General features: G+C 61.4%; 57 protein-coding genes (2 of these 57 only partly in view). 17 read left to right on the plus strand and 40 right to left on the minus strand.

All coding sequences use genetic code 11. From position 1 onward, the window contains the following. From ACR0D8_RS10340 to pdeM, 5 genes are all read left to right on the plus strand, one after another. Positions 1-44: the final stretch of a tetratricopeptide repeat protein gene (locus tag ACR0D8_RS10340; RefSeq protein WP_480646087.1), read on the plus strand. The gene continues 808 nt to the left of window position 1, outside the view; 44 of the gene's 852 nt are visible here — the last part of the coding sequence; its start codon lies beyond the left edge, outside the window; it ends in the stop codon at positions 42-44. A gap of 3 nt (positions 45-47) precedes the next feature. After that, positions 48-593 (plus strand): prepilin peptidase, encoded by a 546-nt coding sequence (locus ACR0D8_RS10345; protein WP_480646089.1) that lies wholly within the window; start codon positions 48-50, stop codon positions 591-593. A 117-nt stretch (positions 594-710) separates the two neighbouring features. Then, the gene (locus ACR0D8_RS10350) at positions 711-2,018 is read left to right on the plus strand and encodes an ATPase (protein WP_475162553.1); all 1,308 of its coding nucleotides are present in this window, start codon (positions 711-713) and stop codon (positions 2,016-2,018) included. A gap of 40 nt (positions 2,019-2,058) precedes the next feature. Beyond that, on the plus strand, positions 2,059-4,470 hold the full coding sequence (locus ACR0D8_RS10355) for a ligase-associated DNA damage response DEXH box helicase (RefSeq protein WP_480646091.1): 2,412 nt from the start codon (positions 2,059-2,061) through the stop codon (positions 4,468-4,470). Positions 4,471-4,511: 41 nt separating this feature from the next. Beyond that, complete coding sequence (gene pdeM, locus ACR0D8_RS10360; protein ID WP_480646093.1) at positions 4,512-5,177, plus strand: ligase-associated DNA damage response endonuclease PdeM; 666 nt, start codon at positions 4,512-4,514, stop codon at positions 5,175-5,177. 3 nt (positions 5,178-5,180) lie between these two features. Here the strand turns inward: pdeM and ACR0D8_RS10365 are convergent, their stop codons facing one another. From ACR0D8_RS10365 to ybgC, 14 genes are all read right to left on the minus strand, one after another. Beyond that, the gene (locus tag ACR0D8_RS10365) at positions 5,181-5,927 is read right to left on the minus strand and encodes a LytTR family DNA-binding domain-containing protein (protein WP_480646095.1); all 747 of its coding nucleotides are present in this window, start codon (positions 5,925-5,927) and stop codon (positions 5,181-5,183) included. 209 nt (positions 5,928-6,136) lie between these two features. After that, positions 6,137-7,027, minus strand: coding sequence for a bifunctional methylenetetrahydrofolate dehydrogenase/methenyltetrahydrofolate cyclohydrolase FolD (gene folD / locus ACR0D8_RS10370; protein ID WP_480646097.1), 891 nt, complete (start codon positions 7,025-7,027; stop codon positions 6,137-6,139). A gap of 52 nt (positions 7,028-7,079) precedes the next feature. After that, positions 7,080-7,385: a chorismate mutase gene (locus tag ACR0D8_RS10375; protein WP_480646098.1), complete on the minus strand. Its 306-nt coding sequence runs from the start codon at positions 7,383-7,385 to the stop codon at positions 7,080-7,082. A gap of 57 nt (positions 7,386-7,442) precedes the next feature. Then, positions 7,443-9,119 carry a formate--tetrahydrofolate ligase gene (locus ACR0D8_RS10380; RefSeq protein ID WP_475162564.1) on the minus strand — a complete coding sequence of 559 codons (1,677 nt, stop codon included), beginning with the start codon at positions 9,117-9,119 and terminating at the stop codon, positions 7,443-7,445. Between the two features lie 165 nt (positions 9,120-9,284). Beyond that, complete coding sequence (locus ACR0D8_RS10385; protein ID WP_480646100.1) at positions 9,285-9,860, minus strand: MOSC domain-containing protein; 576 nt, start codon at positions 9,858-9,860, stop codon at positions 9,285-9,287. Positions 9,861-9,963: 103 nt separating this feature from the next. After that, a complete protein-coding gene (ftsH, locus tag ACR0D8_RS10390; protein ID WP_475162567.1) occupies positions 9,964-11,880 on the minus strand; it encodes an ATP-dependent zinc metalloprotease FtsH in 1,917 nt (638 codons plus the stop codon). Between the two features lie 76 nt (positions 11,881-11,956). Then, entirely contained in the window at positions 11,957-13,210 is a 1,254-nt protein-coding gene (gene tilS / locus ACR0D8_RS10395; RefSeq protein WP_480646103.1) for a tRNA lysidine(34) synthetase TilS, read from the minus strand. After that, positions 13,207-14,031: a tol-pal system protein YbgF gene (gene ybgF, locus ACR0D8_RS10400; RefSeq protein WP_480646105.1), complete on the minus strand. Its 825-nt coding sequence runs from the start codon at positions 14,029-14,031 to the stop codon at positions 13,207-13,209. The genes tilS and ybgF overlap by 4 nt, the downstream gene beginning before the upstream one ends. Positions 14,032-14,035: 4 nt before the next feature. Continuing rightward, positions 14,036-14,545: a peptidoglycan-associated lipoprotein Pal gene (gene pal, locus ACR0D8_RS10405; RefSeq protein ID WP_475162574.1), complete on the minus strand. Its 510-nt coding sequence runs from the start codon at positions 14,543-14,545 to the stop codon at positions 14,036-14,038. A gap of 88 nt (positions 14,546-14,633) precedes the next feature. Next, positions 14,634-15,953, minus strand: coding sequence for a Tol-Pal system beta propeller repeat protein TolB (gene tolB, locus ACR0D8_RS10410; RefSeq protein ID WP_475162576.1), 1,320 nt, complete (start codon positions 15,951-15,953; stop codon positions 14,634-14,636). After that, positions 15,950-17,050 (minus strand): energy transducer TonB, encoded by a 1,101-nt coding sequence (locus ACR0D8_RS10415; RefSeq protein ID WP_480646107.1) that lies wholly within the window; start codon positions 17,048-17,050, stop codon positions 15,950-15,952. Before ACR0D8_RS10415 ends, tolB begins: the two co-directional genes overlap by 4 nt. Positions 17,051-17,065: 15 nt before the next feature. After that, the gene (tolR, locus tag ACR0D8_RS10420; RefSeq protein ID WP_475162578.1) at positions 17,066-17,536 is read right to left on the minus strand and encodes a protein TolR; all 471 of its coding nucleotides are present in this window, start codon (positions 17,534-17,536) and stop codon (positions 17,066-17,068) included. Between the two features lies 1 nt (position 17,537). Continuing rightward, positions 17,538-18,233 (minus strand): protein TolQ, encoded by a 696-nt coding sequence (tolQ, locus tag ACR0D8_RS10425; RefSeq protein ID WP_480646109.1) that lies wholly within the window; start codon positions 18,231-18,233, stop codon positions 17,538-17,540. A 109-nt stretch (positions 18,234-18,342) separates the two neighbouring features. Further along, positions 18,343-18,750 (minus strand): tol-pal system-associated acyl-CoA thioesterase, encoded by a 408-nt coding sequence (ybgC, locus tag ACR0D8_RS10430; RefSeq protein WP_480646111.1) that lies wholly within the window; start codon positions 18,748-18,750, stop codon positions 18,343-18,345. A 200-nt stretch (positions 18,751-18,950) separates the two neighbouring features. Between ybgC and ACR0D8_RS10435 the strand changes: the two genes are divergently transcribed. Then, positions 18,951-20,648, plus strand: a complete 1,698-nt coding sequence (locus tag ACR0D8_RS10435) for a SulP family inorganic anion transporter (protein ID WP_480646113.1) — start codon at positions 18,951-18,953, stop codon at positions 20,646-20,648. A gap of 26 nt (positions 20,649-20,674) precedes the next feature. Here the strand turns inward: ACR0D8_RS10435 and ACR0D8_RS10440 are convergent, their stop codons facing one another. The 4 genes from ACR0D8_RS10440 to ruvC form a co-directional block, all read right to left on the minus strand. Further along, positions 20,675-21,298 (minus strand): hypothetical protein, encoded by a 624-nt coding sequence (locus ACR0D8_RS10440; RefSeq protein WP_480646114.1) that lies wholly within the window; start codon positions 21,296-21,298, stop codon positions 20,675-20,677. 63 nt (positions 21,299-21,361) lie between these two features. Then, positions 21,362-22,381, minus strand: a complete 1,020-nt coding sequence (ruvB, locus tag ACR0D8_RS10445; RefSeq protein ID WP_480646116.1) for a Holliday junction branch migration DNA helicase RuvB — start codon at positions 22,379-22,381, stop codon at positions 21,362-21,364. A gap of 4 nt (positions 22,382-22,385) precedes the next feature. Beyond that, positions 22,386-23,063, minus strand: coding sequence for a Holliday junction branch migration protein RuvA (ruvA, locus tag ACR0D8_RS10450; protein WP_480646118.1), 678 nt, complete (start codon positions 23,061-23,063; stop codon positions 22,386-22,388). Next, on the minus strand, positions 23,060-23,557 hold the full coding sequence (gene ruvC, locus ACR0D8_RS10455) for a crossover junction endodeoxyribonuclease RuvC (protein WP_480646120.1): 498 nt from the start codon (positions 23,555-23,557) through the stop codon (positions 23,060-23,062). Before ruvC ends, ruvA begins: the two co-directional genes overlap by 4 nt. Positions 23,558-23,891: 334 nt before the next feature. On the opposite strand from ruvC, the gene ACR0D8_RS10460 reads away from it, so the two are divergent. Further along, a complete protein-coding gene (locus ACR0D8_RS10460; protein ID WP_475162594.1) occupies positions 23,892-24,104 on the plus strand; it encodes a DUF1127 domain-containing protein in 213 nt (70 codons plus the stop codon). 104 nt (positions 24,105-24,208) lie between these two features. On the opposite strand, the gene ACR0D8_RS10465 is transcribed toward ACR0D8_RS10460, so the two are convergent. The 4 genes from ACR0D8_RS10465 to ACR0D8_RS10480 all read right to left on the minus strand — a co-directional run bounded on the left by ACR0D8_RS10465 (position 24,209) and on the right by ACR0D8_RS10480 (position 29,106). Further along, the gene (locus ACR0D8_RS10465) at positions 24,209-24,553 is read right to left on the minus strand and encodes a hypothetical protein (RefSeq protein WP_480646122.1); all 345 of its coding nucleotides are present in this window, start codon (positions 24,551-24,553) and stop codon (positions 24,209-24,211) included. Positions 24,554-24,652: 99 nt separating this feature from the next. Next, a complete protein-coding gene (locus ACR0D8_RS10470) occupies positions 24,653-25,531 on the minus strand; it encodes a 50S ribosomal protein L11 methyltransferase (protein ID WP_480646124.1) in 879 nt (292 codons plus the stop codon). A gap of 66 nt (positions 25,532-25,597) precedes the next feature. Then, positions 25,598-26,830 (minus strand): MFS transporter, encoded by a 1,233-nt coding sequence (locus ACR0D8_RS10475; protein WP_480646125.1) that lies wholly within the window; start codon positions 26,828-26,830, stop codon positions 25,598-25,600. Positions 26,831-26,910: 80 nt separating this feature from the next. After that, on the minus strand, positions 26,911-29,106 hold the full coding sequence (locus ACR0D8_RS10480) for a primosomal protein N' (protein ID WP_480646127.1): 2,196 nt from the start codon (positions 29,104-29,106) through the stop codon (positions 26,911-26,913). Between the two features lie 91 nt (positions 29,107-29,197). Between ACR0D8_RS10480 and fsa the strand changes: the two genes are divergently transcribed. From fsa to ACR0D8_RS10500, 4 genes are all read left to right on the plus strand, one after another. Further along, a complete protein-coding gene (fsa, locus tag ACR0D8_RS10485; protein WP_475162604.1) occupies positions 29,198-29,851 on the plus strand; it encodes a fructose-6-phosphate aldolase in 654 nt (217 codons plus the stop codon). Positions 29,852-30,049: 198 nt separating this feature from the next. Next, entirely contained in the window at positions 30,050-30,757 is a 708-nt protein-coding gene (locus tag ACR0D8_RS10490; protein ID WP_480646129.1) for a DUF484 family protein, read from the plus strand. Beyond that, positions 30,754-31,674 (plus strand): tyrosine recombinase XerC, encoded by a 921-nt coding sequence (locus ACR0D8_RS10495; RefSeq protein WP_480646131.1) that lies wholly within the window; start codon positions 30,754-30,756, stop codon positions 31,672-31,674. The genes ACR0D8_RS10490 and ACR0D8_RS10495 overlap by 4 nt, the downstream gene beginning before the upstream one ends. An 86-nt stretch (positions 31,675-31,760) precedes the next feature. After that, on the plus strand, positions 31,761-32,474 hold the full coding sequence (locus ACR0D8_RS10500; protein WP_480646133.1) for a CDP-alcohol phosphatidyltransferase family protein: 714 nt from the start codon (positions 31,761-31,763) through the stop codon (positions 32,472-32,474). On the opposite strand, the gene ACR0D8_RS10505 is transcribed toward ACR0D8_RS10500, so the two are convergent. The 9 genes from ACR0D8_RS10505 to ACR0D8_RS10545 all read right to left on the minus strand — a co-directional run bounded on the left by ACR0D8_RS10505 (position 32,459) and on the right by ACR0D8_RS10545 (position 43,316). Next, the gene (locus tag ACR0D8_RS10505; RefSeq protein ID WP_480646135.1) at positions 32,459-32,926 is read right to left on the minus strand and encodes a hypothetical protein; all 468 of its coding nucleotides are present in this window, start codon (positions 32,924-32,926) and stop codon (positions 32,459-32,461) included. The two genes, ACR0D8_RS10500 and ACR0D8_RS10505, sit on opposite strands and share 16 nt — an antisense overlap. A 76-nt stretch (positions 32,927-33,002) precedes the next feature. Beyond that, positions 33,003-33,458 (minus strand): methylated-DNA--[protein]-cysteine S-methyltransferase, encoded by a 456-nt coding sequence (locus ACR0D8_RS10510; protein WP_480646136.1) that lies wholly within the window; start codon positions 33,456-33,458, stop codon positions 33,003-33,005. 81 nt (positions 33,459-33,539) lie between these two features. After that, complete coding sequence (ileS, locus tag ACR0D8_RS10515) at positions 33,540-36,452, minus strand: isoleucine--tRNA ligase (protein ID WP_480646138.1); 2,913 nt, start codon at positions 36,450-36,452, stop codon at positions 33,540-33,542. A gap of 164 nt (positions 36,453-36,616) precedes the next feature. Next, a complete protein-coding gene (locus tag ACR0D8_RS10520; RefSeq protein ID WP_480646140.1) occupies positions 36,617-39,343 on the minus strand; it encodes a DUF2339 domain-containing protein in 2,727 nt (908 codons plus the stop codon). Positions 39,344-39,440: 97 nt separating this feature from the next. Continuing rightward, entirely contained in the window at positions 39,441-39,695 is a 255-nt protein-coding gene (locus ACR0D8_RS10525; RefSeq protein ID WP_480646142.1) for a DUF2269 family protein, read from the minus strand. 9 nt (positions 39,696-39,704) lie between these two features. Beyond that, entirely contained in the window at positions 39,705-40,415 is a 711-nt protein-coding gene (locus ACR0D8_RS10530) for a VIT1/CCC1 transporter family protein (RefSeq protein ID WP_480646144.1), read from the minus strand. Positions 40,416-40,469: 54 nt separating this feature from the next. After that, positions 40,470-41,459 carry a YcjF family protein gene (locus ACR0D8_RS10535; protein WP_480646146.1) on the minus strand — a complete coding sequence of 330 codons (990 nt, stop codon included), beginning with the start codon at positions 41,457-41,459 and terminating at the stop codon, positions 40,470-40,472. After that, positions 41,452-41,907, minus strand: coding sequence for an N-acetyltransferase family protein (locus tag ACR0D8_RS10540; RefSeq protein WP_480646148.1), 456 nt, complete (start codon positions 41,905-41,907; stop codon positions 41,452-41,454). The genes ACR0D8_RS10535 and ACR0D8_RS10540 overlap by 8 nt, the downstream gene beginning before the upstream one ends. Further along, entirely contained in the window at positions 41,904-43,316 is a 1,413-nt protein-coding gene (locus tag ACR0D8_RS10545) for a YcjX family GTP-binding protein (RefSeq protein ID WP_480646150.1), read from the minus strand. Before ACR0D8_RS10545 ends, ACR0D8_RS10540 begins: the two co-directional genes overlap by 4 nt. Positions 43,317-43,423: 107 nt before the next feature. Between ACR0D8_RS10545 and truA the strand changes: the two genes are divergently transcribed. Next, positions 43,424-44,191, plus strand: a complete 768-nt coding sequence (gene truA / locus ACR0D8_RS10550) for a tRNA pseudouridine(38-40) synthase TruA (RefSeq protein WP_480646152.1) — start codon at positions 43,424-43,426, stop codon at positions 44,189-44,191. On the opposite strand, the gene ACR0D8_RS10555 is transcribed toward truA, so the two are convergent. From ACR0D8_RS10555 to ACR0D8_RS10570, 4 genes are read right to left on the minus strand one after another with little or no spacing between them, the layout of a single operon-like run. Then, positions 44,188-45,099 (minus strand): nickel/cobalt transporter, encoded by a 912-nt coding sequence (locus ACR0D8_RS10555; RefSeq protein ID WP_480646154.1) that lies wholly within the window; start codon positions 45,097-45,099, stop codon positions 44,188-44,190. The two genes, truA and ACR0D8_RS10555, sit on opposite strands and share 4 nt — an antisense overlap. After that, positions 45,084-45,800 (minus strand): DUF1007 family protein, encoded by a 717-nt coding sequence (locus tag ACR0D8_RS10560; RefSeq protein WP_480646156.1) that lies wholly within the window; start codon positions 45,798-45,800, stop codon positions 45,084-45,086. Before ACR0D8_RS10560 ends, ACR0D8_RS10555 begins: the two co-directional genes overlap by 16 nt. Positions 45,801-45,803: 3 nt before the next feature. Beyond that, on the minus strand, positions 45,804-46,604 hold the full coding sequence (locus ACR0D8_RS10565) for a thioesterase family protein (RefSeq protein WP_480646158.1): 801 nt from the start codon (positions 46,602-46,604) through the stop codon (positions 45,804-45,806). 7 nt (positions 46,605-46,611) lie between these two features. Then, complete coding sequence (locus ACR0D8_RS10570; RefSeq protein ID WP_480646160.1) at positions 46,612-47,847, minus strand: acyl-CoA dehydrogenase family protein; 1,236 nt, start codon at positions 47,845-47,847, stop codon at positions 46,612-46,614. Between the two features lie 131 nt (positions 47,848-47,978). Here ACR0D8_RS10570 and ACR0D8_RS10575 point away from each other — a divergent pair, with 131 nt between their 5' ends. Continuing rightward, positions 47,979-48,914: a 2-hydroxyacid dehydrogenase gene (locus ACR0D8_RS10575; protein WP_480646161.1), complete on the plus strand. Its 936-nt coding sequence runs from the start codon at positions 47,979-47,981 to the stop codon at positions 48,912-48,914. A gap of 7 nt (positions 48,915-48,921) precedes the next feature. On the opposite strand, the gene ACR0D8_RS10580 is transcribed toward ACR0D8_RS10575, so the two are convergent. Then, entirely contained in the window at positions 48,922-49,278 is a 357-nt protein-coding gene (locus ACR0D8_RS10580) for a hypothetical protein (protein ID WP_480646163.1), read from the minus strand. A gap of 175 nt (positions 49,279-49,453) precedes the next feature. Here ACR0D8_RS10580 and ACR0D8_RS10585 point away from each other — a divergent pair, with 175 nt between their 5' ends. The 3 genes from ACR0D8_RS10585 to ACR0D8_RS10595 all read left to right on the plus strand — a co-directional run bounded on the left by ACR0D8_RS10585 (position 49,454) and on the right by ACR0D8_RS10595 (position 51,741). After that, the gene (locus tag ACR0D8_RS10585; RefSeq protein WP_480646165.1) at positions 49,454-50,287 is read left to right on the plus strand and encodes a bifunctional allantoicase/(S)-ureidoglycine aminohydrolase; all 834 of its coding nucleotides are present in this window, start codon (positions 49,454-49,456) and stop codon (positions 50,285-50,287) included. Between the two features lie 89 nt (positions 50,288-50,376). Continuing rightward, the gene (locus tag ACR0D8_RS10590) at positions 50,377-50,700 is read left to right on the plus strand and encodes a hypothetical protein (RefSeq protein WP_480646167.1); all 324 of its coding nucleotides are present in this window, start codon (positions 50,377-50,379) and stop codon (positions 50,698-50,700) included. Between the two features lie 54 nt (positions 50,701-50,754). Further along, on the plus strand, positions 50,755-51,741 hold the full coding sequence (locus ACR0D8_RS10595; protein ID WP_480646168.1) for a type I glyceraldehyde-3-phosphate dehydrogenase: 987 nt from the start codon (positions 50,755-50,757) through the stop codon (positions 51,739-51,741). Positions 51,742-51,778: 37 nt separating this feature from the next. Here the strand turns inward: ACR0D8_RS10595 and ACR0D8_RS10600 are convergent, their stop codons facing one another. From ACR0D8_RS10600 to puuE, 3 genes are all read right to left on the minus strand, one after another. Further along, on the minus strand, positions 51,779-53,206 hold the full coding sequence (locus ACR0D8_RS10600; RefSeq protein WP_475162665.1) for a nucleobase:cation symporter-2 family protein: 1,428 nt from the start codon (positions 53,204-53,206) through the stop codon (positions 51,779-51,781). Between the two features lie 62 nt (positions 53,207-53,268). Beyond that, positions 53,269-53,754: an ureidoglycolate lyase gene (locus ACR0D8_RS10605; RefSeq protein WP_480646170.1), complete on the minus strand. Its 486-nt coding sequence runs from the start codon at positions 53,752-53,754 to the stop codon at positions 53,269-53,271. Then, positions 53,751-55,169, minus strand: coding sequence for an allantoinase PuuE (gene puuE, locus ACR0D8_RS10610; RefSeq protein ID WP_480646172.1), 1,419 nt, complete (start codon positions 55,167-55,169; stop codon positions 53,751-53,753). Before puuE ends, ACR0D8_RS10605 begins: the two co-directional genes overlap by 4 nt. 166 nt (positions 55,170-55,335) lie before the next feature. Here puuE and uraH point away from each other — a divergent pair, with 166 nt between their 5' ends. Next, positions 55,336-55,692: a hydroxyisourate hydrolase gene (uraH, locus tag ACR0D8_RS10615; protein ID WP_480646173.1), complete on the plus strand. Its 357-nt coding sequence runs from the start codon at positions 55,336-55,338 to the stop codon at positions 55,690-55,692. Here uraH and ACR0D8_RS10620 read toward each other — a convergent pair. Beyond that, positions 55,689-56,602: the 3' portion of a LysR family transcriptional regulator gene (locus tag ACR0D8_RS10620; protein WP_480646175.1), read on the minus strand. Its footprint extends 7 nt past the window's final position; 914 of the gene's 921 nt are visible here — the last part of the coding sequence; the start codon falls outside the window, past its right edge; the stop codon is at positions 55,689-55,691. The genes uraH and ACR0D8_RS10620 overlap by 4 nt on opposite strands.

Consider the following 56,602-nt stretch of genomic DNA (forward strand, 5'->3'; position numbering starts at 1 on the left):
ATGACGAGGCGGTCCGGTCGCTGCGTGCGCTTGAGGAAGCCTGATCCATGAACGTTCCTGCGGAAGCGGCGGCATGGTTTCTGCCGTTCGTTCTGCCAATCTGCTTTTACGTCGCATTCACGGATATGCGGGACATGCTGATCAAAAACCACGCCGTGGTCGCGCTGGCCGTGGTTTTTGTTGTTCTGGGGTTGTTCCTGCTTCCGCCCTGGTCCACAGACTGGACCGCAGGCCGGATCGGTCCGCTGACGGTTTCTCTGCCGCCCTATTTCTGGCAGTTGCTGCATATCGTGGTCGTTCTGATCCTGGGCATCATCCTCAATGCGGCCGGTGTCATGGGCGCCGGAGATGCCAAGTTTCTGGCCGCGGCCTCGCCCTACATCTGGGCGGGAGATTACATGTTGATGATGATCATATTGATGTCGACCACGCTGGCCGCCTTTGCAACCCATAGGCTGGCCCGGAATACGGCGTTGCGAAGCATTGCGCCGGATTGGGAAAGCTGGACCAGAACCAAGCAGTTTCCTATGGGTTTTTCGCTGGGCGGCAGCCTGGCCATCTACCTGATCTTAGGTACTGTTTACGGCTCGTAAACTATCATTAACCCGCCTTTTCCCTGCCTTGGTGCTGACACAAAGCGGGGCCAGATTTCCCCAAAGTGGCCCTTAAAGGGGCATTTGGCGTGAATACTGGACAGACGGGTAACGCTTATGAATATGCAGACGACCTCGGTTATGGCCCCCCCTGCCCCCAAGGGTCTGGGCGAAATGAAGCTACCCATCGTCATGATGCGGGATATTCTGCTGAAAACGGTGTTTCGAAAGAATGTGGACACCGTGACCGAGATCGCCGAGGCGATTTGCCTGCCCGGTTCCGTCACCCAGGAACTGGTCGATATCTCGCGCGAACAAAAGCTGCTTGAGGCGACCGGTACACTGAACGCAAACAGCGGCAACGAGATGGGTTATCAGCTGACCGATGCCGGCAAGGCCCGCGCGCTGGACGCGCTGAGCCAGTCGGAATATTTCGGCGCCATGCCGGTGCCGCTGGACGTCTATCGCGAACAGGTCAAGCGCCAGTCGATCCGCAACATCCAGGTCACTCGCGACCAGTTGACCGGGGCAATGGGTCATCTGGTTCTGCCCGACAGCCTGCTGGACCACCTTGGCCCTGCGGTCAGCGCCGGGCGTTCGATCCTGATGTATGGCCCGCCGGGCAACGGGAAATCGTCGATCTCGAACGGTATTCGCGACGCGCTGGGTGACAATGTCTATGTTCCGCGCGCCATCGAATACGCGGGGCAGGTGATCACGGTTTACGACCCGATCGTTCACACCGCCATCGAGCAGGAAGCCGACGACCCCAACAGCCTGCGCCGCCGCAAGCGGTTCGACTCGCGCTATGTGCAGTGCGAACGCCCGACAGTTGTGACGGGTGGTGAATTGTCGCTCAGCATGCTGGACCTTGTCTACAACCCCACGGCGCGCACTTATCAGGCGCCTTTGCAGCTGAAATCGACCGGCGGCATCTTCATCGTCGATGACCTTGGCCGTCAGCAGGAACCGCCGCAGGCGCTGATCAACCGCTGGATCGTTCCGCTTGAGGAAAGCAAGGACATCTTGGGCCTGCAATCGGGTGAAAAATTCGAAGTGCCCTTTGATACGCTGGTGATCTTCTCGACCAACTTCCACCCGAACGAAATCTTCGACCAGGCCGCTCTGCGCCGGATCTTCTTCAAGATCAAGATCGGCGGCCCGAACCAGGAAGACTTCCTGAAAATCTTTGCCATGGTGGCCCGCAAACGCGGCATGCCGCTGGACGAGGCCGCGCTGGTGCATCTGTTGAAGGTCAAATACCCGACCATCAACAACATCTACGCCAACTATCAGCCGATCTTCCTGATCGACCAGATGATCTCGATCTGCGAGTTCGAGGGCATCCCCTATCAGATGAGCCCCGATCTGATCGACCGGGCCTGGGCCAATATGTTCGTCAAAGACGAGACAATCGTCAAATAACGCCGTGCCAATTCCGAACAGGGCCGGGTAATCTGCGTGCATGACGCAGATTCCCGCCCGGATCGCTGACTGGTTTGCCGCCAGAGGCTGGTCCATCCACCCGCATCAGCAGGATATGTTCAACCGGGCCGCAGACCCGGCGACCTTGCTGATCGCACCAACCGGTGGCGGCAAGACCATGGCGGGGTTTCTGCCGTCGCTGGCTGAATTGGCCGAGCGGACCCATCCCGGCCTTCATACGATCTATGTATCACCACTCAAGGCGCTGGCGGCCGACATCCGCCGCAACCTGCGCGGCCCCGCGGACGAGATCGGCCTGCCGATCCGGATCGAAGATCGAACGGGCGACACTTCGGCCACGCGGAAAAAGCGACAACGCGTGGACCCGCCGCATATCCTGCTGACGACACCCGAAAGCCTGGCCCTGCTGACCTCGTATGAAGACGCGCCAAAGATGTTTGAATGTGTCCAGCGAGTGATCGTGGACGAAATCCACGCTCTGGCGGAAAGCAAGCGCGGCGATCAGTTGATGCTGGCGCTGGCAAGGTTGCAATCGCTGTGCCCGGACCTGCGCCGCGTGGGGCTGTCCGCGACGGTTGAAGACCCCGATGCCATCGCGCGCTTTCTGGCGCGCCACCCCGATCCCTGCCAGATCGTTCAGGCCGATCCCGGACCCGACCCGGATATTCGGATGCTGGAAACAAGCGAAATGCCGCCCTGGTCCGGGGGCGGCGCGGCCTATTCGATCCCTGCCGTGCTGGATCAGATCAGGAAGCACAAAACGACCCTGATCTTTCACAACACGCGGGCGCAGGCCGAAATCTACTTTCACAATCTCTGGCTGGCCAATGACGATGGATTGCCCATCGGCATCCATCACGGCAGCCTGGACCGGCAGCAACGTGAACGGGTCGAGGCTGCGATGGTGCGCGGCGACCTGCGCGCCATTGTCTGTACCGGCAGTCTGGATCTGGGGATCGACTGGGGGGATGTCGATCTGGTGATCCAGATTGGTGCGCCCAAGAACGTCAAGCGGCTGGTGCAACGGATCGGCCGCGCCAACCATCGCTACAATGCGCCCTCCAAAGCCCTGTTGGTCCCGGCGAACCGGTTCGAAGTTGTTGAATGCGTGGCCGCGCTTGAGGCTGCCAAGGCACATGATCTGGATGGCGAGCCGCGCGGGACCGGTCCGCGTGACGTGTTGTGCCAGCATATCCTGATCGCGGCTTCGGCTGGTCCATTCGACGCCGAGGACCTGTTCCGGGAGATGACGGCTGCCGGACCGTATGCAGGCCTCAGCCGCCGCGAATTTGACGACTGTCTAGAGTTCTGCGCGACCGGCGGATATGCCCTGCGCGCCTATGACCGATGGCAACGGTTGCTGAAACGCCCGGACGGGTTGTGGCAGTTGCGCGATCCGCGCGCGGCGCAGCGGATACGGATGAACCTGGGCACCATTCAGGATACCGACACGCTGAAAGTACGCCTGAAGCGCAGTCGCGGCGGCAAGCCTCTGGGCGAGGTGGAGGAGGCGTTCGCGGCGTCCCTGACTCCCGGTGACACCTTTCTGATCGGCGGCCAGATCGTCCGCTATGAGGGGCTACGCGAGATGGTGGTCGAGGTTAGCCGCCGCGCCGACCGGAAACCCAAGATCGCCACCTTCTCGGGCACCAAATTCGCAACGTCAACGCAGCTGAGCGAGCGCATCCTGCGGATGTTTGCCCAACCCGATTGGCCGCAATTGCCGGCGCATACCGCGGAATGGCTGGCCTTACAGCGCAGCATGTCGCAGCTGCCGCAGCGGGACAGATTGCTGATCGAGAGCTTTCCCAATGATGGGCGCGAACATCTGTGCGTTTACGGATTCGCCGGGCGAAACGCGCAGCAAACGCTGGGCCTGCTGCTGACAAAGCGGATGGAGGAAACAGGGCTGGCGCCGCTTGGCTTCGTTGCAACCGATTATGCCACGCTGATCTGGGGGCTGGATGCGGTGACCGATCCGCGCCCCTTGTTCGAACTGACAGCCTTGCGCGACGGGCTTGAAACCTGGCTGGCCGGGAACGCCGTGATGAAGCGCACCTTTCGCGCATCAGCATCCATTGCGGGCCTGATCGAACGGAACACCGGTGCGCAGCGGAAAAGCGGGCGGCAGGCGACGTTTTCGTCGGACATCCTTTACGACACGCTACTGAAATACGACCCCGACCATCTGCTGATGCAGATCACGCGTGAAGAAGCCATGCGCGGACTGGTGGATTTCGGACGAATCGAGGCGATGATCGCCCGGATCGGCGACCGGATTGACCTGCTGCGGCTGGACCGTGTCTCGCCTCTGGCGGCACCATTGTTCCTTGAAGTCGGAAAAGTGCCGGTCAAGGGGGCTGCGGAGGAACGGCTTTTGGCCGAGGAAAGCGCCCGCCTGTTGCAGGCCGCAGGGTTAACACCCGACTGATACCGCTTGCGTCACACGGTGAAACACGCAAAGAACGTATCATGAACGGAGTTGCGTTTTCCTTTGCCGGTCAATACCTGCGCGCACTGGGATCAGGGGCATTGTGGTGGCCGGATCACCACCTGCTGTGCGTGTCCGACCTGCATCTGGGAAAGTCCGAGCGCATGGCGCGGCGCGGCGGACCGGCGTTGCCGCCCTATGACAGCCGCGACACGCTGACCCGGCTGGCCGCAGATATCGACAGAACCGGAGCAGAGACCATCATCTGTCTGGGCGACAGTTTCGACGATCTGAACGCGCAAGCAGCCTTGGGCACCAATGAAAAGCTGAGCATCACCGCCTTGCAGGCCGGGCGCCGCTGGATCTGGATCGAAGGCAACCACGACCCCGGCCCCATTGACCTCGGAGGGACCCATTTGTCGGATTGCCGGATCGGCGCATTGACCTTCCGCCATATTGCGCAGGTCGGCAACCACGCCGAGGTGTCCGGGCATTATCACCCCAAAGCGCGCCTCAGGCTGCGGGGCCGGATGATTTCGCGCCCGGCCTTTCTGGTGGACAAGGCGCGGCTGATCCTGCCCGCCTTTGGCACCTATACCGGCGGATTGCGCAGTTCGGATCAGGTTCTGGACACGTTGATGGGCGACGATGCTCTGGCCATTCTGACCGGTCCCCAGCCTCAGATCATACCCATGCCCAGGACATGAGGTTCAGATCACGCCGTCCTGTTCCAACAAGGGTTTGTATTTCCGGCTGACCGGGACAAGCTCGTCGTTTCTGAGGCGCAGGAACGTCTTGCCACCCCTTTTTTCCACGCTCGCAATGGCACCGTCAGCCACCCAATGGGATCGGTGCGTGCAATGGCCGGGCACCGGCTCCATCTCGGCAATCGCGTCGGTCAATCTTGAACGGATGGTAAAAACCCCTTCCGAGGTGACGACATCCACAAAATGGTCGCGCACGGTCAGGCGGTAAATCTGGCCATTAAACGTGCACGGCAAACGTTTGGTCAGCCGCGGCCTCTCTGGCGTGGCGTCGATTGCGGGCGGCTCACTTTCCTTGCGCCCGCGCACCAGCATAAGCCCCGTGGCAAACAGCACCCCGTAGGGCGCGACAGCCATCACACCCGGCACCTGCTGGCCACCGAGCGAGAACAATAGACAGGACATCAGCCACAGGGACGGCACAAACAGCGTGAGAACCACAAGGACCAATGCAAATTCGCGGGACGACAGACGGGTATCAGCAAAGAACCGTCGCGTCAGCTTTCGGGCAGCCCATGTGGCAAGCAAAGCCAGAACTGTCACACCAACCCAGAATACGAGCCGCTGAGGGAAGGACAGGTCGACATCCGGAAACGGCTGAAACACGTAAGCAAGCAAGGGTAGGAAAACGAGGCCCGCAACCGCACGGCGCAATGTGAACTCGGACAGGATCGGGCTAAGGCTTCTTGTCATAACGGCTCAACAGAGTTGGTCAATTAGGTCCAGCCCATACCCTCTTGACCTGAACTATCACATCGTAACCGGCTGGAAAAACAGGTTTATCACCGATCCGGGATCATTCAAACCCTGACATTTGAAAATTAATGCATTTGTAACGTAACAATCGGGCAAGAGGTGCGCCCACCTCTTGGCCCGTCACTTAAGTCATGCTGCGTCGCGGTTCAGGCGGTCAGACCTTCGGGTTCCGGCAGGCCGTTGGCACGGCAACAGGCCGTCAGCGTGTTCGCCAGCAGACAGGCGATGGTCATCGGCCCGACACCCCCGGGAACCGGCGTGATCGCGCCCGCGCGTTCAGCAGCGCTTGCGTAATCCACATCGCCGACCAGCTTGTTCTTGCCGTCACGTTCGATCCGGTTGATACCCACGTCGATGACGGTCGCACCTTCCTTGATCCAGTCACTCGGCACCATCTCAGGGCGGCCTACCGCGGCAACGACGATGTCCGCACGACGAACCACATCCGGCAGGTCCTTGGTGCGGCTATGCGCGATGGTTACGGTGCAGCTGTCGCCCAGCAGCAGTTGCGCCATCGGTTTGCCCACGATGTTCGACCGGCCGATTACAACCGCGTCCATGCCCGACAACGAGCCATGGTGGTCGCGCAGCATCATCAGACAACCCAGCGGGGTGCAGGGCACCATCGATTTCTGACCGGTGCCCAGCAGGCCAACATTCGAGATGTGGAACCCGTCGACATCCTTGGCCGGATCGATGGAGTTGATCACCAGATCCTCGTTCAGGTGCTTCGGCAGCGGCAATTGCACCAGAATGCCATGCACCGCCGGGTCATTGTTCAGCTTGTCGATCAGCGCCAGCAGGTCTTCTTCTGACGTGTCGGCATCCAGCTTGTGCTCGTACGAGTTCATGCCGACCTCGACGGTCATCTTGCCTTTCGAGCGTACATAGACCTGGCTTGCCGGGTCCTCTCCGACCAGAACCACGGCCAGCCCCGGTGTGACGCCGTTTTCCTCTTTCAGCTTTGCAACCTGATCGGCCACTTGCCCGCGGACCTTGGCCGCAAAGGCCTTGCCGTCAATGACTTGAGCTACCATCCTTTGATCCCTTCCTTCAAAAAACGGATCGGGCGCTTGGGCGCCCGGTCATTCAGTCGGGGCCGAGCACGCGTTCTTCGCGGGCAATCGACCAGTCAATCAATATGCGCCAGAGTTCTTCAGCAAGATCGGGATCCATTCCCAGTTCGCCGGAACTTGCGCGCACACGCTGCACCACCTCTTCAACACGATCCGGGATGCGGGCAGGCAAGCCCTCGCCCGGTTTCAGCTCGGACGCGCGGTCAATATAGGTCGCGCGCGTCACCAACATCTCGATCAGTTGGCGGTCTAGCTTGTCGATCTGAGCCCGCAACTCCTGCATGGAATGGCAGTCTTGCGGCGGTGTCAGAGTGGGCATGTTCGTCTCCTCATGGCCCGGGGATTCCCCGGACCACGAGATGTCTTATTCAGCGGCTTAGAACAAGCCCTCGATCTCACCTGCGTCATTGAGGCAGATGGTCTCCGCAGCCGGTTTACGCGGCAGACCGGGCATGGTCATGATCTCACCGCAGACAACCACGATGAAGCCAGCACCGGCCGACAGGCGGACCTCACGCACCGGAACCGAGTGACCGGTAGGCGCGCCGCGCAGGGTCGGATCGGTCGAGAACGAGTACTGGGTTTTCGCCATGCAGACCGGCAGGTTGCCATAGCCGGCGGCTTCCCATTCCTTCAACTGGTTGCGGATCTTGTTGTCAGCCAGAACCTCATCGGCGCGATAGATGCGCTTGGCGATGGTTTCGATCTTCTCGAACAGCGGCATCTCGTCGGGATAGATCGGCGAGAAGTTCGCCGCGCCACCTTCAACGATTTCGACAACTTTCTCGGCCAGCGGCGCGGAGCCATCCGAACCCAGTTCCCAGTGACGCGACAGGATCGCTTCAACGCCATGCTCACCACAGTAGTCCTTGACCGCCTGCACTTCGTCATCGGTGTCGGTGACAAAGTGGTTGATCGCGACGACAACCGGAACACCGAAGGATTTGACGTTCTCGATGTGACGGCCCAGGTTGGCGCAGCCCGATTTCACCGCGTCGACGTTTTCCGCACCCAGATCTGCCTTGGCCACGCCGCCATTCATCTTCATCGCGCGCACCGTGGCGACCAGCACCACAGCCGACGGCGCGATGCCCGCCTTGCGGCACTTGATGTTCATGAACTTTTCGGCACCCAGGTCGGCACCAAAACCAGCTTCGGTGACAACATAGTCAGCCACTTTCAGCGCTGTCTTGGTTGCGATGACTGAGTTGCAGCCATGCGCGATGTTCGCGAACGGGCCGCCATGGACAAAGGCCGGGTTGTTTTCCAGCGTCTGCACCAGGTTCGGCTGCATCGCGTCTTTCAGCAGAACGGTCATTGCACCTTCGGCTTTGATGTCGCGGCAATAGACCGGGGTTTTATCACGGCGGTAAGCAACGATGATATCACCCAGACGCTTTTCCAGATCCTTCAGGTCGTTGGCCAGGCACAGGATCGCCATAACTTCGGACGCCACGGTGATGTCAAAGCCCGCTTCCCGCGGGAAACCGTTCGACACGCCACCCAAGCTGGCGGTGATCTGACGCAGAGCGCGGTCGTTCATGTCGACCACACGACGCCAAGCAACGCGGCGGGTGTCGATTTCCTGTTCGTTACCCCAGTAGATATGGTTGTCGATCATCGCCGACAGCAGCGAGTGGGCGCTGGTGATGGCGTGGAAGTCACCGGTGAAGTGCAGGTTCATTTCCTCCATCGGAACAACCTGCGCGTAACCGCCACCCGCGGCGCCGCCCTTCATGCCGAAGTTCGGGCCAAGCGAGGCTTCGCGGATACAGATCATCGCGTTCTTGCCGATGCGGTTCAGGCCATCGCCCAGACCAACGGTCGTGGTGGTCTTACCCTCGCCCGCCGGGGTCGGGTTGATCGCGGTCACCAGGATCAGCTTGCCATCTTCACGGTCCTGCACCGAATTGATGAAGTCCTGGCTGACCTTCGCCTTATCGTGACCATAGGGCAGCAGATCGTCGCTGGAGATCCCCAGCTTGGCGCCGATTTCCTGAATCGGCTTCTTGTTCGCTTCGCGGGCGATTTCGATGTCGGATTTATAGCTCATTGGGCAGGGTCCCTGATTGAATGCCGTGCAAAACCGACGCAGTGCGCCGGCGCTGTGCAACCCATACCGTTGTGTACCAACCGGATGGCTATGGATTCCGACATAATTGTGCCGTGAAACGGCGTAGCGTCACTTCGGCGGTTTCTAATCGGAAACCGTTGGCCCTTATGGTGCCCACGCCCGCTGATCAGGCACGAACAGAGTCAGATGGTCACCAATCTTCAATTCACCGGGCCGTTCGACCCAGGCTGTGACACCGCGCCGCCCCTGTGCGGCAGGTTTGAACGCGGCCCCGTGCCCGGGCAGATCGGCCTCAACCTCGCGCCCCGGCAGCACGCAGGGACGGTTTTCCATGTCCACCGTAAGTGTCACACCACCTGTGACCTGCAACCGCGAAGAAGGCGGGATGTGCGTAAAATCCGGAATTCCGCGCAGGACAATGCTGGCCCCCAGATAGGACGGGTCCAGATAGTCCAGATCCATTTCCTTTGCCGTGGCCTCCATCTCTTCGGCGGACAGCACGGAAAGCTGGCGAACATTCCGAATTTCGGTGCCCTGCGGATACAGGTTCCTCACGCGTACGCACGAGTTTCGGGTCTCGCCCTCGTGCCGGGCACCACGGTCCCCGGCAAACCCAAGGTGGAGCAGATCGACGGCTGTTGCCCGGATCGACCCGCCTGCCGGGACGTGACCCAGCCAGACCACCTTTGCTTTGAATTCGGTCTCGCGCAGTACCGGCATTGTTTCTCCCTGGAAAGCGGTTGAATTGGCAGCAATAAAAGGCAGCAAGCCCCGAATGAAAAGGCAAAAAAAAGACCCGGGTCAATGCCCGGGTCTGGAATGTCTAGGCCGAGGGTTCCGGCTCCATCCCGCCTTCAGGCGGGGTTTTCTTGACCTTGGTCTTCGGGATCGCGGTCACGCTGGGCGCGCTGCCCTCATCCGGGCTGTCGCCTTCGTCGTCGCCATCACCGGGCGACTCGCCGTTCATGACGCGTTTGATCTCGTCACCCGTCAGGGTTTCGTATTCCAGAAGGCCCTGTGCCAGGCGCTCCCATTCCTCGGTTTTTTCGGTCAGGATCTTGTGCGCACGCTCGTATCCCTGCTGGATCAGGCGCTTTACCTCTTCCTCGATCAGCTCTTTGGTATGGGCCGAGACCGAGAAACCAGCGGTATTACCCTGATAGCCTTCATGCGCCTCGGCATAGTCGATATTGCCGACCTTGTCCGACATGCCCCAGCGCATCACCATGGCACGGGCCAACTGGCTGGCCTGCATGATGTCACCCGCCGGGCCGTTCGAAACGTGATCTTCACCGTATTTGATCACCTCGGCGGCCTTGCCTGCCATGGTCATGGCCAGCTTTTGCTCACATTCATCGCGGTGATAGTTCAGGCGATCCATTTCGGGCAGCGAGACAACCATACCCAGCGCCCCACCGCGCGGGATGATCGTGGCTTTGTAGACCGGATCGCACAGCGGCAGTTCCAGACCGACAACGGCATGACCGGCCTCGTGATAAGCAGTCTTTTCCTTCTGGTCCTGGGTCAGCACCATCGAGCGGCGCTCGGCCCCCATCATCACCTTGTCTTTAGCATTCTCGAAATCTTCCATGGTGACAAAGCGACGGCCGACCCGAGCCGCCATCAGCGCGGCCTCGTTCACGAGGTTGGCCAGATCGGCACCCGAGAAGCCCGGCGTACCGCGCGCGATGATGCGCAGATCGACATCGGGGCCCAGTGGGGTCTTACGCGCGTGAACGCCCAGAATTTTCTCGCGGCCTTTGATATCGGGATTACCGACGGTAACGTTGCGGTCAAACCGGCCCGGACGCAGCAGCGCGGGGTCCAGAACGTCCTTGCGGTTGGTGGCCGCCAGAATGATCACGCCTTCATTGGCCTCGAACCCGTCCATCTCGACCAGCAACTGGTTGAGGGTCTGCTCGCGTTCATCGTTGCCGCCGCCATAACCGGCACCACGATGGCGACCCACGGCGTCGATTTCGTCGATGAATACGATGCACGGCGCGTTCTTCTTGGCCTGCTCGAACATGTCACGGACACGGCTCGCACCGACACCAACGAACATCTCAACGAAGTCAGAGCCTGAGATCGTGAAGAACGGCACACCCGCTTCACCCGCAATCGCACGAGCCAGCAGCGTCTTACCAGTACCCGGAGGGCCGACCAGAAGAGCACCTTTGGGAATCTTGCCACCAAGGCGCGAGAATTTCTGCGGGTTGCGCAGGAATTCAACGATCTCTTCCAGCTCTTCCTTGGCCTCGTCGATGCCCGCGACATCATCAAAAGTCACGCGGCCATGTTTCTCGGTCAGCATCTTGGCCTTGGACTTGCCAAAACCCATCGCACCGCCTTTGCCGCCGCCCTGCATCCGGTTCATGAAATAGACCCAGACACCGATCAGCAGAAGGAAGGGAAGCAATGTGATCAGGAAGGACTGGAACCCTGATTGCTGCTGTTTTTCCGCGCGAACGGGGATGTTTTCCTCGATCAGCAGCTTAGTGACCTCGGCATCGCCGGGCTTGATGGTGACGTAGTTCGCGCCGCTTTGCGTGGTATAGCGAATCTGCTCGCCATCCAGCGTCACGTTCTTGACTTCGCCGCCTTCAACAGCGGTGACAAAATCGGAATAGGTTCTTTCATTGCTCTGAAGCGATCCGCCTGGTCCGCTGAACAAATTGAACAGTGCAAGGATCAGCAGAAACAGAACGACCCAGAAGGCGATATTGCGAGCGTTGCCCAAGGAAAATCTCCCAAAAGATTTCGGCAGATGGGGGTCTGCCGGGTTGTTCTATAAAATAGAGATGATTCAAGCAGGTTCAATGCGATAAAAGCGAAGAGTAGAACTCGGGCCTTTCCGGCACCAATTCAACGCTCCACCCATTGGAATACCCGGCCAGCGGTGCCGCAAGCAGGCGCTGGCCGTCCCAAACCGAAGGTGAGGCCAACAGCGCTGCGCGTGGTTTGCCCAGGGCGCGCCAATCCGGCACCTGCGGCAAGCCATCGTCAGCCAGGGCGCGCACCTGCCTTGCCGCCCTTGATGGACCAGTCAGAATCCAACGGTTGTCCCACACCTCATGCGGCGTCACCGTTTCACCGGCGACTGCGTTTAGCTCCCTGCAAAACCACATTTTATCGTCTTGCGGAACCAACAGGCAGCCCGCCAATGTCAGCTGTTGGCCGTCCTGCACAGCGGCCAGAGCCTGATCAACGGCAGACTGACGCGGTGGGTATCCCGGCCCCGAAATCCACGCAATGATACCGACCACCAGCCGTCTTTGGATTTCCCTCGGAAGGGCCTCGAACCCACTTCGACCAACGCGGATATCGCCGCCGTCAACCACAGTGACTTTGCGGGCGGATTCCTGCGTATAGTGCGCCAGCGCCTCACGCGCTTGTGCGAGGTTCTCGGCCACCCGCGCCAGCGAATTGACGGAAATTCCCAGCGTGTCGAGCTTTGCCAGTGCGTCGCGCGCCTTGATCCGGTCGAACCGCTGATCATGATTCGATGGGTCTTCGATCCAGCTGGCGCCAGTCTGAATCACATAATCCCGCAGATGCCGCCTGCCGATTCCCAGCATCGGGCGCAGGAACGTCACCCCGCCTTGTTCGCGCGCGGCGGGCATTCCCGACAGGCCGGTCACGCCCGCCGCGCGCCCCAGCCGCATCAGTACGGTTTCGGCCTGATCATCCGCAGTGTGGCCCAACGCGATGGCCCCAACCCCATTGCAACGGGCCCAGTCAGCCAGCAAACCATACCGCGCCTGCCGGGCCTGATCCTGCAGGTTTCCTGCACCGTCCCACCCTTGCCACACCAGCGTTTCATGCAGGATGCCGAGACGCGCCGCCTGTGCCGCCACATGGGCGGCTTCGTCCGCGGCCTCGGGGCGCAGGCCGTGATTCACTGTGGCGGCAAGCAGTTCAACTCCGTCACGTTGTGTAATTTCATGCAGCAGAAGCATCAGGGCAACCGAATCGCCGCCCCCGGACACGGCAACACCCAGACGCGGCGGCAACCGATCAGGCAGCCGCGCGCGGAGTTCGGATTGAAGAGTTACGGCGTCAGAGGTCAAGAACAGCCCAGAGACGCCATTTCCTGCGTGGCATCGGCCACCGTGGCCGAGGCAGGAAAGCGCACGCCGACTTCGGACAGGGTGATACAGGCCTGATCGGTTTGCCCCAAACGACCCAGAGCGGCACCGAGTTCGAACAATGCCTCGGGCGCGAACGTGCCTTCGGAATCACCCGTGAAACTGGCCAGGAACGCCCTTGCGGCCTCTCGCGTGTCGCCCAGCCCCTCCAGGGCCTGCCCGCGTTTCAGATGCGCCTCGGGTGCCAGGGGGCTGCCGGGATAAGAGGTGTCGAATTGGGCAAACTGGTCGGCGGCAGCCTGAAAATTCCCATCTGCCAAGGCCTGCGCGGCGGCGTCAAAATCCGCACGTTCACCAACCGCCAGCTCACCTTGTTCAGTTGAATCGGGGGGTGTTGGTGTCGCGGGTGCCGCCGTGGTGATCTCAGTCTCACCACCCAGCGTCGAGGTTTCGCCCAGCGTGCTGAGGTCACCGCCTTCCAGCTCAACCAGCCGGAACTCAAGATCCCCGATCCGGTTGGTGCCATCGGTCACGACGTTCTGCACCCGCTGGTTCAGCTGTTCGGTCTGGCGCGTCAGGCGCTGCAATTCAGCTTCGATCGCATCGACGCGTTCGAGGATGGAACTGCCGGACAGGTTCGGGGCAGGAGAGCCGGTGGTCGAAAACTCGCGCTTGAGGCGCTGAATTTCGACGTGCAGCACCGTCAGTTCCTGCCGGATATCCGCCAGGGTTTGCTGATCCTGCGCTTTTGCCACACCGGCGGTCACGACGACCGCGGCCAAAACCCATCCTGCAAGTCTCATCGTCTTACCCCAAGGTTGAACCGGTGAGCACCGTCACCGCGCGGCGGTTCTTGGAATAGCATTCCTCGGTGCTGCAAATCTCGATCGGGCGTTCCTTGCCATAGCTGACGGTCGTCAGACGATTGCCCGCCACCCCGCGCGAAATCAGAAACTCGCGGGCCGCATTGGCCCGGCGCGCACCCAGAGCAAGGTTGTATTCGCGCGTGCCCTGCTCGTCCGCGTGGCCTTCGATTGTGGCCACAAAGTCTGGATTGGCCATCAGCCAGTCCGCCTGACCCTGCAGGACGGACTGCGCCTGCGGTGTCAGCGTCGACTGGTCCACGGCGAACAACACACGGTCGCCAACGGTTTGCTGAAAATAGGCCGGGGATCGCGGATCGCTTGGCGAACCCGGTGCGATGGCGCCATTTGCGCCGTTGCCGAAACCGCCGCCCAGAGCCGACGGATCATTGTTGGAACATGCGGCCAGTACGCTTAACGTGCCCAAGGCCAGGATTTTGCCCAATACGTTCATTTCGAGTGCCTCGTTGTTTTATCGGTTTATTGCCGTCTCTGTAGCACAGTGCAGTTTTTTTGTGAACTTTTCCAACCGCCTGTCCCGATCAATTCTGCAACGGCCCCCAGGACGGGTCGCTGCCGCCGTCGGGCGTGCGCACCGGCCGCAGGTTCCGGCCCGAGATATCCACCGAATACAGCGTTGCCCGACCGCTTGCGCCCTGTGATTCACGGGTGAACATGATCACGCGGCCGTTGGGCGACCATGTCGGCCCTTCATCCAGGAAGGATGAGGTCAGCAGCCGTTCTTCGCTGCCATCCGTGCGCATCACGCCGATATGGAACCGGCCCTTGTTTTGCTTTGTGAACGCGATCAAGTCACCGCGCGGCGACCATACCGGGGTGCCGTACCGGCCCTGGCCAAAGCTGATCCGTGTAGCCTCGCCCCCGTTTGCGGGCATGATGTAAAGCTGCGGCGTTCCCGAGCGGTCACTTTCAAACACGATTTGCGTCCCGTCCGGTGAATAGCTGGGCGCGGTTTCGATGGCCGGCGTGTTGGTCAGACGCACGCTCTGGCCCGAGGCCAGATCCATCTTCCAAAGATCGGTATTGCCGCCCTGAATCAGCGAATAAACGATCGACCTGCCATCCGGCGAAAAGCGGGGCGAAAAGCTCATCGTGCCGTCCTGGGTTTTCAGTTCGGTCCGTTTTACGCGGTCGACATCCAGAACATAGATACGCGGCTGGCCGCTTTCATAGCTTGTATAAAGCAGCCGGTCGCCCGAGGGCGAAAAGCGCGGCGCCAGAACAATGGCGGCACTGTCGGTCAGGTACTGCACATTGGCACCATCATAATCCATGATAGCCAGCCGTTTCAGCCGCTGATCCTTGGGTCCGCTTTCCGACACGAAGGCCACGCGGCTGTCGAAATAGGCACCTTCGCCGGTGATCCGGCTATAGACCTGATCGGCCACCTTATGCGCCATGCGCCGCCAGCCCTCGGTCGTGCCCGCGAATTGCAGGCCATCGCCAAGCTCTCTGTCCGAAAACACGTCCCAGACCCGGAACCGGACCGTCAGCCGATTGCCCGAGACATTCACGGCACCGGTCACCAGTGCCTCGGCGTTGATGGCTTTCCAATCCGCGAATTGCACCGGGGCCTCGAAACTGCTGACCCGGCTGATGAACGCGTCCGGCGAGATTTCGCGGAACAGCCCGGTTCCGATCAGGTCGGCCGCAACGACCCGCGAGATATCGTTGGCATACTGTGTCGCCGCTGGCCCGTCGGGCACAAAGTTCGGCACCGCAAAGGGCAAGGGTTCGATGATCCCCTGATCCAGTTCCAGACGCAGCGGTCCGTTCTGGGCGTATACCGGCGCTGCCAAAATCGTCAGGCCAAGCAACAGGCTGGTCAGAATTTTCATCATTTGATCCGCATCCTCTCGGGATTGAATGTAATCTCAATATCTTTCCACTGAGCGTATTTGTCAGCAGGCAGATCATATCCTTTGGCCCCACAGCGCAAAATTGCCCGTCTGGCGGCCTCGAACGCCTGATTTTCGGCCCCGGCAGACCCACCGGTGCTGTCCAGCAGGCGCAGGCTGCCGCCGACGACCTTGCCTTCGGGGGTCAGCGAAAAGCCGACAACCACGACCACCTGCAACGCGTCGGTGGACAGGGAACCGACATTCCAGCACTGCGACACCGCCAGACGCATGGCGTCCTTTTCACCGCTGGTCAGCGGCGGGCCGGATGGCTCGTCGCCCTGCGCCAGCGCTTCGGCCAATGCATCATTGATCGCGGTATCATCGCTGGGTTCGGTGTCGGGTTGGGATGGCTCCTCGGTCTCGGCCACTTCGGGCTGCGCCGGGGGCGCGGGCCGGCTGGGCCGCACCTGTGGTCGCGGAGAGGTGCGCGGCGCGTATTCCTTGGCTTCTTCAGCCTCGGTCACAATCTCATCCGTGGCCTCTTCCGGGGCGGTCTGATCCTGCTGTTCCTGCTGAACTTCTGCCCCCTCATCCAGTGAAACCGCGGGTGTTTCCACATCGTCCGGCTTCGCTTCGGGCGGCGGCGGCGCGACCGGTTCTGGCGCAACCTTGTCAGCCGGGCGCGGTTGCGCCTCTGGGCCCGGAGGCGCCGGCAAGGCCGCAATTTCAGTATCCGGCTGTTCCAGTGTCGGAGGTTCCTCGACCACCTCCGGCTCAGGCGGGGCTTCGACCGGGACGGGCAGCGGGTCCGGATCCGGTTCCGGAGGCGTGGCGATTTCCGCGCGGTTCTGCTCTTCTTCCACCGGCTCCGGCGTGTTGGTCTCTTCTGTCGGGGCTTCGGGCTGTTGCAATGCCGTTGGCGTCGGCACAGCAGGGGCTTGTCGCTGTGCGGTCATCGCCGCGAATTGTTCAGCCGAAATCACCGATACGTCCTGTACCGCCATGGGCAGAGGTTCGGACCGGAAAGTGCCGCCCAACAAGGCCCACCCGATCAGGCCCACATGGGCAATCGCCGAGATCTTGGTGCCGGTGTCCACCGCGCGGCCTCACTCTCAACCGTCGTCCAGAGTCGGCCCGCCGGTATCGGTCACCAGGCCCACATTGGAAAACCCGCCCGCGTTCAGCGCCCCCATGACCTGCATCACCTGCGCATAGGGAATGGCACCATCGGCGCGCAGGAACACCCGGTCGCTGCTGCGTTCCGCCGCGATGGCGCGCAGTTTGCCGATCAAGTCCTCGCGCAGAACGTCCGTGGTCTGGATCTGCACCCGGCCATCGGCGGTCAGCGTCACGGTGAGCGGTTCTTCGTTGTCGCCGGGCAAGGCGCTGGCGGCGGTCTTTGGCAGATCAACCGGAACGCCTACGGTCAGCAGAGGTGCGGCCACCATGAAGATGATCAGCAACACTAACATGACATCCACAAATGGCGTCACGTTGATCTCGGACATCGGCTGCGCGCGCCCGCGACGGCGACCGCGTCTGCGCCCGTTTCCACCCGAATTTTGCTGAACCGCCGCGCCCATGTCAGCCGTCCAGCTGGCGCGATAGGATGGTCGCGAACTCGTCGGCAAAAGCCTCGTAGCCGCCGACGATCCGGTCACTATCGGCGCTGAGCTTGTTGTAGAAGATCACCGCCGGGATCGCAGCCAAAAGACCCAGCCCTGTGGCCAGCAAAGCCTCGGCAATCCCCGGTGCCACAACGGCCAGGTTGGTATTCTGCTGCTCGGCGATTTCGATAAAGGCGTTCATGATCCCCCAGACGGTACCGAACAGGCCGATAAACGGGGCGGTCGAGCCGACAGTTGCCAGAATGGGCAGACCCTTCTGCAACGTCTCGGCCTCTTTGGCGATGGCCACATCCATCGACCGGTCAATCCGCGCCGTGGCACCGGCAATCAGACCGCCATCGGTGCGGTGTGACCGGCGCCATTCGATCATTCCGGCGGCGAATATCTTTTCTGAACTGCCATCCGGCTGCGTTCCGATCTGTTCAAAAAGCTCGTCCAGCGGGTTACCCGACCAGAAGGATTCATCGAAAACCTGCGCTTCGCGCCGGGCAAACCGGTAGTTGATCAGTTTCTGAATGATGATCGCCCATGACCAGATCGATGCGCCCACAAGCATCAGCATCACCAGTTTGACGACAAATGTCGCGCGGGCGTACAGCCCCCACATGGAGAAGTCGATCTCCTGCGCCAGCGCCAGCGTTTCAGCTTCCATGTACCTGCTCTTTGTTTTGCCTGACGGCCGTTTGTTTGGCCTTGTTTTGCCAGACGCTAACGCAGTTGGTCATGAATTGCCATCAGAACCACCCCGGCCCTTCATTTTGTTACAACAATGCGCGAATCTCTGCCGGAAGCCGGACAGGTTTGCCCTGCGCATTCATGCAGACCGCGGTGACCGTCGCCCGGAACAGCTCGGCCTCACCCTTTTTGACGACCTGCCCCATCGTCAGCCGTACACCCGACAGGGAAACGACATGCGTTTCCACGGTCAGCTGATCTTCGAACTTTGCCGTCGCCAGATAATCGGCTTCGATCCGGCGCACGACCCAGACGATCCCGGCCTCACGCATCGCGTTCTGGTCGTTCCCCAGCTGACGCACATAGTCGGACCGCGCCCGTTCGATGAATTTCAGGTAATTCGCATGATAGACGACGCCACCCATATCGGTGTCTTCGTAATAGACCCTGATCGGATAGACATGCTTTTGCTGCACTGACGTGTTTTCGGCCATGATTGCGGATCCGGTCACTCAATTGGCTACAGGTCTTTCTGCAGGCGGCAACGCCCTGCCCCACACAGATGCATGTCCCCCGGTGATCCCGCAATCCCCTATGACCCATAAATTTTTTGTGACGCTGACGCCGCTATCGAATTTCGGCGGCTTGCCCACTAGTGTTCCAGATTACGATGTGATACTGAATGGGTGACCGAATGGACAAGACCGGACCGAAGAAGGGTTGGCCGTCCCTTCCCATCCTTCAGGGCGTCCTGCCAGTCGACAAATCCGCGCTGCCGACAGAGGCCCTGGCCGGGCTCACCTTTGCCTGCCTGGCGATCCCCGAGGTCATGGGCTACACCAAAATCGCCGGAACCCCGGTTATTACCGGCCTCTATACCATTCTGATCCCGATGGCCTTGTTCGCCCTGTTCGGATCGTCCCGGCATCTTGTGGTCGGGGCGGATTCGGCCACGGCCGCGATCACCGCCTCGGCACTCGCCGGAATGGCGGTTTCGGGAACCTCCGAATATGTGGCGCTGGCATCGCTGCTGGCTTTGATGGCTGCGGTATTGCTGATTGCCGCGCGCCTTATCGGGCTGGGGTTTCTGGCCGACTTCCTGTCGCGCACCGTGCTTGTCGGCTTTTTGACCGGCGTCGGCATTCAGGTCGCGGCAGGTGAGATACCCGGAATGCTGGGGATTGAAGCCACGGGGCACGGCACCGTTGACAAGCTGCGGGACGTGGTGATGCATTTCCATCGTATGAGCGGTCCGACGCTGGCCGTGTCCCTGACGGTTCTGGCCGTTGTTTTCGGCTGTCGGCGATTATCCGGCAAACTGCCGGGGCCTCTGTTCGCCATTCTGGGTGTCATCCTGTGCAGCTGGGCGTTCCAGTTCAGCGCGTTCGGTATTGCGGTTCTGGGCTCGGTTCCGGGCGGATTGCCATCGCTGTCTGTCCCGGACGTGAACTGGAGCTGGCCCCTGCTAAAACAGTTGTTACCCACCGCGCTGTCCATCCTTGTGGTCATTCTGGCCCAAAGCGCTGCGACATCGCGCGCCTACGCGGCGCGGTATGACGAGAAATTCAGCGAAAATACCGACCTTACCGGGCTGGGCCTTGCCAATCTCGGCGCGGCGCTGACGGGCACCTTCGTTGTCAATGGCAGTCCAACCAAGACGGAAATGGTGGCCAGCGCCGGTGGCCGCAGTCAGGTTGCCCAACTGACGACAGTTGCGATTGTGCTGATCGTCATTCTTTTCCTGACCGCACCGCTGGCCTATCTGCCGAATGCGGCGCTGTCTGCCGTGGTATTCCTGATCGGTCTGAAACTGATCGACCTGCGCGGACTTGCTGCGATTTACCATCAGGCCCGTTCAGAGTTCTGGATCGCCGTAGCCACCGCTGCTGTCGTCGTTTTCGTCGGGGTCGAGCAGGGGATCATATTTGCGATGGTGCTTTCGCTGATCGATCACACGCGCCGAGGCTACCGGCCCAAGAATTCTGTTATCGTAAGAAACGCCGATGGCGGCTGGCACGCAAAGACAATCACGGCTCCGAACCAGTTTATGCCCGGCCTGGTGATCTATCGTTTCTCGCACAGCCTGTATTACGCGAATACTCAGCGCCTGTCAGATGAGGTTGCCGCGATCGTGGCAGAATCCGAGGCCGGCACAGACTGGTTCTGTATTGAAGCGTCGGCCGTGGACGATGTCGATTACACCGCGGGCTATATGCTGCGCGCCTTGATCCGGATGCTGCGCTCCAAAAACATCAGGCTCGTCTTTTTGCAGGTCGATCCCGCCGTACGGTCAGAGCTGGACCGTTACGGGGTCAGCGACATGGTGGGGCCTGACGGCTTTTTCGACACAGGCAATGATCTGGTCACGGCGTACCGAAATCGCCAACCCTAGCGCTGGTGGGCGCGGTCCACCTTTTCCTACTGCGGCGGCTGCAACCGGGCGAAAAGCCGCAACGCATGCGAGGCATCCTGCGCAGCGCCCGGCAAGACAGGGTCATAGGCGGCGCGGATCAATGCGGCGATATCCGGCCGCAGAATGGTTGCGCCACCGACCACGGCCAGCGGCGATTGCGTGCGAAATGCCGTATCGGACCACAACAATATGGTCTGCACCACCTGGCTGAGCGCCAGCGTCTCGGCCGGGATTTCGGAAAGCTCCCTATCCATTTTCAGGAACACGAACGCCGCGCGGATCGCCCCGTCGGGCTCGAACCGGAATATACGGTACTGGTTGGCATCCGCCGCGACCAGACGCGCGACCAGAGGTGCCAGATCCGGGACCATCCGGCCCAGATCGGGCACATCCAGCAGTTCTTGCCACTCTCTGAAAAAGAAAACCATGCAATTTGCGCCAAGTTCGGGATCGGTCTCGGCCATTTTGTGTTCGGCGAGAGTGACGACCGCCTCAAACGCGCCCTTGACGGTGGCCAGCGTTTCGTCTTCGACGCCAAAAACGATGGGGACGATGGGTCGGCCCCAGCGTGCGAACAGGAACTCTCCGCTGTCGCGGGTGAACAGAGACTCGATTTCGTCCGGTGTCACGCGCAATCCTTCATATTTACATCAGTGATCCGGTCGCTGGCATAAAACCTCTGGCGGTCAGCTTCAACCGAACAGATCGCTTTGCCTTTTTGGTGCGGCCATCCCCAGATGGGTCCACGCCTTTTGCGCCAGCATCCGTCCCCGCGGTGTCCGTTGGATCAGGCCCTGCTGCAGCAGAAAGGGCTCGATCACTTCTTCCAGCGAATCCCGGCTTTCCGACAGCGCCGCCGACAGGGTTTCGATCCCGACGGGACCGCCGGCATAGTTCTCGGCGATCAGTTTCAGATACCGCCTGTCCGCGCCGTCCAGCCCAAGGTTGTCGACACCCAGCCGCGTCAGCGCGCCATCGGCCAGTTCACGGGTGATCCGCCCGTCGCCTTCGACGATGGCAAAATCCACCACGCGCCGCAGCAACCGCCCGGCGATCCGTGGCGTCCCGCGCGAACGGCGCGCAATTTCACGCGCCCCGTCATCGTCGGCCGGGGCACCCAGCTTGCGGGCGTTTCGGGTTACAATCTCGTGCAACTCGTCAACGGTGTAGAATTGCAGCCGCGTCGGAATGCCGAACCGGTCACGCAGCGGCGTGGTAAGCAGTCCCATCCGTGTCGTGGCGCCAACCAGCGTAAAGGGCTGCAACTCGATCCGAACCGTCCGTGCCGCGGGGCCTTCGCCGATTACCAGATCCAGTTCGAAATCCTCCATCGCGGGATAGAGCACCTCTTCCACCGCCGGGTTCAGACGATGGATTTCGTCGATGAACAACACATCGCGGGATTCAAGATTGGTCAGGATCGCCGCCAGATCACCGGCCTTGGCCAAAACGGGGCCCGAGGTCATGCGGAAATTCACCCCCAGCTCGCGCGCCATGATCTGCGCCAGCGTGGTTTTACCCAACCCCGGAGGACCGTGAAACAGCGTGTGATCCATCGCCTCGCCGCGCTGACGAGCGGATTGGATGAAAATGCGCAGGTTCGCTCGCGCCTCGGCCTGACCAATGAATTCATCCAGCCCCTGCGGGCGCAGTGCGCGGTCGTTGTCTTCGGGCAGAGGGTCCGGGCGCAGGGTGGGGTCAGCATCTACCATTCATTCACCCTTTCGGTGCCAGCAGCCTGAGTGCCGCGCGGATCAGATCGGCCTCATCCGCATCCGGCTGGCCCGCCGCCGCTTCAGCCACGGCCGATGCGGCATCAGAGGGCCCATACCCCAGATTGGACAGCGCCGACAATGCCCCCGCCGATGCCGCTGCTGCGCCGGATGCCGGTTGCGCCACCCGTCTGGGGGCAGGTGCAGGCTCGGACAGTTCGACGACCTCCAGTTCCGGGCCATCCATGGCTTCGGTTACGGTTCCGCCCATGGCCATCACGCCCGGCGCCTTGTCCTTGAGGTCAAGCACAATCCGCTGCGCGGTCTTCGGCCCAACGCCCTTTGCGGCCTTGACCGCGCCCCAGTCCCCCAACGCGATTGCACGGCTGACGCCATCGGGCCCCAGAGCGCTGAGGATCGCCAGCGAGACCTTGGCCCCGACGCCCTGCACCGAACACAGCAGCCGGTGCCATTCCTTTTCGATCAGCGACAGAAAGCCGTAAAGCTGCATCAGGTCCTCGCGCACGACCATATCCGTGTAGATTGAAACCGCCTCACCCACACCCGGCAGCGCCGCCATGGTCCGATCCGAGCAGTAAACGATGTAACCCACACCGCGCACGTCGATCAGCACGTGATCGGCCGCGCGATAATCCAGCCGCCCTGTCAGTTTTCCGATCATGCACGCACCTCTTTCATCCGCGCCTGCGGCACCGCGCCATAATAGGAATGACAGATGGCAATCGCCAGCGCATCCGCCGCGTCCGCCCCTTTGGGCTGACAGCCCGGCAGTTGCAGTTTGACCATGTGAAGAACCTGCTCTTTTTCGGCATGCCCGACGCCAACAACCGTCTTTTTGACCCTGTTGGGCGCATATTCCCCGACCGGCAGACCGGCCTGCGCCAGTGTCAGCAGCGCCACGCCCCGCGCCTGGCCCAGTTTCAGCGTACCCGCCCCGTCCTTGTTAACAAAGGTCTGTTCAATGGCCGCCTGATCGGGCCGGTGGTCGGCGATGACCTCAACAATCTGGTTGTGCAGGGACAACAAACGCTCGCCCAGATCGTCCCCGTCCGATTTGCACAATCCGTTGGCAACGTGGCTCAGACGGCTGCCATGCGAATCGATGACGCCCCATCCCAGGGTCCTGAGCCCCGGATCAATGCCCAGAATTCGCATGTTGTGCCTCGGCCTGCTCGGGTTTTTCTGATCTTTAACCCGGGTTAGCACGAAACAAGAACATTTTCCAAGCGAATTGACCCGAAGTCTGAAAACGACACCTTTGTTCCACCACCGACGGGACGGTCCGATTGCGACCGCCAATGGCCGGAATTCGACATGGTTTCTAAAGGCGAAATGGCCAGTAAATTAAGGGGTTTTAAGGTTCCGTGAGCTTTGCAGAAATTGCATAGGACACATGCAAATTCCGCACTTGCACCGGCTATTTGACATCACTAGATGCCGCTCAGATCAGATGATCTGGACATGAACTTTAACCAGAAGGAAACAGGATATGGCTGCACTGGATACCACCCGCGCCACCACTGGCTCGTTCGGCCTCGTTGGCCGTATCGGCGCAATTTTCGCATCGGCTGTAAACGCCTTTGTCGAATGGAACGACGCCCGCGTGACACGCAACGCGCTGAGCGGTCTGACGGATCGCGAACTGGAAGATATCGGTCTGTGCCGCGGCGATATTGACGCCGTGGCGGAAGGTCGTCGGTAAGAATTAACTACCACCACTCACACGCCCCTCTCCTCCCTCGGGGGCAAAGCGGAACGCCGCGCGTCGTAAGATGCGCGGCGTTTCTCGTCTGAGAGACGTAAAATTCAGTGAATGAACTGGCTGATCTGGGCCGCCATGAATTCCGACACCGGGTCAATCTGCATAATCCAAGCGCCCGCCTTTTCGACAGACGTACCCTGCGCCAGGCTGTCGACCCGATATTCATAGGCTGACGCCCCGAGGCTGGTCAGCAAGAACGTCTTGAACGCGAACAATCCGCACAGGCACATCAACAGCACCTTGGCCGGAACCGCAGATCTAACCCTTTGCGGCTTCATCACCACAAGGCCATCCTTGCGCATCGTCGCGCGATAACCGCGGCTCAGCTTGGCGTGTTTCTTATTCAGGCGATGAACGCGCTGATCGAACTCCAGTTGTTTTCCCGTCATGGCAGCCTCCAAAAAACCGCCCCCCGTATCCACGTCCTGACGGTAATTAGAGATTGCGACAAAAAAGAGGCGAAACTCCAGAAAACTCCTGCAAATGGCCTAATTTAAGCCCTGATTGCTTAAGACTAGCGTCGTCCATTCACCAATTTCGTCCTTTCGGACCAGATTGAACCCGTTTTGAGAATAAACCGAAACCACATCATCGGCCTGTTCATTCAGGATTCCCGACAGGATCGCATAACCGCCAACCCGCAGATTCGCGGCAATTTCAGGGGACAGCGCCACCAGTGGCCCCTTGAGAATATTCGCAAAAATCAGATCATAGGGCGTGCGCGCCTGCAGGTCGGGATGGTCAAAACCGGCGGCCTCGACACAGCGGACCTGACCGGACATTCCGTTTGCTTTCAGATTGGCCTCGGCGACATCTACCGCCACCTGGTCGATATCGCTGGCGATAATATCTCCGTCCCAGACCCGCGCGGCGGCCATGGCCAGAACGGCTGTGCCGCAACCGATGTCCGCCACCCTGTTGGCCGTAAATCCCTCGTTCAGAAGGTGGTCCAGCGCCTTGAGGCAGCCGAGAGTCGTACCATGGTGACCGGTCCCAAAGGCCATTGCGGCCTCGATCAGCAACGGGATGCGGCCGTCGGGCAGTTTGTCGGCATCGTGGCTGCCGTAGACAAAGAACCGACCGGCCTCGACAGGGGCCAGTTCGCGGCGCACATGGGCGACCCAGTCAGTTTCGGGCAGTTCTGACACGACAAAGGGTTTCGCCTCGAATGCGGCGGCCAGAACCGCCAGCGCGGTTTCATCCGGGGTTTCTGTGAAATACCCGCCCACTTCCCAAAGGCCCGAGCCGTCCTCGACCTCGAACACGCCGACACCGGTGGGTTCGGGATCCAGACGTTCCATCGCTTCGCCCAGACCATCGGCGGCCTTCTTGCCGGTCAGAGTTGTAAGCGCGGTGAATGTGGGCATGGGAGCCTCCTGTGTCGGTTGACACAGCGCCTAGGGCGCGGGCCCGCCAAGGTCAAGCGCTTGCGCCTACTCTGCCGGTGCGGGCGCGTATTTCGCCAGAATGGTTTCGTTGCCGGGTTCGGGATGGCGCGGGATCAGCAGGGACAGGAAAAGCGATATCATGGCCATAGCAGCGGCCAGCGCAAAGACGGCACCCGGAGAGACCACCCACAGCAAGCCCAACAGCGCAGGCAGGAACACGGCCGCGATGTGGTTGATGGTGAATGCAACGGCCGCCGTTGGCGCGATATCTGCGGGATCGGCAATTTTCTGGAAATAGGTTTTCAGCGCCAGCGCCAGCGCAAACAGCACATGGTCGATCACATACAGGATCGCTGCCAGAACCACGCCCCAGCCAAACCAGTAGATGCCGCCATAGGCTGCAAAGACAATTGCCAGCCCGGCATATTCGAAGATCAGCGTGCGCCGCTCGCCGAACCGGGCCACTGCCTTGCCCAGCATAGGGGCGGCCAGCATGTTGATCATCAGATTGATCAGATAGAGGCTGGTCAACTCGTGCACTTCGAACCCGAATTTCTCGACCATCATAAAGCCGGCAAAGACCACGAATATCTGTCGCCGCGCACCCGCCATGAATTGAAGCGCGTAATACAGCCAGTACCGCTTGCGCAGGATCAGTTTCTTGGTCTGCGGCGTGGGGGCGTCGAATTGCGGATAGGCAAGCAGACAGAACAGCGCGAGCAAGGCTGTCGCCCCGCCAGCGGCCATGAAAACGAAATTGTAAGACAGGTCGAACCGATCCCAGGTCAGCACGATCAGGCCATAGACCACCGCCGTGGCCGCTGACCCCATCGCCACCAGCCATCCAAGCACCTGCGGCGCCTTGTCCTTGGGCAACCATTGCAGTTGCAGGGACTGGTTCACCGTCTCGTAATAGTGAAAGCCGATCGAGCTGAAGAGGGTGACGAACAACAACCCGCCGAGGCTGGGAAACCAAGCCGTCACCGCTGTCGCAACGCCCAGCATCATCAGCGAAATCATGGCCAGAACCTGTTCGCGGACGAACAGGATCACGGCGATCACGCCAACGGCCAGAAAGCCGGGAATTTCGCGCACGGTATGCAGCAATCCGATATCCGCACCGTCGAAATTCGCCACTTCGATGACGAAATTGTTCAACAGCGCGCTCCATGCGTTGAACGCGATGGGCATGGTCAGCGCCATCACGAACAGAAGCGTCACAGGACGGCGCCAGAACGGCAGGCTCTGCGCCTCGGATAGCGGCATGGGTTTCAGCATGGGACTCCCTCTACGCCCATTTCAGCGGTTTGGCGAGAGGGAAGCGGACCGCGCACAGCCGGTCTGCGTGAATGCAGAGGTCAATAAAAGCTCTGCGGATCAATATCCACGGTCAGGCGGATATCGCCCTTCAGCCGCAGGGGCGCGATCCAGCGTGCGACGGCATCCTGTATCGGTGCGCCTTTTGGGGCCTTAACCAGCAGCCTTACCCGATGCCGTCCACGGATGCGCGCAATCGGCGCGGGGGCCGGGCCGAAGACCTGCGCCCCGACTTGGCGCAGAGGGGCGTCGTTGCGCGCCATCGCATTGCCGATATCGATAACCGGACCGACCTCCGGGCCGGACAAAACAATGCCCGCCATACGCCCGTAAGGCGGCACCCCGGCGGCCTGCCGCCCGGCCGCCTCGGCTTTCCAGAAACCTTCCTCATCGCCCGACAGAATGGCGCGGATCACCGGATGTTCGGGCTGGAATGTCTGCAACAGCGCCTGCCCCGGCTTGTCGGCACGGCCCGCGCGGCCCGCGACCTGCCGCATCAGTTGAAATGTCCGTTCCGCCGCGCGCAAATCCGCCCCGTGCAGGCTGAGGTCGGCGTCAATCACCCCGACAAGCGTCAGCTTGGGGAAATTGTGCCCTTTGGCCACCAGTTGCGTTCCGATCACGATATCGGCGTCGCCTTCGGCGATCTCTTCGATCTTGGCCTTGAGCGCCCGCGCCGAGCCGAACAAATCGGAACTGAGCATCGCGATATTGGCCTCGGGGAAGGTTGCCTCGGCCTCTTCGGCCAGCCGCTCAATCCCCGGCCCCACCGGCGCCAGTTTGCCTTCGACCCCGCAGGACGGACAGGTCTCGGGCATCGGTTTGGTCTCACCGCATTGGTGGCACATAAGACGCTTTAGGAACCGGTGTTCGACCATCCGCGCATCGCAGTGGTCGCAGGCGATCTGTTCCCCACAGGCCCGGCACAGCGTCACCGGCGCATAGCCGCGGCGGTTGATGAACAACAGCGACTGCTCGCCGCGCTCGATCCGTTGCCGCACCGCCTGCCGCAGCGACGGAGATATCCACGTCCCCGGCTGCATCTGCTCGGCCCGCATATCGATGGGCTTCATCTCGGGCAGCACCGCCGCGCCAAAGCGCGCGGTGAGGTCAAGTCGCTGGTATTTGCCCGCCTCGGCATTGGCCCAGCTTTCCAGCGACGGAGTCGCGCTGGCCAGAACCACCCGCGCCCCGCAAATGGCGGCGCGCAGCACCGCCATATCCCGGGCGCTGTAATGCACGCCGTCCTCTTGTTTATAGGATGTATCGTGTTCCTCATCGACCACGACCAGCCCCAAATTGCGAAACGGAAGGAACAGCGCCGAACGCGCACCGACCACCAGTTGCGCATCGCCCTGCCCCACCATACGCCAGACCCGGCGACGTTCGGTCATGGTCGCACCCGAGTGCCACTCGGCCGGACGCGCACCAAACCGCGCCTCGACCCGGGTCAGAAACTCGGCTGTCAGAGCAATCTCGGGCAGCAAAACCAATGCCTGCCGCCCCTGCCGCAGCGCTTCGGCCACGGCCTCCAGATACACCTCGGTCTTGCCCGAGCCCGTCACGCCTTTCAGCAGCGTCGTGCCATAGTCCCCCGTCCGCTGCCCGTCCTGCAAGCGCATCACTGCCGCGGCCTGATCCTCGGTCAGGTCCTTGCCGGGCAGATCGGGATCAAGATGCGGATAAGGCAGATCCCTTGGGCAGTCCTCTTCACGTACAGCGCCCTGCTTGACCAAACCCTTGACGACCGACGAGGTCACGCCCGCCTGCTCGGCCAGTTCCTTCAGCGTGAAAGCCAGACCGCCATAATCCCGCAGCACCTCAAGTACCCGGGTCCGCGCGTCGGTCATCCGGTCCGGCTCCCCCGATCCCAGCCGGTAAATCTTACGCATCGAAGGCGGGTCGCTCAACCCCGGCGCACGCGTCGCAAGCCGCAGCATCGCAGGCATCGGCGTCAGCGTGTAATCGGCCACCCGCCCCAGAAACAGGCGCATCTCTTCACGCATCGGCGCGACCTCAAGCACCCGGATCACGGACCGGGCCTTAGACAGGTCAAAACCACCCTGCCCCGGCCCCCAGACAACGCCCAGAACCTTACGCGGCCCCAACGGCACCTCGACAAAGGCGCCCAGAAAACACCCGCCCTCTGGCGCCTTGTAATCCAGCGTCCGGTCCAGCGGCTGCGTCGTCAGAACCGCCACCAGCTCGCCTTGATCAAAGTATTCCTGAGCGCTCAAAGCACGTGTTTCCTCAGCAGGGGTTTCAGCACGGGTCTCTTTGAGGTAAAGCCATCCGCGACCAAGGCCAACCCATCAAAGGACTGCCCTCATGAAATTCTTCGTAGACACAGCCGAGATCGACGCCATCGCCGAACTGAACGATCTGGGCATGGTTGACGGCGTAACCACAAACCCGTCGCTGATCCTGAAGTCGGGCCGCGACATTCTGGAAGTGACCAAGGAAATCTGCGATCTGGTCGACGGTCCGGTCTCGGCCGAAGTGGTCGCCACCGAGGCGGACGACATGATCGCCGAAGGCCGCAAGCTGGCAAAGATCGCCCCCAATATTGCCGTCAAAGTGCCGCTGACATGGGCGGGGCTGAAAGCCTGCAAGACGCTGACCGACGAAGGCCAGATGGTCAACGTGACCCTGTGCTTCTCGACCAATCAGGCGCTTCTGGCCGCCAAGGCGGGCGCGACTTTCATTTCGCCTTTCATCGGCCGTCTCGATGATATCAACCTCGACGGCATGGACCTGATCGCGGATATCCGTCAGGTCTATGACAATTTCGGGTTCGAGACCGAGATCCTGGCCGCGTCGATCCGTTCGGTGAACCACGTGACCGACAGCGCGCGCATCGGCGCTGACGTCATCACCGCGCCGCCCGCCGTGATCAAGAAACTGGCCGACCACCCGCTGACCGACAAGGGGCTGGATGCCTTCCTGTCCGACTGGGCCAAGACCGGTCAGAAAATCCTCTGACATCCCTTGCGACCGCGCGGCGCCGGAACGGCGCCGCGCCCGGCCCAACGGCAAAACCTGATCTATTGATCAGGGTGTTGCAGGCGGGAGCCTATCCGACACAATCCAGCTTTAAATCCACTTTTACGTGCATTTTTCCCAAGGCAAATCCGGCGAGCCATGTTATAAGCCGCTCAACAAAAAAAGACCGGACGGGACATGAGCAGCAACATCAAACTCAAGGATAATCTCCGCGCGGCGATTCTGGCCGAACCAGATGCCGTTCTGGACGACAAGGACCTGATGCAGGCGCTGGTCGCAGCCAATGAGCAGGCGCGTGGCAACAACGTGATCGACCTGCGCGGCATAGCGATGCAGCGGCTCGAAGCCCGGCTGGACCGGCTTGAGGACACCCATCGCTCGGTCATTGCAGCGGCCTATGAAAACCTGGCCGGTACCAATCAGGTGCACCGCGCCATCCTGAGGCTGCTGGAACCGGTCGAATTCGAGGATTTCCTGCGCACGCTTGGCAATGACGTGGCCGAGATCCTGCGCGTCGACCACATTACGCTGGTTCTGGAAACCACCGCGATGCAGGACGACCCGGCCATCGACAAGCTCGGCGGCGTTCTGACCGTCGTCGCCCCCGGCACGATTGATGCCTATCTCAGTCAGGACCGCGGCGGCCCGGCCCGCAACGTGGTCCTGCGCAAGATCGGTCACCCGACGCCCGGAATTTTCGGGGCGAATACCGGCCAGTTGCGGTCCGAGGCCTGCCTCAGGCTGAACCTGGGTGAAGGCCGTTTGCCCGGAATGATTGTCATGGGCGCCAGGGACCCCAACCACTTTACGCCACAACTGGGCACCGATTTGCTGACCTTCTTCGCAGGCGTGTTCGAGCGTTCGATGCGGCACTGGTTGTCGTGAGCCTGATTTCCCCAGCCTGCCGCGATGCTTTGCAGCATTGGCTGGATGGTCTGGGGGCGCTCGCCGGGCGGTCCGAGAATACGCAGAAAGCCTATCGCGGCGACGTCACCGAATTCCTGTCTTTCATGACCCTGCATCACGGGGACCGGCAGGGATTGGCGGCGCTGGCACGGATCACCGTGCCGGACATGCGCGCCTGGATGGCTGATCAGCGCGCATCGGGCGTGGGCGCACGATCGCTGGCCCGCAAGCTGTCTGCGGTCAAAAGCTTCTACCGCTGGCTGGCCGAGCGTGAGGGCTTTGAACCCACTGCCGTGCTGTCCACCCGCGCCCCGAAATTCACCCGAAAGCTGCCGCGCCCGCTGGCCGAGGACGCCGCCCGCGCCATGATCGAAACGGTTGAGGTTCAATCGACCAGGGACTGGGTGTCCGCCCGCGACGTGGCCGTTGTCACGCTGCTTTACGGCTGCGGGCTGCGGATATCCGAGGCCCTGTCTCTGACCGGCGCGGACGCACCGTTGCCCGACACGCTGCGCATTGTCGGCAAAGGCGACAAGGAAAGGATCGTCCCGGTCCTGCCCGCTGCCCGGGCCGCCGTCGCGCGCTATCTTCAGCTTTGCCCGCACCCGCAATCCGGTGACCAGGCCCTGTTTCGCGGCGTGCGCGGCGGTCCGCTGAACCCGCGGGCTGTACAGGGCGTGATGGCGCAGGCGCGCATGCAGCTTGGCCTGCCGGCAACAGCCACGCCGCACGCCATGCGCCACAGCTTTGCGACACATCTGTTGTCGGCCGGCGGCGACCTGCGCGCGATTCAGGAATTGCTGGGGCATGCCTCGTTATCGACCACGCAGGCATATACCGCCGTTGACACGGCACGGTTGATGGAGGTCTATAACCGGGCCCACCCGAAAGCCTGACGCCCAAATCCTTCCTGACGGAAAGCATTTCAAAGAAGACGGGCTTTTGGTTTGCATCTGGCGCAAGCATCGTCCAAGACACACGGATGACACTTAGATTCAAAGCGCTATTCGTCCATTTGTTTACTGCCACCGGTGCCGTTTTCGCGATGCTCGCCATGCTGGCCGCTGTCGAGGAAAAATGGAGCCTGATGTATCTGTGGCTGGTCGTCTCTTTCATCGTGGACGGCATCGACGGCCCTCTGGCCCGTCATTACCACGTCAAGAAAAATGCGCCCGAATTTGACGGCGTGCTTCTGGATCTGATCATCGACTATCTGACTTACGTGTTCATTCCGGCCTTTGCCCTGTTCAAATCCGGGTTGATGGACGGCTGGACCGGCTGGTTTGCCATCATCGTCATCACCTTCGCCAGCGCGATGTATTTTGCCGACACGCGGATGAAGACCAAGGACAATTCCTTTTCCGGCTTCCCCGGATGCTGGAACATGTTCGTGATCGTCATATTCGCGCTGGAGCCCAATTTCTGGGTCATCCTGCTGCTGGTGTCGCTGCTGTCGGTCGCGATGTTCCTGCCGCTGAAATTCGTGCATCCGGTGCGCACCGAACGCTGGCGGAGCCTGACGCTGCCGATGGCGTTTGCCTGGACCTTTTTTGCCGGCTGGGCCGCCTGGGTCGATTTTCACCCCGAAAGCTGGGCCCATTGGGGGTTGGTGATCACAAGCCTGTATCTGGTTTCGGCAGGGATTGCGCAGCAGGTAATCCCGCCGCGCAAAAGTCAGGCTCAGAGAACTTCCTGAACCTCGAACTCGGTGCCGTTATGAGTGAAAACGTCGCCTTCCTGAAGACCGACCATAGCCAGATAGATCGGGCTCTGGGTTGAGATGCCCATATAGGTTTTTCCGTCCACCTCGAACCGGGAGGTTGAAACACAGACAACAAAACGGCGATTGTTGAATTTGACCACGGCCCCGGGCTGTACGGTGTCGGTCAGGCTGAAATCGGTGTTTTCGATCACGTCGATCTTGGCGTGGTGGGCATGCACGGGCGCATCGAAGGCCGCCGCCAGATCCGCGTTTTCGCGCGAAGCAGCAATATCGTCCTTGTCATGCCCCTCCCGGTCATCAAGCTGAGAGTCCTTCAGAAACGCATCATAATGGGCTTGCGCGGTCGCCAGTTCTTGCGCTTCCAGAGACATCAATCGGTCGATAATTGCCCGCTTCCGGGCAGCCGGGTCAGTTTGGGCAGTCATTCAATGCGGTCCTTTACATTCAGCATCGGATATAAGTTGGGCCTCAACCAACGGGATTGCAACAGTTTTCGGATGATCAGATCAGCAAACCGGCGGCGCGTTCGTGGCGCAACAGGGCAACTTTGGTTTCGATCCCGCCCGCACCCGAAAAGCCACCCAACCCGCTGGCGGCCAGCACCCGGTGGCAGGGAATGATCACAGGAATAGGATTGGCACCACAGGCCTGACCCACCGGTTGCGCGGGCTGACCCAGCTCTTTGGCGATATCCCCATAGGTCCGGGTTTCGCCCAGCGGAATGGCAAACATAAGATTACAAACCTGCCGCTGAAATTCTGAACCCGCAATGTGATAGGGCAAATCGAACCGGTCCAGCCGTCCCTGATCATAAGCGGTCAGCTGTGCGGCGGCCTCTTGCAGCAGCGGCGTGTCCGGCCCGTCATCCTGACCGTTCCAGACAAGACGCGTTATGGCCCCGTCGGTTTCTTCGACACCAAGGCGACCAAACTGGGTTTCAACGGCGATCATCGGCATGGCCACAGCGTTTCAGATCGCCGGCGGTGGTGCAAGCGGTGAAAGTAAAAACCCCCGGCTGATTGGCCGGGGGTTAAATGTTTAGCTCAGCGCCTCGTCACAGCGCCCACAGACGCCGCCATGGGCGTGGCGGCCCACGTCAGGCAGGATTTTCCAGCAACGCTGACACTTGTTGCCATCCGCCTTTTCGAACAGCACCATGACACCTTCGATTTCCGGGACGCGGAACGCTTCGGCCGGGGCCGGGTCGCCGGTGACAGTCAGCCCCGAGGTGATGCACATGTCGTCCACGTCGAAGGTAGCCAGCAGGTCACGCGTATCGGCATCCTCGACATGCACGATCGGCGCGGCCTCAAGGCTGGAGCCGATCACCTTGTCCTGACGCTGTACCTCAAGCGCGGCGGTCACCGCGCGACGGACACGGCGAACCTTGGCCATGTTGGTTTCCAATTCCACGTCGCGCCAATTGGACGGCGTTTCCGGGAAATCCATCAGATGGACCGAGCTGTCGTCCGACGGGAAGCGTTCCAGCCAGACCTCCTCCATGGTGAAAACCAGAACCGGGGCCAGCCAGGTCGTCAGGCGATGGAACAGGATGTCCAGAACCGTGCGCGCAGAACGGCGGCGCAGGGTGTCACCATCGCAATACAGCGCATCCTTGCGAACGTCGAAATAGAAGGACGACAGATCGACGGTCGCAAAGGTGAAGACCGCGCTGAACACGCCCTGAAAGTCAAAAGACGCATAGCCCTTGCGAACCTGCTCATCCAGATCGGCCAGACGGCTGAGGACCCAGCGTTCCAGGCGCGGCATATCTTGCGGCTCAACCCGGTCAGCCTCGGTGAAGTCCGCCAGCGAGCCCAGCATGAACCGCATCGTGTTGCGCAGGCGGCGATAGCTGTCGGCGGTACCTTTCAGGATTTCCGGACCGATCCGCTGGTCGGCGGTATAGTCGGTCTGTGCCACCCATAGGCGCAGGATGTCCGCACCGTATTGCTTGATCACTTCTTCCGGCACGATGGTATTGCCGATGGATTTCGACATTTTCAGACCTTTTTCATCCAAGGTCATGCCATGCGTGATCACGTTACGGTATGGCGCACGGCCCTTTGTGCCGCAGGCCTGCAGCATGGACGAATGGAACCAACCTCGGTGCTGGTCGGTGCCCTCCATGTAGACATCAGCAATGCCGTCTTCGGTCCCGTCGTCACGATCACGCAAAACGAAGGCATGGGTCGAGCCGGAATCGAACCACACGTCCAGCACATCGAACACCTGTTCGTAGTCATCCGGGTTGGCGATACCGTCCAGCATCTTTTCTTTGAAGTCGTCGGTGTACCAGATGTCCGCGCCATTTTCCTCGAACGCGGCCTTGATGCGCGCGTTGAGTTCTTCGTTGCGCAGCAGATAGTCGGCGTCGGTGGGCAGAGCGTCCTTCCTGGTAAAACAGGTCAGCGGCACGCCCCAGGCGCGCTGGCGCGACAGCACCCAGTCCGGGCGCGTTTCGATCATCGAATACAGACGGTTGCGGCCGGTCCGCGGTGTCCATTTCACCAGTTCGTCGATGGACCGCAGTGCACGTTCGCGGATCGTGTCACCCATCTCGCCCATGCCGTCATCCAGCTTGCGGTCCACGGATGCAAACCATTGCGGTGTGTTGCGATAGATGATCGGAGCCTTGGAGCGCCACGAATGCGGATAGCTGTGCTTGATCTTGCCACGCGCCAGCAGCCCGCCAACCTCGACCAGCTTGTCGATGACCGCCTTGTTCGCGTCACCCTCCCCGCCCTTGCGGGACAGGATAAATTTGCCGCCGAAGAACGGCAGATCGGCGCGGAAGCTGCCGTCGTCCATCACGTTATAGGTGATGACCTGCTCCAGCATGCCCAGATCGCGGTAGAGTTCGAATTCCTCCATCCCGTGCGACGGCGCACAGTGGACGAACCCGGTACCTTCGGTATCGGTCACGAACTCGGCAGCGCGGAAGTCGCGAATGTCGTCCCACTCACCGTTGCCACCTTCGGCCCCGGCCAGCGGGTGGGCCAGTTGTACGCCTTCCAGTTCAGCCGTGGTCACGTCGCGCACGCGGGCCCACTGGTCGTCATTCAGACGGGCACGGCCCAGAACGTCAGCGGCCAGATTGTCGGCCAGCAGGAATTTGTCACCTACCGAAGCCCAGCATTCGTCGGGCGTGCCGGTGACTTCGTACAGGCCGTAGGAGATATCCTTGCCATATACGACCGCCTTGTTCGACGGTATCGTCCACGGGGTCGTCGTCCAGATAACCACAAAGGCGTCATCCAGGTCGCCCGCATTCACAACCTTGAACTTCACCCAGATGGTGAAGCTCTCCTTGTCGTGATATTCGACCTCGGCTTCGGCCAGCGCGGTTTTCTCGATCGGCGACCACATCACGGGCTTGGACCCCTGATAGAGCGTGCCGTTCATCAGGAACTTCATGAACTCATCCGCGATCACGGCTTCGGCGTGGTAGTCCATGGTGATATAGGGATCGACCCAGTTGCCAGTGACGCCCAGACGCTTGAACTCTTCGCGCTGGATGTCGATCCAGCCTTCGGCGAACTTGCGGCATTCCTGACGGAAATCGACAACGTTCACCTCGTCCTTGTTCTTGCCCTTCTTGCGGTACTGTTCTTCGATCTTCCATTCGATGGGCAGACCGTGGCAGTCCCAGCCCGGCACATAACGCGAGTCAAACCCCATCATCTGGTGGCTGCGCACGATCATGTCCTTGATGGTCTTGTTCAGCGCGTGACCGATATGCAGATGGCCGTTCGCATACGGAGGGCCATCGTGCAGGGTAAAGGGCGTGCGCCCCTCTTTCTCGCGCAGGCGGTCATAGACGCCGATTTTCTCCCAACGTTCCAGCCAGGCAGGCTCGCGCTTGGGCAAGCCAGCGCGCATCGGGAAGTCGGTTTTGGGCAGGTTCAGCGTGTCTTTGTAGTCAGGTGTCTGGGTCGTGTCGGCGCACATTGGGGGCGTCCCTTGGATGATCTGGTCGTCTTATGGATCGAAGCGGTCAGTGCGATATCTCAAGCACCTTTGCCCGGCGTCTCAGGAGGTCAGAGCGCCGGGGATATAATTCGAATAATGATGGCCGAACGGTCATGCATGGCGGGCTTATAGGACGCCCGCGCCTAATGGTCCAGTGGTTCTGACCCCTGTGGCGAACGGCGCAGTTTCGCCCAGCGGTTCAGCCAGGCCAGACCGGCCAGCGCCAGCCCCAGCGCCAGCAGAGAGAACACCCGGATCAGACCACCCAGACCCGAGATATCGATCAGAAACACCTTGGCAATCGCCAAACCGATCACCGCCAACCCGGCCTTGCGCATAAGATCCGACTGGCGCGCCAGCGACTGATAGAACAATGCAGCACCGATCCCCAGCAGGACCATGGTAAAGGTGTAAAGCTCGGGCTGCGTCACGCCGTTCTCTGCGTACATGCCTGCCGCCCCCTGCCAGACATGGCGGATCATCAGGCCCAGCCAAAACACGGCCAGAGCGCAGGCTGCCGCATAACTGACCCGTCTCAGCCAGGTTGGCGTCGCGCGTATGCGCCAGACCGAGAACGCGATTGCGACCGCAGGCAGCAGATAGGCCACCGCCAGCGTGTTGACCACAGGTGCACCCAGTACCGGTGGTGAAAGGGGGTTGAACAGCGGGTTCGCCTCAGACAGCGCCTGCGCCAGTCGCCAGAGCCCGTGGCCGGCAAAGAACGCGGCCAGCAGGTACCGCGCGTAGTTCAGCTTTCCGCCCAATTCGAACCGCTGAACCTGCGCGAAGGCCAGCAGCAACCAGATGATTGCCAACAGGCCCAGACCCCAATGGCTGTTGGTTGCGTTGCCGTCGCCGAAACTCTGCAGCCAGCGTTCCAGCAGCAATGACAGCAAAATGCCTCCGGTCGCCCAGGCTGCGCTTTCCAGCAACAACGTCGCAACCGGCCGGTAAAGCGGCCTGAGCAACAGCCATCCCGTCAGGAACCCAAGGGTTGCCGCGCCATAAACCAACGTTATCTCGGCCACCGGGGCCAGGCTGGCCCAGACCAGACCCGGATTAAGGACCAGCCGCGCGGTGACGGTGAATACGCCCATCCAGATGAACCAGCTCATCGGAGGCAAGGTGAATTTGCGATCCAGCGCTGCGGCTACAACGACCATCACGACCAAAGCGATGGTCAGCGCCGAGGAACTGAGTACGATGACGCAGGCAAAACTCAGACAGGACAGCGCCGACAGCGTAGCCAGCGCAGGGCGCATCCGGTTGTCGCCATCGACGCGCGCGAACCGCTCGGCACAGACGACCATCAATACGCCCAGAGCAATTGCGTGCAGCGCCCAGGGATACGCTCCGATCACCGTGGCAGGGCGCCAGCCAAGCTCCAGCCCGATGGCGAGGGCGGGTGCGAAGATCGCCGCGCCAGCGGCCCAAACCGCGGCATACCGGAACGCATGTATCGACCGCCACGCCGCCAGGACCGAAACCACGGCCCCAAGCGCCGTCAAGGCAGTGACGGTCCATGGGTAATCGGCCTCTGGTGTCTCAGCATAGGTTTCTGCGAACTGGCGCAGGACCGCACCGCCATCCAGTCCTTGGATCAGGACGAACCAGATGAGACCAAGCGCCGGGAAAACGGTTACGTCCTGCAATGCCACTGCATCCTTGGCCCACAAGATCAATGCGAGTGCCAGTCCCGACAGCAAAGTAATACCCAGCCAGAACTCACCTGCGGAATCCGGCCAGTGAAGGGACAGGATCGCCGAACTGACGGCCACGGAACCGAAGGCCAGCCGTGTCGGAAACTCAGGCCAAGGGTCACCTTTCTTTCGTCCAATGATTTCAGCGATCATTGGTCCCGCGTGATCGGGCCAGATCCTCCGGACCGGAATGGCGATGCCTATCACGGCCAGCGCGGTGACACAGGTCAGGTATCCCGGTTCGGTCAGTGGCGACGAAAGCACCAGCAGCAAGCACGCGGTATAGGCACCGAACAGTGTCAGGACGGATATCCACGCCCAGCGCTGCACCGTGTCGATCCCCAGACCAAGCACCGCGATGACAAAGAAATACGCATAAAGCCAGCTTGGGTTATCCGAAGCTCCGCCAACGGCAAAAGGCGCCGCAAAGGCTCCGATCAGGCCGACCGCGGCCAGCAGGGGACCGTGAAACCACCCCAGGACCAAAGCCAAAAGCGCCACCGCAACCATTGCGGCCAACGCGACCTCTGGCCCGATCAGATCGTAAAGCTGCCGGGCTGCCAGAATTCCACCGAACAGCGTGACCAGACCGGCCCCGGAAAATACCGACGGCAGGTACGCCGTGGCTGAGTTTTCGTCGTCGCCATATCTGCGCCGGATGATCTCGCCTGCGCAAATCAGCGCCGCGCCAAAGATCAGGGCCGCGGTCACGCGCGCGGACGGGGGTAATAGCCCGTTTTCAACGCCATACTGAACAAGGAATATCCCTGCCAGCGCCAACGACAGGGCCGAGACCGCATAAAACCAGTTTTCGCGCAGCCAGGTGGTCAGGGCGGCAAAGCGATCCTCGCGGAAGACAACCGCAGCGGGTGGGGATTGCGGCGATTCTGACACCGCTTGCGCGTCGTCGGGTGTCACATCCGATTGCGGTTCCTTGGCGGTTGACCATGGTGCGGGGGCGGTTTTTTTGGCGGGCAAAACGGTGGGTTTTGGCGGCCCGGACCGCGTTGGTGCCTTTTGCGCCGCCGGAATGTCGCCCCCAGCGGACCGGATCTGCTGCTCAAGCTGCTCGACCCTGCGCCGCAGACGGACATGGCCGACGAGCAGAACAATCACAGCCACCGGAATCGCCAGCACAATCAATCCGACAAGAACAAGCAGAGATTCCAATGTGGCCTCCGGGGCGGTTTTCTCGTCAGGCTACCCGAGGCTTGCAGGCGGTAACAGTCCGGAATCTTGGCAATTTCAGGGCTTTGCCGGGTTGTTGCTAGATCACATCAAACACCGGCCGGGCGATCATTAACCAGATAATGACGAAAACCGATGCAAAGGAGGGAAATCCACAGGCAAACCAAATACGAAACAATCGGTAATATGCTGCCGGCAAAACAGCTTCGCGATCCGCAGTCGTCCGCGCCAGATCCCGCAACCCGAATTGTATCCATACGACCGGCAGCCAGAAAATTCCGGCCAGGGCATAAAGCGCCAGTGACGCCAGTATCCACCCCTCGCCCAGCGACAATCTTAGTCGCTAGGGGTGAAACAGAGACCCAACAAGGTACGCGATCAGAGCCGCCGCGCCGCCGATAAGCAGCGTTTCAAGCCCGGATCGCCACCAGGGCGACAACGACCATCTGCTTTTCAGCGCGCCGATGGCAAAGAACACGCCCATGGTCATCCAGGCCGAGACGGCAAAGGCCCGGTCGACCGAGAACAGGAACGGTAACAACGGGACCAGACCCGCCACGAGAAAGGCAAAAAACGTCGCGGTCGCGGCCTTGAGCGGATGGGGATCGACGCTGCCCAGGCCATATTCGCCCTCGATCATCAGGTTGATCCAGTTGTCGTGGTTGGCGGTAATCGCATCGGTGGCCTCTTCCAGAACGCTGCCCGACAGGCCCTTTTGCGTCAGAATTTCTCGAACCTCGCGGCGTTCACCGTCGGGGTAAAGGGATATGTGACGCTCTTCGATGGCGCGAATGCGGCGGATGTTGTCCAGTTCGGCCTTGGTGCCCGAGTAATTTCCCGCCGCCATCGAAAATCCGTCAGCCAGCACATTCGCCAAACCCAGCGCGACAATGACAAACGGAGACAAACCAGCCCCCGCCACGCCGGCAACGATGGCAAAGGTCGTGACCGAGCCGTCGATGCCACCGTAAACCACATCCCGCAGAACGCCCCGACCCGGGGGCGCATTGATCCGAGCGGCGATTTCCTGCTGGCTGTGTCCGTGATCTGTCATGGCTGGCTCCGACCCCAATATGCCCATCACAGGACCGCAGCGCCTTGCCTCAGGTCAAGACTTCGAAAACAACCCGCCCAGCGCCCGTTTGATCATCCCGCGCGTCGACGGCTTGTGACGTTCGGAAAAAGGCAGTGGGCGGCACACTTCCATCGCGGCCACGCCTACCCGCGCGCTCAGCGCGCCGTTGACCAACCCCTCGCCAAAGCGGCGGGACAGTTTGCTAAGGACCGAGCCGCCCAGAACCGGCTCTAGCAAGTCGTCGCCCACCGCCACGGCACCGGTTGCCACCAGATGGACAAAGACCGCCCGCGTCAGCCGCCAGCCGCCAAGGAAGCCCGCGCGTCCGCCATAGATTTCGGCGATCTTCCGGATCATCCGCAGCGAAGCCGCCAGCGCCGTGGCCACATCCGCCAAGGCCAGCGGCACCAGCGCGGTCACGGTCGCCACCTGGCGCGCGGCCGCTTCGACTTCGCGGCTGGCCGCGGCATCAAGCGGGGCGAGCAGCTCATCCTCGGCCAGAGTCAAAAGACCCGAGGCGTCAAACTGCTCCCCCATCCGTTCGGCCAGCCGATCACGACCCCAACGGGTTTCCTCGCGTCCTTTGTAGAAGGAGATCAAACGGGTGGTGACCGCGCGCGCCTGCGCCAGATCAGCCTCGGCCAGCGCGGCATCCGCGGCGCGGCGCATCCCGTCCACGCGGGACAGGCGACCAATGGCGGCCAGTTCCCGCAGGGCAATGATCAGTGCGACCAGAACCAGCGCGCCAAGCAATCCGGTCACAATCCAGCCCAGTATCGGTGCCCGCAGCAGCAGCGAAGTGACAAAGTCCCACGCCGCCACAGAAACAACCGCGCCGATAACCGCCAGGGCCAGCCCCCAGAACCACCGCGCCAGAGCCGAAGGGCGCCGCGCGGCCAAACGGGCCGCGCCCTGCATCGCCTGCCCTTGCGGCTGCGCGATGTCAGGAACAGGCGGCGCCTGCGCCACGTCGGCGGCAAGTTCTTCGGCGTCGAGATCGATCAGTACCGGACCTTTAGCCATCGGCCACCCCTTTCCGGTTCCAGACATATTTTATGTCGGGAAGGTTTTCATCATTGTCCGCACCGTCGCTGCGGGCCACTTCAGCAAAACCGTTGCGTTCATAGAACCGGCACGCACCCGGGTTGGCCTGAAACGCAAACAGTGACAGCTGTTCCCGGCGGGTTTTGGCGGTGTCCAGCAGGCGCTGTCCGATCCCCTGACCGCAAGCCGCCGGCGTCAGGTACAAGGAATGGATTTCGGACCCGTTGAGCGCCAGAAAACCCACAACGCCGCCCTCGGTCTCAGCCACAGTGACCCAGCCCTGATCAATCATCCAGCCGCAGAAAGCGATGGTTTCGGCCCGTGAATGCAATTCGGGCATCCAGTCGATTTCGCGGGAAAACCCGTGCAGGATTTCTCCGGTCGTGCCGGCGTCGGTGCTGCGGGCGGGGCGAAGCGTCACTGTCACAGGCGGTCTCCGATCAGGAACTGAGTGGCGCGGTCCAGTCGAATATGCGGCGGGCCATCACCCGGGCGCAAGGTCAGATGGGCAGGGGCAAAAGCCATGAACCCGAAGTCCTTGCCCAGCCAACTTTCCGCCCCGTTGCGCGCAGGCCCCAACAGATGCGCGGGGTCTTCGGGCAGGTCACCGGGATAGAAGGCCGCCTGTTTGCCGTCCAGCAAAGTGCCGCGCACGCAGGGCAGTTCGACACCGTCATGAGTGCGGGTTTCTTCAGTCGTGGCCCGCAAGGCCGCCAGCGACAATGCCGCCGTTTCCGCCCCCGCAAAACTGGCGCGATCGCGGGCGTCGCGGGTCAGGGCCTCCATTATGTGGGTCAGGCGTGGATGTTGCGTGTGGTGCAGGTGATCGGCCTTGGTGGCGGCAAACAGGATACGCTCGACCCGCTTGCCCAACAGCAACTGGCTGAGCCAGGCGTTGCGCCCGGGGCGGAAGGCCGACAGGATATCAGCCATCGCGCGGCGCATATCCTCGACAGCCTGCGGTCCTTTGTGGATCGCGCCGAGCGCGTCAACCAGAACCACCTGCCGGTCGATCCGGGCAAAGTGATCGCGAAAGAACGGTTTTACAACCTGCGATTTATACGCCTCGTACCGCCGTGTCATCTCGCGGTGCAGGCTGCGCCGGGGCGCGGGGCCATCAACCGGCAAGGGCGCAAAGGTCAGAACCGGCGAACCTGCCAGATCGCCGGGCAGCAAGAAACGCCCCGGTGTGCAGTCGTAGAACCCGGCATCGCGGGCCGTGTTCAGGTACATGGCAAACGCTTTGGCAAGGTTTTGCGCGGTCGGCTCATCATGTGTGCTGTCTGGCGCGACGGTTTTGACCTGCGCAAGAAAATCTGACGCTTCGCCGCGCCCGCCGATACGCTCCAGCGTTTCGCGGGACCAGACCTCATAGGATTTGTCCAGCAAGGCCAGATCCAGCAGCCACTCGCCCGGATAGTCCACGATATCCAGATGGATGGTCCGCGGTCCCTGCAGACCAGACAGCAGACCCGCAGGACGAGCCTTGAAGGACAGGCGCAGTTCCGACACCGCGCGGGTGCTGTCCGGCCAATGGGGGTGTGGTCCGGTCAGCGCCGCCAGATGGTTTTCATAGTCGAAACGCGGCACCGTATCGTCGGGCTGCGGTTGCAGGTAGACGGCGTTGATCCGCCCTTCCTGCTGCGCGACAAGTCCCGGCATCCGCCCGCGATCCAACAGGTTCGCGACCAATGATGTGATAAACACCGTCTTGCCGGACCGCGCCAATCCGGTGACACCCAGCCGTATGACCGGCTCGAACAACGCCTCGGACACGCGATCACCGACGGATTCGACACCACGAACAAGACTGTCTGCCAGAGTTGAGATGACCAAACCGCCGCCCCGCTTTTTTCGTTTCGCTCAAGATAGGTAGAGGTCGCCGGACATACCAGCGCTTTCCAACCCTTGCCCACCTTCGCGCGGCGCGCTACCAGCAGCCCATGCCCAGATACGCGCTGAAAGTCGAATACCAAGGGGAGCCGTTTGCCGGTTGGCAGCGGCAAAAGGACCTGCCATCCGTTCAGGGGGCCATCGAACAGGCCCTGTCACGCATTCAACCCGGAGAGCACACAATCGCCGCCGCCGGTCGGACCGATGCCGGCGTTCATGCGCTGGGACAGGTTGCGCATTGCGACATGGATCGGGAATGGGACCCGTTTCGCCTGTCCGAAGCGCTGAATTACCACCTCAAGCCGCAACCGGTGGCCATCGTCAGGGCAGCACGCGTTGACGACGACTGGCACGCGCGGTTTTCGGCGCTGGAACGGCAATACCTGTTCCGCATCCTGATGCGCCGCGCACCGGCAACCCATGACGCGGGTCAGGTCTGGCGGATCAACCACCGGCTCGACCTCGACGCGATGCAGGCAGGCGCGGATGTGCTGGTCGGGCGGCATGACTTCACCACGTTCCGGTCGTCCATCTGTCAGGCCGCCAGTCCGGTGAAAACGCTGGACGAGTTGCGGGTTGAGCAGGTCGAGGGCTTTTCCGGCCCCGAAGTGCATTTCCATGTCCGCGCGCGGTCGTTCCTGCACAATCAGGTGCGCAGCTTCGTCGGAACACTGGAACGGGTCGGCGCAGGCGCCTGGACGCCCGATGATGTACGCATTGCGCTTGAGGCTGCTGACAGGTCGGCCTGCGGGCCGGTTTGCCCGCCGCAGGGGCTGTATCTGGCGCGCGTCGCCTATCCTGATCCGGTCTTCGGCTAGAGCGCGCGCAGCAGCAGACCACTGGCGATTACGGCGATCAGCAGACCCGCCACCAGTTCGATCGTCGGCGCAAGAACCGAGGCAAACCGCGTGGCCGAGGCTGAGGCCAGCAGCCCGCCGCGCAAACCGAACGATGTCCAGCCGACCAGGGTTGTGACGGTCGCCGTACCCAGCGCCATAGCAAACGCGCCGGCGATGCCGACCATCGCAATGCCCATTTGCCACGTCAGGATCAGTACAAACAGCGCTCCGGTGCAGGGCCGCGCAGCGATACCAGCGATCAGCAGCGCAGCCTCGCGCAAACTGCCGACCTGCGCCACCTCATCTGCGGTCGGGCCGTGGCGATGACCACACTCAGCGCAGGACTCGTGACCGTGATGATGATCATGATGGTGATGCGCGGCCTGACTGCGATGACGTTTCGCGAAGCTGCGAATGGACCGGAACACCAGCCACAAACCAATCGCGACGATGGCTCCATAGCTGACGGGGGCCATGACCTGCTCGGTCGTGCCCACAAGGCTTTCGCGGGACATCTGGAACACCAGAACACCGGCATAGACCAGCACAACGGCGGTGACCGCTTGCCCCAGACTGGACAGGACGCTGATGGCGGACAGGCGCAGAAACGCGACCTTTCGGCCCAGCCCGTAACCGCCGATCAGAACCTTGCCGTGGCCGGGGCCTATGGCATGGAAAAAGCCATAGGCAAAACAGACCGTCAGCAAGGTCGCGACAGCCTCGGGCTGTTGCGCGCGGGCGGCGCGCAGGGACCGGGCGATCTGGTTCTGAAACTCCCGCTGCTCGCCCGCGGCCCACGCGGCAAGGTGATCAAACCCGCCGCTGCCCCAGAACCACAGCAACAGACCAATGGCGATGGCGACCGGAACAATCAGGTATCTGGACATGAGACTCGGATCTCGGTCGCAAAGTTTTCACCAACCATCGGGATGTCGTTTTCCTCAAGGTCGTAATCGGCATCCAGCGTCAGCAGAAAGGCCTGCATCTGCGCCAGCTGGCCATCGATGTCGGGCTCGATCCGGTTGATCTGACACGTCGAAGGCCCCGAGACGGTGACCGGCCGCGTGACTTCGTAAGCGGTGTAATAGCTTTCGTCATAGGCTTTTGCGGTCAGCGCCGAGGCAGGAACCGCCCCGCCTTCGACCGCGCGCAGGTGGCTGGTTACGATCCGCCCGTCCTCGGTGGTCGCCACAGCCTCGGTCGGGCCTGACAGGGGCACAGGCGCGCCGTCCGAAAAAACAACCAGATCGCCGTTATAGCCTTCGACCCATTGTGCATCGAAACCGGCCAGAAACTGCTGTTCGCTTTCCGTCAGGATACCGTCAGCGTCCTGATCCAGTTTCATGTCCTCAAGAACCAGAAGCGAGTAAAACTCGTCATAGGCCCAGGTCACGCGCACATGGGTCAACCGGCCCGCGTCATCGACAACAAAGTCCAGCCCGGTGTCGATGAAGACATGCGGGTGCGCCACAGCCGGGATCGGCAGGCAACAGGTCAAAAGGGTCAAAAGCCAACGCATGGGCGAAAGATAGGATGCCGGCCCGCCCCCGGCAATGCGTTTCGAGGGGCGCGCGCAGATTCCGGCCACCATTCAGCCCGGCGGAAACAGAACCAATGTCTGCAAGGCTGTTGCGACCGGACCTTCGGTATCGAATAGTACCGATTGCGACATCCCGATCCCCGAAGGCTGCCAGTGACAGACCGAATCCGAGGCCAGCCACGAAGAAACCGGTTCCCGATGGACCTGCACAGTCAGATCGGTATTCATGAACCCCATCTCGGTGGTCGGGGCGTTCCATGAAATTCCGTTGCCGCAATCGGCCAGCGGGCAAAGCGCCTGAATCGGCGACTGCGCCTCACCCTCAAGCAGCGTCGGTGTGCGCATCCATACCGTTTTGGGACCAGGACCCTGATTGCCGCCTTTCGGGTAAAGCACCTCGGAATGATCCGCAAAGCCCGGCAGGTTGTGACGTGTCTCACCAATTGGGAACGGGCCGGTCACGGTATCCTCGAACCGCGGCGACCCGAGCGAGACGGTTGGAACAGCGCCAAGATCCCGGCGCGCCAGATGCATTGTTGTGGCGACGGCGCACAGCGTGTCGTCCAGATCATGCACGGTGACCCGTGTGGTGGCCAGCGTTTTGGTATGGCGCGTCGTCTCGGCCGCAACACGCAGGCCGGCCAACGGCAGCGGGCGCAACAGGTCAACCGTCAGCCGGGTCAGCATCTTGTCCGGCCCGACCTCGGTTTCCGCGGCCCGAACGATCAGCCCGCTGACCGGTCCCGCGTGGCAATGGTCGGCCGACCATGGCCCCCGCGCAGGGTCGTTGCCGACAAACGCGCCATCCGGGCGCAGGTGGAAATAGGCCATCTGGCCAAGATCGTCGGTCATGTTTGGATCAGACCTGTTCCTGCGTGTGTTTCTTCAGCTCTGCCCGTGCGACCTGACGGCGGTGTACCGCATCCGGGCCATCCGCCAACCGCAGAGTACGGACATGCGTCCACGCGGCAGCCAGCGGTGTATCCTGACTGATCCCCTGCCCGCCATACATCTGAACGGCCTCGTCGATCACCTTCAGCGCAACCCGGGGCGCGATAACCTTGATTTGGCTGATCCACGGGGCTGCCGCCCGCGCATCGCCCTGATCCATGTACCAGGCAGCCTTGAGGCACAGCAGGCGGGCCATCTCGATCTCCATCCGGCATTCGGCAATGATGTCGTAATTGGCCCCAAGCTGCGCCAGCTTCTTGCCGAAGGCCTCGCGCTGCATCGCGCGCTTGCACATCCGCTCCAGCGCGACCTCGGCCTGCCCGATGGCGCGCATGCAGTGATGGATGCGGCCCGGCCCAAGACGGCCCTGCGCGATCTCGAACCCACGCCCTTCGCCCAGCAGGATGTTTTCGGCCGGCACCCGCACATCTGTAAACCGGATATGCATATGCCCGTGCGGCGCGTCGTCGTGGCCATAAACCTCCATCGGGCGCAGAATCTCGATCCCCGGCGTATCAGCAGGCACAACGATCATCGACTGACGCTTGTGCCTTGGCTGTTCTTCGCCAGCGGTTTTCACCATCACGATATAGACCTTGCAGCGCGGATCACCGGCGCCGGACGCCCACCATTTCTCGCCGTTCAGAACATAGCTGTCGCCGTCGCGGATGCAGGAGAGCGAAACATTCGTGGCATCCGACGACGCGACATCCGGTTCGGTCATCAGATAGGCCGAGCGGATTTCGCCGTTCAACAGGGGCTTCAGCCACTTTTCCTGCATCTTCGGGGTGCCGTAACGCTCGAACACTTCCATGTTGCCGGTATCCGGAGCAGAGCAGTTGAACACCTCGGCCCCAAGCGGCGTCTTTCCCATTTCCTCGGCGAAATAGGCGTATTCGACCGTGGTCAGGCCCAGACCCCGCTCGCTGTCGGTCAGCCAGAAATTCCACAGACCTGCGGCCTTGGCCCTGGCCTTCAGCCCTTCCAGGATTTCCGCCTGCCGCGCGGTGTATTGCCAGCGGTCGCCCTTTTGCACCTCGGCCTGGTATTCGTCTTCCAGCGGCATGATTTCGTCGCGGATCATATCGACCACACGTTTCAGCGTTTCGCGGTTTTCATCGCGCAGGCCGAATGACATGTTCATGGATTTTCCTCCTCAGACCCGGCGACCGGGCTTTACCTTTGGCATGAGAATGACTTAGCTGCCATCACGATGTCCAGTTGGGTGACGGAACGTCAATACAATCAAAATGAAATAGCGGGGAGCGCGTGAATATGGCGTTGTTGATTGAAACCGGGCTGTCCGACTGGATCAGTGACGACGACATTGCCCGCGACGTTCGGCGGCTTTACCCCGGCGCAGATGTCCGGACCCCGGAAACGATGGGCGATCCGGCCGAAATCACGATGGTCGCTGTGGTCGGTCTGCGCGACGATCACCCAAAGCGCCTGCCGAACCTGCAACTGGTGCAAAAGCTGGGTGCCGGGGTCGAAACGATTGTCAGCAACCCCAACCTGCCCGCGCATGTGCGCGTGACGCGGCTGAAACCGGACGCCCCGGCGCAGGGAATCGCCGAATGGTTTGTCGCCTATATCCTGCGCCATCAGAGGCATATGGCCTTTCACGAGGCTGCCCAAAAGCGTGCGGAATGGCGGCCCAAAGCGCCGGGGTTTTCGCCGGATACTGTCGTCGGCGTGCTGGGTCTGGGCCATATCGGTGCACGCAGCGCCGGGATGCTGCGCGCGGTCGGGTTTCAGGTGATGGGCTGGAGCCGGTCGCCCAAGCAGATCGAAGGCGTTACCTGTATGCACGGCGATGCGGCGTTGCCGGAAATGCTGGGCCAGTGCGACCATGTCTGCGCGATCCTGCCATCGACCCCTCAGACAACCGGGTTGTTCGATACGGGGATGCTGTCGGCGATGAAACCCGGCAGTCAGTTGCTGAACGCCGGTCGCGGTGACCTGATTGACGAGGGCGCCTTGATCAATGCGCTGAACAGCGGCGTGCCGGGGCAAGCGGTTCTGGATGTCACATCGAGGGAACCGCTGCCGTCAGACAGCCCCCTTTGGACTCATCCGGGTGTCACGATCACACCGCACGTGTCCGGGTGGCATCTGGGCGAGGCTCTGGCAGATGTGGGCGAGAATTTCCGGCGGCTGAAAGCCGGATCGAGTCTGCTGCATGAGGTGGACCGCGTTCGCGGCTATTGACGCCCGATCAGGGTGTCAGGATCCAGTTGCCGCTGGCATCACGGCATCTGCGCGTTCTGACTTCACGCGTCTGATCTGATCCTTCGGGCTGAATGAAGTGTTGCAGATGCACGCAATTGTCACGCACATCGCGCACCCGGATCGCACCCTTCGATCCGCTTTCTTCGTTTTCCCACGTCCGTTCCTGTCCTGCCTGCGGCGTACCGCCGGCCAGCATCGCATCGGCGGTCGCGTTCACCACTTTGAAATCGTCCGGGCTCAGCCCCATCTCTGCGATGATTCGGGAAATCGGCTTGGCCGGAACGGCTGTCGCTGTGCCCAGAATGGCCACAGCAGTAATTGCGGAAGAAATCCAGGCTTTCATGGTCGCCTCGCCTTGCTGAAATAGATTTGCATTCAAGACTATACTGGCCGCGAACGGTGGCCAAGCCCTGTCAGGCGACCTTCAAATTATCCCGAACAAACCTATTGCAACTCGGGCGCTAGGACCGGTGGATCAATCCCCGCATAGTGCCCAAAAGATCAATCAGAGGCTTTGTATGGCACACCCGACCTATTACGCGCCCACTGGCGGACATCCCGGTCAGGACCACCTTTTGACCGACCGTGCAATGTTCACCGATGCCTATGCGGTGATCCCAAAAGGGACGATGCGCGACATCGTCACCAGCTATCTGCCGTTCTGGGAGGGCACCCGCCTTTGGGTGCTGTCCCGGCCGCTCAGCGGATTTGCCGAGACCTTTTCCCAGTACATCATGGAAGTTCAGCCCGGCGGCGGCAGCGACCGCCCCGAAACCGACGCGCAGGCGCAGGGCGTGCTGTTTGTGGTCGAAGGCACGGTAACGCTGACGCTGGGCGGAAACGCACACGTTCTGGACACCGGCGGATATGCCTATGTCCCGCCCGGGTCCGACTGGACCCTGCACAACCGCGGTGACACGACGGCTCGGTTCCATTGGGTCCGCAAGGCGTATGAGGCTGTTTCCGGCCTGCCCGCCCCCGATCCGATCATCACCAACGAAACCGACGTTGAACCCATCGAGATGCCGGGAACCCAGGGCCGCTGGTCCACGACCCGGTTCGCCGACCCGCAGGACTTGCGTCACGACATGCATGTCAACATCGTCAATTTCGAACCCGGCGGTGTTATCCCATTTGCCGAAACTCATGTGATGGAACACGGGCTTTACGTGTTGGAGGGCAAGGCAGTCTACCGGCTCAATCAGGATTGGGTCGAAGTTGAGGCCGGCGATTACATGTGGCTGCGCGCGTTCTGCCCGCAAGCCTGCTATGCCGGCGGGCCGGGGCGGTTCCGCTATCTGCTTTATAAGGATGTGAACAGGCACATGCCCCTGACATTGGCTAAACGCTGACGAGGATTCAGCTTTTTCCGGTGCAGGGGTTCACAGAAGCGCCTGAATCTGGTGAAATAACACCTGTTTTTAGCACTGGAGATTGTTCAATGGTACGGCGCGGATCACTACTGGCACTGGCAGCGATAATTGGCCTGACGGCGTTTGAGGCAACGCCTGTTGTCGCCAGGGAAGAAACCAAATCGGTGTTCGTCATGAGCCGCACATGGGCTGTCACGCAGGTTTCGGACGCCCCGGTCGTGTATCGCGCCACCCGTGACAACAACAACCTGAACCCCTTTGGCCCGCCGCCCCGGCTGCGCACCATTCAGGCCATCGCGGCCATTCAGGCAGCAACTGGGTGCAGGCCCATCGTCGCCAGCATGTATCAGAATATCTCGGGTCAGTTCTTCTCGCAGGTCAGCTGCAACTGACGCGGGGTCGAAACGGGCATTGAGGTCGGCGCATCCCGCTGCCATAGCTAACGCATGAAACTTGCGATCAACGGATTCGGCCGTATCGGCCGCACGATCCTGCGGCAGATTCTGGCCTTGCCGCAGGGTTCGGATATCGAGCTGGTGCTGATCAACGACATCGCACCGCTTGAAACCTGCGCCTATCTTTTCAAATTCGACAGCACATTCGGCCCCTATCCCGGAACGGTCGATGCGGGTGAAAACACGATCGCAATCAACGGCCATCCGATCCCCATGACGCACAGCGCAGACCTGACGCGGGTGGATCTGTCCGGCGTCGATGTTCTGATGGATTGCACCGGGGTTGCGCGCACATCGGACGTGGCCAGTCAGGGCCTGACTGCCGGGGCGGGTAAAGTGCTGATCTCGGGCCCCTCGCCGGCAACCGAAGTCACCATCGTGCTGGGTGCCAACGAAGATCAGCTCGGCAATGCGCGGATCGTGTCGAACGCCTCCTGCACGACCAACGGGCTTGCGCCTCTGGTCAAGGTGCTGGACCGGATAGGCGGCATCGCTTCGGCCCATATGACAACCATTCATTGCTACACCAACAGCCAGCCCATGATTGACGCGCCGCGCGGTGATCTGGCCCGGTCGCGGGCCGGGGCGCTGTCCATGGTGCCAACCACCACCAGCGCCACGCATCTGATCGACGAGGTTATGCCCCACCTGGCGGGCCGGATCTCGGGCGCGGCTGTCCGTGTGCCAACGGCCAGTGTCTCGGCCGTGGATCTGGTTGTATCGCTGGAGCGTGGCATGTCCGCTGAAAGGTTTGACGCGGAACTGCGTTCTGCCGTCCAACTATCCGGCGTGCTGGGGTGGACGGATCACCCATTGGTCTCGTCGGATCTGCGCACACGTCCGGAATCCCTGGTGATCGCAGGCCCCGAGACACGCATGGTTGGCGAACATCAGGTCCGCGTCTTTGGCTGGTACGACAATGAATGGGGCTTTTCCGCGCGCATGCTGGATGTTGCACGCCTTATGGCCAACGGTTGAGCGGACCGCAGCAAACTGCGATCCGCATCCTTGGTCTTTATTCGCCCGGCAGGCTGCCGGACCCGTGCCCGGACATGCCGCCCGAAACTTCCTCGGTCGCTTCACCCGCCAGTTCATGGGGCAGGATCAGGTTCAGCACGATGGCGATCAGGGCCGCAGGCAGCAGGCCGCTTTTCATCAGAATGCCCAGAGTATCCGGCAGGTGCTGTACCGCATCAGGTTCCAGTTGCAGGCCAAATCCGATCGACAGCGAGATTGCAAACACCACCATGTTGCGCCGGTTCCAGTCGACATCGGACAGCATCGACACACCCGCCGCGACCACCATGCCGAACATGACGATCACGCCACCGCCCAGAACCTCAATCGGGACGGTGCGGATGATCGCGCCGACCTTGGGCACCAGCCCGCACAGGATCAGGAACAATGCGCCGATGGTGACGACGTTGCGGCTCATAACGCCGGTCATCGCGATCAGGCCGACATTCTGGCTGAACGACGTGTTCGGAAGCCCACCGAAAATCCCGGCCAGCGCCGAGCCAAAGCCGTCCGCATAGGTCGCGCCGGAAATCTCTTTGTCAGTGGCTTCGCGCCCGGCGCCGCCCTTGGTGACACCAGAGACATCGCCGACGGTTTCAACGGCCGACACAAACGCCATGAGGCAGAAGCCGATGATCGCCGCGAACGAGAACTCGAACCCGTATTTGAAGGGAACGGGAAGCGCGAAGGCCGAAGCCCGGCTCCAGCTTGTGCCGATGGCCTCGAATGTGATCATGCCGACCATCAGGGCATAGACATAGCCGACGGCCAGACCGATCAGCACCGCAGAGACCGAGAGCATTCCGCGGGTAAAGAATTTCAGGCCAAGCGTGACGACGATGACCACCAGTGCGGCCGACCAGTTCAGCGCGGACCCGTATTCCGGCGTGCCGATTGCCGGTACTCCGCCCGCGGCGTACTGAATGCCGACCTTGACCAGCGCCAGACCGATCATCGTGACCACAAGGCCCGTGACCAGCGGTGGCAGGGCAAACCGGATTTTGCCGATTACGGTGCCCAGCAGCGCGTGAAACACCCCGCCGAGGATCACGCCGCCGAACAGCGCCGCCAGACCGTCGACGCCCTTGCCCGCAACAAGCGGGATCATGATCGGCAGAAACGCAAAGCTGGTCCCCTGCACAATCGGCAGCGCCGCGCCAACCGGGCCGACCGTCACGGTCTGCAACAGGGTCGCCACGCCCGCGAACAGCATCGACATCTGGATCAGATACAGCAATTCCGGAAAATCGGGCGAGTTCGATCCGAACCCAAAACCCGCCGCGCCAGCAACAATGATCGCCGGCGTCACGTTCGAGACAAACATCGCCAGGACGTGTTGAATGCCCAGCGGAACCGCCTTGTGCAGGGGCGGAGTAAAATTCGGGTCCCGAAGCTGTTCTGGGGTCCCTATGGAAGTGTCAGCCATGAGTTACTGTCCTCTCTGTCAGATTCACGGGGGTCTTGCCGCTTATCCCGCGGCTTCTACGGTCACGACACCACCTGGTAGGGCGTGTCGAACCAGTATTCTTCAAGATTGGCGCCGTCTCCGATCCGGTCGACGACGGCAAACAGGCCCGGACCGTGCAGAGGTGTCAGAACCCCATGCCAGGTTCCGCGGTGATAATTCACCGCCTGGCCGGGCGCGGTAACAAATGCCACCGGCTCGCCCGGCTGCCCGCTGATATCAGGGGCGACGATGACCAGAAAAGGCTGGTGCGTCATCGGAATGAAGGCCTGGCTGCCCGCGGGGTGGCGCTCGACCATCTCCAGCTCGTAGGGCAATGCGCGCGGGTTCGCGTTGAACAGGCTGATCCCGGCGCGTCCGTCCGAGAAATCCAGCTGCGCACGGTCGTGAAAGCGACCGCACTGGCCCTGATTGATGATCCTGTCCGGATCGCCGACACCCTCAATCACGTCGCCAAACGGTGCAAACGCCTGCGCGGTCAGGGGGGAAGTCACGATGCGGCGGGTCATGACGGCAACAGATCCCGCAGGCGGAATTCGGCAATGCGTTCGACCTGACGACAGGCTTCGGCAAATTCCGTCTCGCGGTCCTGCTCTATCCGCCGCTGAAAGGCCTGCAGAATCGAGGCCTTGTCGTGGTCGCGCACCGCGATGATGAACGGAAACCCGAATTTCTCGGTATAGCGCCGGTTCAGTTCGGTGAAGGCCGCGCGCTCGTCATCCGTCAGCGCGTCCAGCCCGGCCGAGGCCTGTTCGGATGTGCTTTCCTGCGTCAGCCGTTTCGCCTGCGCCAGCTTTCCCGCCAAGTCCGGGTGCGCCGTCAGCACGCCCAGCCGTTCCGCTTGCGAGGCCGAGCGGAACATGCGCGTCAGTGCGTTGTGCAAACCGCCGGCTGTGTCATGTGCCGGACCCAGTTCCAGATCGTAAGCCCGTTCTGCAATCCATGCGGAATGCTCAAAGATGCTGCCATAGGTCGAGACGAACGCGTCACGCTCCATTCGGGAAGGCTGCGGATGCCGGGCCGGCGGATGCTGGTCCGCCCAGTGTTGCGCAATTTGCAGACGGGTAGCGAACCACACATCCGAGAAACCGCTCGCGTAATCCAGAAACCGCTTCAGCGCCATCACGCGACCCGGCCGCCCGATCAGGCGGCAATGAAGACCGATCGACAACATCTTGGGCGCACCTGCCTCGCCTTCTGCATAAAGCGCGTCGAAACTGTCTTTGAGGTAGGAATAGAACTGATCGCCGGAGTTGAACCCCTGCGGCGTGGCAAATCGCATGTCGTTGCAATCCAGCGTATAGGGCACGATCAGCTGATCCCGGCCTGCGGTGTTCGTCCAATAGGGCAAATCATCCGCATAAGTGTCGGCCACGTAGGCGAAACCGCCCTCCTCCGCGACCAGCCGCACGGTGTTTTCGGAACAGCGCCCGGTATACCACCCGCGCGGGCGCTCGCCCACAACCTCGCTGTGCAGGCGGATGGCCTCGGCGATCTGTGCGCGCTCTTCGCCTTCGGGCATGTCCTTGTGTTCGACCCATTTTAGCCCGTGGCTTGCGATCTCCCAGCCTGCGTCCTTCATCGCCGCAACCTGATCGGGGGACCGGGCCAGCGCGGTTGCCACACCGTAGACGGTAATCGGCAGGTCCTGCATCAACCGATGCAATCGCCAGAACCCGGCGCGCGATCCGTATTCATAGATCGACTCCATGTTCCAATGGCGCTGGCCGGGCCACTGCGCCGCGCCGACGATCTCGGACAGGAACGCCTCGGACGCGGCATCGCCATGCAGCACGCAATTCTCGCCGCCCTCTTCGTAGTTCAGCACGATTTGAACGGCCAGTTTCGCGCCACCGGGCCATTTGGCATCCGGCGGATTGGCTCCGTATCCGATCATGTCGCGGGGGTATCGAGGGGGCTGCATGCTGTCTTCCGTCTTGATCTGGTGCGTATACCTATGCTTTAGCGCAGAAACGGGGGCAGGATTATCAAACTAATCCGAACGCTGTTTCCGGTTCTTTCGGCATTTCCACCGTTCTGAACTTTGCGCCAGACTGGGGCAAACCAAAAACAAATCAAAGGAGAAACCCGTGGCCGGCTATCTGACGACCCATGTATTGGACACAGCCCGCGGCTGCCCGGCCGAAGGGCTGAAGATCGTTTTGTACCGGATCAGCGGGGAAGATCGCCACAAGCTGGCCGAGACGCAGACCAATTCTGACGGTCGCACCAACAGCCCGATTTTGCCGCAGGATGCCTTTGAAACTGGCACATATGAGCTGATTTTCTTTGCCGGAGATTACCTGCGCGCCACCGGTCAGTCCGACAAAGAGCCGCTGTTTCTGGATCAGGTGCCGATCCGGTTCGGCATGTCCGATGCTGCAGCGCATTACCACGTGCCGCTTTTGTTGTCGCCATTCGGGTATTCAACCTATCGCGGCAGCTAGGTCTGGTTCTGGGATGTGCGCACCACATCCCCAATCCTTGCAATCATGAAATCCATGAACAGGCGCGCCTTGGGGTCCTGATGACGGCGGTGCGTGTAAAGGCAGGCCATCTGAACCGAAACCGGAGGGGTGTCGATTGCGACAGCCACAAGCCGCCCGGCCTTGAGGTGTTCTGCAACCTCGAACGCGGGCTTCATCGCAATCCCCTGCCCGGACAGGGCCCAATCCGTCAGGACATCGCCATCGTCACATTCGAAACGCCCCGAAACGGCATATCGTTTGGGACCTTCAGGCGTTTCCAATAGCCACTGAAACTCGGTGGCCCCCGGAAAGCGCAGGTTCAGGCATTCGTGCTTGTCGGCGATCAGGTCAGCGCCGTTCTGCGGCATGCCCCGGCGTTTTACGTATTCCGGTGCCGCACACAGCACACGCTGGCAATCGGCGATCTTGCGGATGCGCAGGGTGCTGTCCTCGGGCTGACCAATGAAGAACGCCAGATCCAGCCCCTCGGTCGTCAGGTCGACCGACCTGTCCGTCAGGCGCAGACGCACATCAATCTCGGGGTATTCCGCCAGAAAATCAGGTACATGCGGCGCCAGCAACCGGCGACCGACGCCCAGAGGCGCGGCCACGAACAGCGACCCGCGGGGGGCTTCGGTCAGATGGACGACCTGCGCCTCGGCCTCGTCCACCGCGTCCAGAACCGCAACCGCGCCGGGGTAGAAAGCCCGCCCCTGCTCGGTCGGGCTGAGGTTGCGGGTGGTACGCTGAAACAGGCGGACGCCCAAATGATCCTCAAGCTGAGAAATCCGCGCCGAGGTTACCGCAGGCGAAATCCGCAAATCACGCCCGGCGGCGGACATGCTGCCCAGATCGTAAACCCTGACAAAGGTGCGGATATTGTCGAGAT

Source organism: Ruegeria sp. BG10 (assembly GCF_056538575.1).

Bases quoted from the DNA above. Each gene is read 5' to 3' on its own strand.
- ACR0D8_RS10345 (WP_480646089.1), top strand. From the start codon at position 48: ATGAACGTTCCTGCGGAAGCGGCGGCATGGTTTCTGCCGTTCGTTCTG.
- ACR0D8_RS10350 (WP_475162553.1), top strand. From the start codon at position 711: ATGAATATGCAGACGACCTCGGTTATGGCCCCCCCTGCCCCCAAGGGT.
- ACR0D8_RS10355 (WP_480646091.1), top strand. From the start codon at position 2,059: ATGACGCAGATTCCCGCCCGGATCGCTGACTGGTTTGCCGCCAGAGGC.
- pdeM (WP_480646093.1), top strand. From the start codon at position 4,512: ATGAACGGAGTTGCGTTTTCCTTTGCCGGTCAATACCTGCGCGCACTG.
- ACR0D8_RS10365 (WP_480646095.1), bottom strand. From the start codon at position 5,927: ATGACAAGAAGCCTTAGCCCGATCCTGTCCGAGTTCACATTGCGCCGT.
- folD (WP_480646097.1), bottom strand. From the start codon at position 7,027: ATGGTAGCTCAAGTCATTGACGGCAAGGCCTTTGCGGCCAAGGTCCGC.
- ACR0D8_RS10375 (WP_480646098.1), bottom strand. From the start codon at position 7,385: ATGCCCACTCTGACACCGCCGCAAGACTGCCATTCCATGCAGGAGTTG.
- ACR0D8_RS10380 (WP_475162564.1), bottom strand. From the start codon at position 9,119: ATGAGCTATAAATCCGACATCGAAATCGCCCGCGAAGCGAACAAGAAG.
- ACR0D8_RS10385 (WP_480646100.1), bottom strand. From the start codon at position 9,860: ATGCCGGTACTGCGCGAGACCGAATTCAAAGCAAAGGTGGTCTGGCTG.
- ybgF (WP_480646105.1), bottom strand. From the start codon at position 14,031: ATGAGACTTGCAGGATGGGTTTTGGCCGCGGTCGTCGTGACCGCCGGT.
- pal (WP_475162574.1), bottom strand. From the start codon at position 14,545: ATGAACGTATTGGGCAAAATCCTGGCCTTGGGCACGTTAAGCGTACTG.
- tolB (WP_475162576.1), bottom strand. From the start codon at position 15,953: ATGATGAAAATTCTGACCAGCCTGTTGCTTGGCCTGACGATTTTGGCA.
- tolR (WP_475162578.1), bottom strand. From the start codon at position 17,536: ATGGGCGCGGCGGTTCAGCAAAATTCGGGTGGAAACGGGCGCAGACGC.
- tolQ (WP_480646109.1), bottom strand. From the start codon at position 18,233: ATGGAAGCTGAAACGCTGGCGCTGGCGCAGGAGATCGACTTCTCCATG.
- ybgC (WP_480646111.1), bottom strand. From the start codon at position 18,750: ATGGCCGAAAACACGTCAGTGCAGCAAAAGCATGTCTATCCGATCAGG.
- ACR0D8_RS10435 (WP_480646113.1), top strand. From the start codon at position 18,951: ATGGACAAGACCGGACCGAAGAAGGGTTGGCCGTCCCTTCCCATCCTT.
- ruvB (WP_480646116.1), bottom strand. From the start codon at position 22,381: ATGGTAGATGCTGACCCCACCCTGCGCCCGGACCCTCTGCCCGAAGAC.
- ruvA (WP_480646118.1), bottom strand. From the start codon at position 23,063: ATGATCGGAAAACTGACAGGGCGGCTGGATTATCGCGCGGCCGATCAC.
- ruvC (WP_480646120.1), bottom strand. From the start codon at position 23,557: ATGCGAATTCTGGGCATTGATCCGGGGCTCAGGACCCTGGGATGGGGC.
- ACR0D8_RS10460 (WP_475162594.1), top strand. From the start codon at position 23,892: ATGGCTGCACTGGATACCACCCGCGCCACCACTGGCTCGTTCGGCCTC.
- ACR0D8_RS10465 (WP_480646122.1), bottom strand. From the start codon at position 24,553: ATGACGGGAAAACAACTGGAGTTCGATCAGCGCGTTCATCGCCTGAAT.
- ACR0D8_RS10470 (WP_480646124.1), bottom strand. From the start codon at position 25,531: ATGCCCACATTCACCGCGCTTACAACTCTGACCGGCAAGAAGGCCGCC.
- ACR0D8_RS10475 (WP_480646125.1), bottom strand. From the start codon at position 26,830: ATGCTGAAACCCATGCCGCTATCCGAGGCGCAGAGCCTGCCGTTCTGG.
- fsa (WP_475162604.1), top strand. From the start codon at position 29,198: ATGAAATTCTTCGTAGACACAGCCGAGATCGACGCCATCGCCGAACTG.
- ACR0D8_RS10490 (WP_480646129.1), top strand. From the start codon at position 30,050: ATGAGCAGCAACATCAAACTCAAGGATAATCTCCGCGCGGCGATTCTG.
- ACR0D8_RS10500 (WP_480646133.1), top strand. From the start codon at position 31,761: ATGACACTTAGATTCAAAGCGCTATTCGTCCATTTGTTTACTGCCACC.
- ACR0D8_RS10505 (WP_480646135.1), bottom strand. From the start codon at position 32,926: ATGACTGCCCAAACTGACCCGGCTGCCCGGAAGCGGGCAATTATCGAC.
- ACR0D8_RS10510 (WP_480646136.1), bottom strand. From the start codon at position 33,458: ATGCCGATGATCGCCGTTGAAACCCAGTTTGGTCGCCTTGGTGTCGAA.
- ileS (WP_480646138.1), bottom strand. From the start codon at position 36,452: ATGTGCGCCGACACGACCCAGACACCTGACTACAAAGACACGCTGAAC.
- ACR0D8_RS10530 (WP_480646144.1), bottom strand. From the start codon at position 40,415: ATGACAGATCACGGACACAGCCAGCAGGAAATCGCCGCTCGGATCAAT.
- ACR0D8_RS10535 (WP_480646146.1), bottom strand. From the start codon at position 41,459: ATGGCTAAAGGTCCGGTACTGATCGATCTCGACGCCGAAGAACTTGCC.
- truA (WP_480646152.1), top strand. From the start codon at position 43,424: ATGCCCAGATACGCGCTGAAAGTCGAATACCAAGGGGAGCCGTTTGCC.
- ACR0D8_RS10555 (WP_480646154.1), bottom strand. From the start codon at position 45,099: ATGTCCAGATACCTGATTGTTCCGGTCGCCATCGCCATTGGTCTGTTG.
- ACR0D8_RS10565 (WP_480646158.1), bottom strand. From the start codon at position 46,604: ATGACCGACGATCTTGGCCAGATGGCCTATTTCCACCTGCGCCCGGAT.
- ACR0D8_RS10570 (WP_480646160.1), bottom strand. From the start codon at position 47,847: ATGAACATGTCATTCGGCCTGCGCGATGAAAACCGCGAAACGCTGAAA.
- ACR0D8_RS10575 (WP_480646161.1), top strand. From the start codon at position 47,979: ATGGCGTTGTTGATTGAAACCGGGCTGTCCGACTGGATCAGTGACGAC.
- ACR0D8_RS10580 (WP_480646163.1), bottom strand. From the start codon at position 49,278: ATGAAAGCCTGGATTTCTTCCGCAATTACTGCTGTGGCCATTCTGGGC.
- ACR0D8_RS10585 (WP_480646165.1), top strand. From the start codon at position 49,454: ATGGCACACCCGACCTATTACGCGCCCACTGGCGGACATCCCGGTCAG.
- ACR0D8_RS10590 (WP_480646167.1), top strand. From the start codon at position 50,377: ATGGTACGGCGCGGATCACTACTGGCACTGGCAGCGATAATTGGCCTG.
- ACR0D8_RS10595 (WP_480646168.1), top strand. From the start codon at position 50,755: ATGAAACTTGCGATCAACGGATTCGGCCGTATCGGCCGCACGATCCTG.
- ACR0D8_RS10600 (WP_475162665.1), bottom strand. From the start codon at position 53,206: ATGGCTGACACTTCCATAGGGACCCCAGAACAGCTTCGGGACCCGAAT.
- ACR0D8_RS10605 (WP_480646170.1), bottom strand. From the start codon at position 53,754: ATGACCCGCCGCATCGTGACTTCCCCCCTGACCGCGCAGGCGTTTGCA.
- puuE (WP_480646172.1), bottom strand. From the start codon at position 55,169: ATGCAGCCCCCTCGATACCCCCGCGACATGATCGGATACGGAGCCAAT.